Genomic DNA, 57061 nt, shown 5'->3' with positions numbered 1-57061 from the left:
TTGCGAACAACGAAAGCCAATCTCGTGAATACATTAAGAACGCTCTATTTCGCCATTGCCCATGATATCCCGCTTTACCGTTTTTCAAGTTCGATCGTCCCGCTCGCGACCCATCCCGATGTGCGCTGGGACTTTGTGACACCTTTTCAAAAGGAGTTTCTTGAAATTGGCGAGTTGGTGAAACGGCATGGGCTACGTGTGAGCTTTCACCCTAATCAATTTACCTTGTTTACTAGCCCAAAGCCTTCAATCACAGAAAATGCCGTGATCGATATGACGTACCATTATCAAATGCTTGAAGCGATGAAGCTCGAAAAGGAAGGCTATATGAACATTCATGTGGGCGGTGCGTACGGTGATAAAGAATCGGCGCTTCAACGTTTTGATGACAATATCCAAAAGCTTCCGGCGCATATCAAGGCGAGAATGACGCTTGAGAATGATGACAAAACGTATACGTCGTTAGAAACCCTTGGTGTATGTGAAAAGCACGGTATTCCATTTGTTTTTGATTACCATCATCACGTGGCCAATAAAGATGACGATGCCGCGCTTGAAGACATCCTGCCAAGAATGTTCGACACTTGGACGAGCACTGGCATTCCGCCTAAAATCCATTTATCCTCACCTAAATCAGAAAAAGCCATACGCAGTCATGCAGATGGTGTAGATATGTCCTTTGTCTTACCGCTTTTTCATGCATTAAAACCGTATGGGCGTGATGTAGATTTTATGATTGAGGCGAAGTTAAAGGATCAGGCACTGCTCCGACTTGTCGAAGAGCTGTCTGCGATAAGAGGCAACAAGCGAACAGGCGGAGGAACCATTGAGTGGAAATCATAGAGAAAGGTTTATCCCTATGCAAACAAGGGTAACAAAGCTATTGTGAGAAAGTTATTAACAGGAGGATATGAAGATGTCTCAAATCTATTCAATCCAAATCGCTGCGAAAGCATTGAATTTACATAAGCTTATTTCTCTTTATGAAAGATGCCACCAGGCTCAACATCGTCTATATGTGTATTCTAAAAAAACAATGTGCAACATCAAGAACATCGTAGAGCTTGAAACCTTCAGGCTCACTCATTTAGAGTCTGACTACTTAATTGTCGTAGAGGGGAAAAAAGCGCAAGATCTCTTGCAGCCATTTGAAAAAGAGCAGGTATCATAAAAAAGAGCAGCCCTCAGGCCGCTCTTTTGTTATATCCACTCTTTTGTCAACCAAACTTGTTTTGAAGCTGCATCCATTTTCACTTGTGCCCCGATTGGCATCGTAAGCATTGGGTGTGTATGGGCACAGTCAAAATCTGCGATGAGCGGTCTCTTTGTCTCTCCAAGCACCTCAAGTAAAATCTCGTAAGGTTCTTTTCCCGTTCCCTCATCATCAAACAGCTCATGTTTTCCCAAAAGAATACCTGATACCCGCTCAAACACTCCATTTACTTTCAATAAAGAGAAGTTTTTTTCTACAACCGAAGCGGTTTTCATGCAATCTTCAATGAGGAGAATGTCTCCCTTTTGGATGGCTGGCATGTACTCACTGCCCCATATGCCGTACATGGCATTCAGGTTTCCGCCAATCAACCTGCCTTCTGCCTGTCCCTCTATGACGCACAGCCAATCGTTCGGACGCTGCTTTTTATCACGCGTCTTTTCTTCCCAATTGATTCGTTCATCCGTCCAAAAAGGTGGTTTTTTGACCTGATAAGGAATGGTTTGAGGCTGCATCAGGATGTCTTCGAACGACTGATATGTATAAGCGACGAACGGTTCAAACTCTCCAAAAGATGGGACAAGCGCCGGTCCGTAGAATACAGGCAGTCCCGTTTTTTCGTAGGCTGCTAAAAGAATCGCTGTCGCATCTGAATAACCGATCATGATTTTCGGATGTTGATTCAGCAGCTCAAAATCAAGATAAGGCAGCAAACTATTTGAATTTGTCCCGCCAATCATTGACATAACGCACGCCAAGTCCTCTCTAGCCATTAGCTCATTCAGCTCATCGGCTCGTTCTTGAATTGTACCTGAACGGTAGTGATCCTCTTTCCCTGTTAATGATCCTAGTACCACAATGAATCCTTTTTGCTCAAGCCACTTCTTCGCCCGCTGATACCTAAGAGGCGAGGTCGCTGATGCAGGACTTGAAGGTGAAAAAATACCGATCTTATCTCCCTTTTGTAATCGCCGAAGCCCCTTCATTCCATCAGATCCTTCCTACACGAGTTTTTTCTATCCTAACAAAAAAAGCCCCTTATCAAAAGGGCTTTCAGATTTTTGACAAAGGGCTATAATGATCTTTATTTTAGTCCTTTATCTTTTTTCAGCGTGATAGAAAACCTTTGCAGTCTAGGAAGGACGAGCACTGGAGCGGAGCGAATTGAACATTCGTGAGCACCAGAGCGCAGGACTGACAACGAATGCGAGGGTTTGTCTACACGCTGAAAGCCCTTTATCAAAAGGGCTTTCTCTTTCTTCTTAATGACCAAACTGCGCTTCGTGCAGTCTGCTGTATACGCCGCCCATTTGGATTAAGTCTTGGTGGCGGCCTTGTTCTTGAATGCCTTCCTCTGTCACGACGATGATACGGTCGGCGTGTTTAATTGTCGCAAGGCGGTGGGCAATGACGAGCGTTGTCCGTCCGACAGCCAGTTCGCTCAGTGCATCCTGTATGGCTTTTTCTGTTTCTGTATCAAGTGCTGATGTGGCTTCATCTAGAATGAGAATGGACGGGTTTTTCAGGAACATCCGCGCAATCGACAGACGCTGCTTTTGACCGCCTGACAGTTTGACGCCGCGCTCACCTATCACGGTATTTAACCCTTCTGGGAAACGCTGAACGAGTTCCTCTAAATGCGCACTTCTTACAGCCTCCCAAATCTCTGCATCACTGGCTTCTAGGTTGCCGTACGCAATGTTTTCACGAATGGTGCCCGAGAATAAAAAGACATCCTGCTGCACAATACCGATCTGCTGCCTTAAAGAAGACAATGTCATCGACTTTGTGCTTACACCATCAATCGTGATGTCCCCTTCATCCACATCATAAAAACGAGGCAGCAGACTGCAAATGGTTGATTTCCCCGCTCCTGAAGGCCCGACAAACGCAACCGTTTCTCCTTGTTTGATCTTTAAATCGATATCCTTTAGCACATGGCTGTGCTCATCGTAGCCAAATGTCACGTTTCGATATTCAATTTCACCTTTCAGTCCGTATACATCACGTGCTCCCTCTGTATCCTTCACATCCGGCTCTGTTTCTAGCAAATCGACATAGCTTTTAAAGCCCGCAATGCCTTTCGGATACATTTCAATGACCGTGTTGATTTTATCAATCGGTCTAAATAAAACATTTGTGATCAGAACAAACGCGATAAAGCCACCTGCCGTTAATTGACCTTGCAGGACAAACCATGTACCTGCGAGAAGGACAAACAGTGTCACAAGACGTGTGAGAATGTAACTGATCGATCCATTGACCGACATAATTTTATAAGAAAGAAGCTTCGCCTTCCGAAACCGGTTGTTGTTTTCAGCAAAACGTTTTTTCTCGAAATGTTCATTGGCAAAGGCTTGAACAAGACGAATGCCGCCGATATTGTTTTCAACCCTTGCATGAAAGTCTCCAATGTCATTGTTCAGCTGTGTAATCGCATGCGTCATTTTCTTATTAAAATGAAGGGCAAGCCAGATGATGACAGGCATGATCAGGAAGGTTAAAATAGCCAGCTGCCAGTTAATCATCAGCATGACAGCAAAGGCACCAAGAATTGTCATAATGGCTATAAACAAATCTTCAGGACCGTGATGTGCCACTTCTCCAATGTACATGAGGTCGTTTGTCATCCGTGACATGAGCTTACCCGTTTTGTTGTTATCAAAGAATTTAAAGGATAGGCGCTGAAAGTGATCAAACAGCTTCTTCCTCATATCTGTTTCAATATTAATTCCAAGCATATGCCCCCAGTACGACACAATAAATTGCATAACCGAGCTGAGTGCATAAATGACAAACAGCGCAAGTGCGGTCCAGCCAATGACCGCCCAGTTCCCTGTTGGCAATAATGTATCAATGAAGTAGTTCACGATAAGCGGGAAACCCAGTTCCATCAATCCAACGGCGACAGCGCAAAAGAAATCTAAAAAGAACAGACCTCGATAGGGCCTGTAATAGGCGAAAAAGCGTTTTAGCATATGTAAAAGAACCTCATTTCCTCTATAATTGATAATCATTTTCAATTATAGAGGAATCCTCTTTAAAATACTAGATCAGGAAATGATTTCTTTGACTTGAAATCCTCATAACACGCCAGAAAACAACCGGGCAAATGATTCCTTCAATCGCTCTTTTAACCCTCTTTTATAAAAATGAACAGGTCCCATTTGCTCACATTCTTTCATATCTTCCTCATAGTGGTCCATCAGTTGCTCAATTGGCTTTTTCGCGGCTGTAAAGACATTGACCTCAAAATTGAGCTGAAAGCTTCTCATATCCACATTTGCGGTGCCGACAGAGGCAAGTTCTCCATCTGCGATCATCACTTTTTGATGCATGAAGCCCTTTTGATAGTGATACACCTTGATACCTTCTTTTAGAAGCTCAGAAAAATAGGATCGTGTGGCGTATTGTGTGAGAAAGCCGTCATTGATCTCCGGAACCATCACCCGGACATCCCCCCCTCTTGTAGCAGCAATTTTTAATGCTGTACGAAGGGATTCATTTGGGACAAAATAAGGTGTTGCAATCCAGACAAATTGTTTCGCATTTGAGATGAGTGCATCATATAAATCACTCATACTTTCTTTCATATCGGGTCCAGTCGGTACAACCTGAATGACATCCTCTCCCGTCACAGAGTGCGGCGTATGATACTTCGGATCATCAATTAATACTTCATCTGATACATACTCCCAGTCGAGCATAAAAACAGAGTGAAGGGTTTGAACAGCCTCACCCTTTAACATGGTATGCGTATCACGCCAAAAACCGATATTTTCATCACGTCCGACATATTCTTTTCCGACATTTAACCCACCGACAAACCCTGTCTTCCCATCAATTATCACGATTTTGCGGTGATTTCGGAAATTGAATTTTTGATTAAAAAAACCATATTTTAAAGGCAGAAAAGGAGCGACCTTTACTCCTTCCTGCTTCAAGCGTTTAATATCTTTTCGGGAGAAGCGAATGCTGCCAGCCGCATCATAGATGAAGCGAACCTCTACCCCTTCTTTCACTTTTTCTATCAGAATCTCCATCATCCGGTGCCCGAGGAAATCTGATTTGAACATGTAGTATTCTATATGGATGAACGATTTTGCCTTTTTTAATTCTTCAAAAATACGGGGAAAAGTCTCCTCCCCATTCTTTAAAATGTCCATATCACTATTTGTGTTCACATGCATGCCTGTTGCTTTTTCTGTGTAATGAAAAAAAGTTCGCTGATTTTCGGTTAGACGCGATTCATCCGGCTTGCTCTCAAGCTCAGATATTCTGCGTAACTTTTCACGGTTGTACATTCTCTTTGATTTGAATAAATGACCTTTCACATAGAGCTGTCCTGAGAACAAATAAAACATATAGCCAATGATCGGGAAAAAGATCAGCACATACATCCATAACAACGTGTGCTGTGATGTACGGTTTTCTAGCATGAGTGAGATGATACTAAATAAAATAATGGCGATATAAACTGCCGCGTACAGCTGAATGCTCCACGCTGGCACAGGCCACCAATATACCACATATGCCCCGAATATCATAAAATATAAAAATAAAAATTCCAGTCTCCTCTTTTTCACATTCTCCGCCCTCATTCGTTTCTGTCTTTTTCTCTTCCATACCCTTTGCACAGCTTGTATGAAACGCACGGCCTATGCCTTTCTCCTAGCTTTTACAGACTTGGACCATTTGATCCGATATAATGGAGAAATATGTGATGGAAAGGAAGATTTGTTTATGCATACACCCTCTCCTTTAAAAAAGGGCGATCATATTCGTGTCATTGCTCCAAGCCGAAGTGCCAGCATTTTATCAGAAGATGGAATCTCTCAATCAAAAAAACGTTTAGAGACCTTAGGTTTCACTGTCTCTTTTGGAAAACACGCGTTTGAATGTGATCTTCATTCCTCGTTATCCATTGAACACCGCTTGTCTGATCTGCATGAGGCGTTCACAGATGATGAAGTCGACGGTATTTTGACAGCCATCGGAGGCTTCAATTGCAATGAACTCTTGCCTTACATTGATTACGACTTGATTCGTCAGCATCCTAAAGTTCTTTGCGGCTACAGTGATATCACCGCACTCGCAAGCGCCATTACCGCCAAATGTGATATGGTCACATACTCTGGACCCCATTTCTCCAGCTTCCAAATGGAGCAGGGGCAAGAGGAGCAGACCGCTATGTTTCAAGCCTGCTTGATGAGCGGCGGTGAGCCATTTGATGTGATCCCTTCGACAAAATGGAGTGATGATGCATGGTATCTTGATCAAGCGAACAGGCAGTTTCATCCGACGAAATGGGGAATCTATCAGGAAGGAACAGCTGAAGGCACCTTGTTTGGCGGAAACCTTTGTACACTGAACTTACTGCAAGGGACATCGTTTATGCCTCAAATCAAGGATGCCATCTTATTTGTAGAGGATGATGAGTTGGTCTTCCCTGAAATGTTCGCCAGAGACCTCACCTCCCTCATGCAGCATGCAGAATCAATCAAAGGGTTGATCATCGGACGCTTCCAAAAGAAATCCGAGATGACAGAGGAACATTTGAGGTTCATTTTAGATAAACATCCAATGCTCAAACACATCCCAGTGATCTACGATGTCGATATCGGACATACGCAGCCGGTCTTCACCTTACCGATTGGCGGAGACGTGAAGCTAGCGTGTAAAGATGGAGCCGTGCAGCTGCGCATTCTATCATAAAACAGAGCCAAAAAAGCACCCAAATAAACGGTGCTTTTTTCTATGCCACGATCTTTTATAAAATTTTTTCAGAAAAAAGTGATCCAACCCTCCATCCCCTTCGTTAAGTAGATGTAAAAAGAAAAGAGAGGAGGGGGCAACATGTTCTCTGATGTACTTAGTCAATTATTCGATTCTATTTCTAACATTATTAATACGCTTGGGTAATGTTCAACACCTGCTGTCCTTAGAAGATAGCGGGTGTTTTCTTATAAAAAAGCCCCACTCCTATAGTAGAGCGGGGCTTTTTTGTATTACATCTTTTCCGGTGCAGATACGCCAATTAGTTTTAATGCATTAGCAAGCGTGATTTGTGTTGCTTTCATGAGTGAAAGACGTGCTGTTGTTTTTGTTTCGTTTTCTACATCAATAACCTTCTCGGCATTGTAGAAGCTGTGAAGGGCTGATGCAAGGTCATAAATATAGTTCGTCACGCGGTGCGGAATGCGCTTTTCAGCTGCTTCTGCTACAACTTCTGGGAAGCTGCCAATGATTTTGAGAAGATCGTATTCTTTTTCCGATTGAATGTGAGAGAAATCTGCTTTTTCAAGGCTCGGCTCGTAGCCTTTTTCTTCACCTTGACGCAGCATGCTGCAAATTCTCGCATGTGCATATTGTGCGTAGTACACAGGGTTTTCGTTAGACGTAGAGATGGCTAAGTCTAGGTCAAAGTCCATGTGTGTCGCCGCACTTCTCATCGCAAAGAAATAACGAGTGGCATCTAAGCCTACTTCTTCAATCAGGTCACGCATGGTGACAGCTTTTCCTGTACGCTTACTCATTTTCATCTTTTCACCGTTTTTGTAAAGGTGAACGAGCTGAATGATTTCTACTTCGAGCTTGCCAGCTGGATATCCAAGTGCTTGAATCGCCGCTTTCATTCGGGGGATATAGCCGTGATGGTCCGCTCCCCAAATGTTAATGAGCTGGTCAAAGCCTCTGTCTAGTTTGTCTTTATGGTATGCGATGTCTGGAAGCAGGTAAGTGAAGCTGCCGTCTTTTTTAATCAGCACACGGTCCTTGTCATCACCAAAATCAGTTGAACGCAGCCATGTTGCACCGTCTTCTTCAAAGACATAGCCTTTTTCACGAAGTGTTTCCAGCGCTGGTTCGATTTTTCCGTTTTCATATAAAGAGGTTTCTGAATACCATACATCAAATGGAACACGGAAATTCTCAAGGTCTACACGCAATTTCTCTAATTCGTATTTTAATCCGTATTCACGGAAGAACTTCATCCGCTCTTCTTCTGGCTCATGCACGAAACGGTCACCAAATTCATACGCAAGCTTTTGCCCGATGCCTTTGATGTCTTCTCCTCTGTAGCCGTCTTCAGGCATCTCTTTTTCAAGACCGAGTGCCTCAAAGTAACGTACTTCTACAGATAAAGCGAGATTATTGATTTGATTCCCTGCATCGTTGATATAGTATTCACGGCTCACATCGAACCCTGCTTTATCAAGGATGTTGCAAAGAGAATCACCTACAGCTGCTCCGCGGGCATGTCCAAGATGAAGGTCACCTGTTGGGTTGGCTGAAACGAATTCGACTTGCACCTTTTGGCCGCCGCCTGTATTTGTTTCGCCATATGCCTCTTTTGCTTCAAGGACAGCTGGGATGAGCTTTGTTAAATACTGATTGTTCATATAAAAGTTAATGAATCCTGGACCTGCGATATCCAGTTTTTCAATAGAAGCTTTCCCTTTATCAAACGCTTTGACAATGTCCTCTGCGATTTGGCGAGGTGCTTTTTTCGCAATGCGGGCAAGCTGCATCGCCATGTTGGTGGAGTAATCACCGTGAGTTTTGTCTTTCGGCACTTCTAAAAGGACATCTGGTACCTGGCTTTCATCAGCAAGTCCTGCTTTGACGACTGCCGCAATGATTTCTTCTTTTAACGCATCTTTGACCTGTTCTGCGATATTCATGAACGTAAATCCTCCTTATACGAAATCGATAATGTATGTAAATGCTTTTGGTCTTCCCCTGTCAGCATATCGTACGTAATGTGCAGCAGTCCCTTGTCCACATCTAGATCAATGCCATGTGTGTGTACATCAAGCTGTAGTGTACCGAAGGGCATCGTGTAATGTGTGACGGTCGTTTCTCCGATGAGAAAGCGCTGCTTCATTTGAATGGCACCTGATCTCATGACAAAAATTTCTTTTTCACTCATTTTCACAACGGTTTTTACTTGACCCATTTCATGTTCTTCATGGTAAGTGAGATACGTTTTGTCATCCTTCTCTTGATACGTTCCAGTCGTGCGGAATTCGATCGTTTCAGCCGGCTCCGTCTCTGGTTTCATCACTGACTTGACATGAATTGAAATTTGGTTTTGTGTCATTTTGCACTTCCTTTGCTAAGACCCGTTTAACTAAAATAGTATACCATATTCATGATCGCCTATCATACCATCATTTCTCTTCTTCACGGCGATTAAACTTCGTTTTTGATCTTCCGCCATCCCTTTAGAAAAAAAGAAACAGGACACTCACTAATACCACCAATCCAGCCTTTACGCCCAAGTCTTTTCTGTTGATTAAATAAAAAAGAGCTTGTACGCCTGAACTTGCCAAAAATACCTGAAAAAAATCAAATGGCACGATTTGCGTCTGCTTACATACCACCTGCATGAATAACGCAATGGCCGTCAGATAGAAAAAGCCTCGATCCTGAAACAGCCCCATCATCTCTTCCTTTGCTTCCTTTTTCGAAGCAAAAACGGGCGGCTCAGCTTTGAGCTCTCGTTTCAGCGTGAGAATGCCTGCCGCTAACACACATAAAGCGAGAAGCACCATCAATATAGAAGAAAACATGAACTGCCTCCTTTTCCATGTAAAAAAAGAGCTTGTCCACATGAGATGACAAGCTCCTCTATCAAGGTGTTATTTCACAAATCCAAGCAGCATTTCGCGTAAAAGCTTGCTCGCTGTATTCGCTGTTTGGTCAGAATGATCATATACAGGTGCTACCTCAACAAGGTCTGCACCGACTACTTGGACATCAGAACCTGCAATCGCATGAATAGATGCAAGCAGCTCTTTTGATGTAATACCGCCAGCATCCACCGTGCCTGTACCAGGTGCATGAGCCGGGTCTAATACATCAATGTCGATCGTCACATAAACTGGACGCCCCTTCAGCTTTGGCAATACTTGCTTCAATGGCTCCAGCACTTCAAATTTAGAAATGTGCATGCCCGCTTCTTTTGCCCATTCAAATTCTTCCTTCATCCCAGAACGAATCCCGAAAGAGAACACATTCTCAGGTCCAATAAGTCCTGCTACTTTACGAATCGGTGTTGAATGAGACAGAGGCTCACCCTCATATTCCTCACGAAGATCCGTATGTGCGTCCATATGAATAATCGCCAAATCAGGGTATTTCTTATGCATCGCACGGAAAACCGGCCAAGACACAAGATGCTCACCGCCCATTCCTAATGGAAACTTCCCTTTTTCTAAAATGCTGTCGACATACTCTTCAATTAAGTCTAAGCTTTTCTGTGCATTTCCAAAAGGAAGCGGAATGTCACCGGCATCAAAGAATGGTACCTCGTGCAGTTCACGATCTAAATAAGGGCTGTATTCCTCTAATCCAATCGAAACTTCACGAATACGGTTTGGGCCAAAACGTGAGCCCGGTCTATAACTGACGGTCCAATCCATCGGCATACCGTATAAAATGACTTTTGCATCTTCCCATGTCGGATGACTTCCAATAAACACTTTTCCTGAATAAGCCTCGTCGAATCTCAAACAAGATTCCTCCTTTTACGCTTCAAAAAATGCGCAAACTGTCATTTGCGCATTTCCACTTCGCTTGATTTATTTGATTAAGTCACTCACAAATTTCGGCAGAACGAATGCCGCTTTGTGCAATTCTTTTGTGTAATATTTAGTCTCAATATCAAAGAAACGGCTGTCTTCTACAGCAAGTGGATCATATTTTTTTGAACCGATGGTAAATGTCCAAAGACCACTTGGATACGTTGGAATATTCGCTGTGTAAAGCTTCGTGATTGGGAAAATTTCTTTCACATCACGCTGTACATTTGTAATCAGCTCAGGTGTGAACCAAGGGTTGTCCGTTTGTGCCACGAAAATACCGTCTTCTTTAAGTGCTTTTGAGATTCCTGCGTAAAATCCTTTAGAGAACAGATTCACAGCTGGACCAACTGGTTCAGTTGAGTCCACCATGATGACATCATATTCGTTGTCAGCTTCGGCAATGTGCATAAAGCCGTCTCCGACTTTGACATCCACACGAGGATCGTCTAGTTTTCCAGCAATAGAAGGAAGGAATTTCTTCGAGTATTCGATGACTTTTCCATCAATATCAACAAGTGTCGCTTTCTTCACACTTGGGTGTTTGAGGATTTCACGAATGACACCGCCGTCTCCTCCGCCTACGACAAGAACATTTTCCGGGTTTGGATGAGTGAAAAGAGGAACATGTGCCACCATTTCGTGGTATACAAACTCATCTTTCTCAGATGTCATCACCATACCGTCTAAAAACAGCATATTGCCAAACTCTTCTGTTTCCACCATTTCTAAATGCTGAAAATCTGTTTGTTCTGTGTGAAGGGTTTTGTTCACCTTCAATGTAATACCAAAATTCTTCGTTTGCTTCTCTGTATACCAAAGTTCGCTCATTGTCCATCTTCCTCTCATCCAATAATAAACAAACATCTATTGTTAGCGCCTTTATCGGCTATGACTATATCGATTGTCCAAGAAAAAAGTATAGTGGATTCATATCAAATTGTAAAGAACCGCATGAGTTCTCTTCAATTTTAATGCACGCTCTTGCAATCATTTGTTTAAAACGGTTTTCTTTGTTCCATACTGATAAAAAACCGTCAAAATGGGGGCTTTGCATGGACACAATCATGAGTAATAAAAAAATCCGCATGACCGTGAAAACGATTCGAGCCTGTTTTTTTATCGGCTTGCTCGCTTTTCTATTTGCAGGCACTGTCTTTTTGACGATTCTTTTACTTGCCAAATGGCAAGGTGCCCCTTCCGTTCAAGTTCCCCAATCCACGACCATTTATGCAGCCGATGGTTCAAAGCTTGGAGAATCCAACTTTGGAGAAAAGAGATATTGGGTGCCATTAAAGGACATGTCCCCTCATATCAGGCAGGCAGCTGTAGCTGTAGAGGATAAAACCTTTTATGAGCATCATGGTTTTGATGTGAAACGGATGGCGGGTGCTGCAGTGGCTGATATTCGTGCCATGGCTAAGGTACAAGGAGCCAGCACGATCACCCAGCAATATGCACGAAACCTGTATTTAGATCATGATAAAACGTGGAAGCGGAAGTGGAATGAAGCCTTTTACACGATCCGCTTAGAGCAAAACTATACAAAAGATGAGATTTTAGAAGGATACTTGAACACCATTTATTATGGTCACGGAGCGTATGGCGTGGAAGCGGCGTCCCGTCTGTATTTCGGGAAAAAAGCGAAGAATTTGACCCTCGCCGAATCTGCCTTACTTGCCGGTATCCCAAAGGGCCCTTCTCTCTATTCGCCTTATGTGAATGAAGAGAAAGCCGGTGCAAGAAAGAATATGATTCTGAGGCAAATGCAAGATGACGGCATGATTACGAAAAAGGCAGCCGCTGAAGCTTCGAAAGAAAAACTGTCCTATCGCCCTTTGCAGCAGAAGCAGCTGCAAGCAAAGCAAGCCCCGTATTTTTATGATGATGTGATTCGTGAGTTGAAACAAAGCTTGGGGTTAACTGAGGAACAGATTGAAACCTATGGACTTCATATCCAAACGACTTTAAATCCAGAGTTACAGAAAATCGCAGAGAAGACGTTAAAAAACACGATGTATTCGAAATCAGACATCCAAATCGGCTTTACCGCTATCCATCCCCAAACAGGTCATGTACTCGCCCTCATCGGGGGAAGAGATTATGAGAAAAGTCCATTCAATCGGGTGACACAAGCGAAAAGACAGCCCGGTTCAACAATGAAACCTCTCCTCTATTACATTGCCTTGCAGAATGGGTTTACACCAGCAACCGTCATGCGCAGTGAAGAAACGGTTTTTGAGCTCGATGATCAAGGAAGCGGTGCTGCTTATTCACCAAGCAATTATCATGGCTATTACGCCAATGACGGCATTACCATGCTTCAAGCCTTGGCGCTGTCTGATAATATTTATGCCGTGAAAACCCATCTATTTTTAGGAATGGAGCAGCTTGTACGTGCTGGCAAAACATTTGGAATCAACGAAAAACTAGATCAAGTGCCATCACTTGCCCTTGGCACGTCCCCTGTCAAACCAATTGAAATGACCAATGCTTACGCCATGCTGGTCAACGGCGGAAAACGTGTCAAACCAACCTTTATTACGAAAGTAACGGACGCAAAAGGCAACGTGCTTTATGAAGAAAAACAAAAACGAGAGCAAGTCCTAGATGAAAAAGCAGCATTTATTACCACCGATATGATGTCAGGAATGTTCAATGATCAGTTAAACGGCTATACGAGTGTCACTGGCCGCACCATTATGAAGGATCTAACGCGAACATACGGAGGAAAATCGGGAACGACAGGAGCCGACAGCTGGATGATCGGCTTCTCTCCCCAGCTCGTCGCGGGTGTGTGGACGGGCTATGATAAAGGGCGCACCATTGACTCGGTCGAAGAAACAGCCTATGCAAAAAAGATATGGGCATCCTTTATGGAATCAGCCCTCTCGAAGCAGCCAGCCTCCTCCTTCATGCCGCCAGACGGTGTAAAAGGTGTGTATATCAATCCAAAAACCGGCGATCTCGCAGGCCCAGGATGTGAATCAAAGGTATTCACCTATTTTATAGAAGGAACGGAGCCGACAGGTGTCTGCTACGGTGCTGAGGACAAAGCCTCTGAACAAGATCCGGTTCAAGATCAAAAACCAAAGAAATGGTGGGAAAAGTGGCTGAAACGTTAAAAAAGGACATGAAAAACCCCGAGATCTGCATCTCGGGATTCTCCATGTCCTAGCTTTAACACCAGTTTACTCAAAAAACAGCTGGAATTGGTAGCGATCCGCCATTCTTCACAAAAATTTCACAATTATTCAGAGACAGACAATCCTTCTTTTAATTCATCTGTGGATGCTTCCCATAGTGCTTTATTATGACTCTTCAAGAAATCAGCCAGCACCTTTTTCGATACGTCATCCATATGACTGACGACGATTTTTCGCTTCATCGATTTATCCATTAAATTCACATGCTCTGGAAGCGACTTATACCCGCGGCGGATTGAACGGTCGACGGTCATTTCACAAGCCGTCACACCCGCATAATAAGGGCCATCTTCTCTGCGGTCAATGGTCACCCATACGAGCCAATACGGCTTTCCGTTCGGCACCTCTTCTTTGCTTTTCAAGAATTTAATTCCTTTTTCCACGGCACTTCTTGCATGCATCGCACCAATATCAATGACAGCTTCCTTTTCCTCTACGTCAATGATCACTGGCGAAATGTTATCAAGGCTGAGCGCACCCGCTCCAAAGCCCCCGTGTCCGTCGGTTGCATCTGTTTTTTTAATGATGTTAAAACCAATTGGTTTCTTTTTTTTACCTTCCATTCATTAGACCTCCTAAAGCAGCGGTTTCAAAATAAGATTAAACCAGTATATGATTTGATCCCGCATTCCGATCAATGGACCAAAAACAAACTGTCCTAGCGGCGTAATCACGAATATGAGAAAAATAATGATCCCATATTGTTCGAATTGCGTCATTTTCGCCCGGATACGGGGACTGACGACGTCCTCAATAATACGATACCCATCCAGCGGCGGAAGTGGCAATAGGTTAAATAGGAACAAAATGACATTCAAGTTAATAAAGATTAAGAAAAAATTATCGACGCCCGGCTCAAAGCGCATGAGCGACTCCCCGCCAAATTTCTGAAGAAGCACGTACACGAAAAAGCCTAGAAACGCCAACACCAAGTTACTTAATGGGCCAGCAATCGAGACGCAGATTCCTGCTAAGCGCGGTTTTTTAAAATGGTATCGATTCACCGGCACAGGTTTCGCCCAGCCAAACCCAGCGACAAAGATTAAAATCGTCCCGAATATATCGAGATGCTTCAGTGGATTTAGCGTGAGTCTCCCTTGGTTCTTAGCTGTCGGGTCTCCGAAACGATACGCAACATATGCATGCGCCAGCTCGTGCATCGTAAATGCAACAACAAGCGTAATAGCGACATATGGAATAAGTTCTAATGGATACACAAGAAATTGGTCCAAAGGCATGAATCCCTCTTTCTTTCTATACAATGATTTACTCCATTCAGTATACTATAAGAAGTCCCTTAAACTAAAGGGAAGCGTAGCACGAAAAGGAAAAAGGAGGTTTTCGCATTGCCGATTGTCACCGTTCAAATGCTAGAAGGAAGAACAGACGAGCAGAAAAGAGCTCTTGTGGAGAAAGTCACTGATGCTGTTGTTGAAACAACAGGCGCAGGTGCAGAAAAAGTCTCTGTCATTATTGAAGAAATGAAAAAAGAACACTATGCCGTAGCAGGAAAACGCATCAGCGACCTGTAAGCATAAAAAAGGACAAGCACATAGGTGTTTGTCCTTTTGTCTCTTATTTTATCTGTACCACGCTTTGTTACGGTTCACTTGATTTTTATGAGCCGCATCAAAGAAATCGACTGTGTAGGAATAATCATAGTTCATTAAGCAGACAATGCCGCTGCCTTGAGGGTCATGCGGTAAGCCAAAGTTATGACCGTATTCATGCGTAGCCGCTTTTGCGGTGTTCGCTGTTCCTTGATCAAGGTTAACGGCGAATGCACTTCCGCTCGGTGCACTATTGTATACATAAGCGATTCCGCCCGCATCAAAGTTTGGATTTGCTGTAAATCCAGTGACAAAATCGTATCCTCTGCCATCAAAGCTGCGCGAAAGGTTAGATAAAATTTGCTCTGCATTTGATCCTGAAGACGTCCAAGATCCTACGGCTTGTACGACAAAGTCCACATCATGATCACGGTTAAAGGTCACGTCCGCTTGCTCAATGATGCTGACAATCCGCGTCTGCCAGTCACTATATTTCGCACGATACTGCGCATCTGCTACAGCATAGACCGTTACTTTCTGACTGCCTGTACTTGCCTTTGTTGAAATAGAATCTCCTGTATTCGCCTTAAAGGTTCTAGAGCCTACCTGCTTACCAGACTCATCTAATACCTTTGTTTTCACATCTCGTTCAATTGGAGGTGCTTTCGTCAAATCTTTAAAATCGTTTGCCTTTGGCAACCCCTCACTAATATGTGTTTCGAACGGCGCATGACCATGATCATGCCCATGACCAGCACTCGCGACTGGTGCTGAAGCTGAACTTACTCCCGGTAACAAACTACCTACCAATAAAAATGACAAAAAGACTGAACGCTTTTTCATTCCTATCCCTCCTTTGATTTTCACAAGGTTATATATTCACTGAAAATTCACCATTTTCCTTCTATTCAGTCAAAAACAGGGAATTGGATACACAGAAAAAAAGTCGAAATACGTCATATTCACTAATTTTTCGGATATTTCAGCACACATTTCATCGGAAAATAGCGCTTTTGGTCTGGGTCTTACAAAACAAAAAAAGCCCTAAATGCTGGGCTTTTGCGAAACTAGTTCAATTCCTTCAATTGTTCAATATAAGCAAGAGCATCCTCAAATTCTTCGTCCGTATAGCGCTGCTTGCTTTTAATAGTGAAGACCTTTTCCTTTACCTCATCTTCTGGCAGGTCATCAAAGTATAAAATTGTGGAGACGAGCTCTAGGAAACGAGACGACTGCTCGTTCATCTGCTGCGTCAGTACTTTGAGGTCAGGCATGTCCACTTCACACTGATCGAGAAACTCTTTCCCATTGTCCGTCAGCGAATAGCGATATTGATAGTATCCGCCCTTTTTTTCCTTCATTTCGTCCAAGAATCCAAGGTTGCACAGCTCTTCAATTCTGAGTGTCAACTCCTCTGAATAGGGGCCATAAAAATGAAAATCGTATTTCTCATAAAAAGGCAAATCTAGCTTTTTTGCTATGTAAATCATCTTTTGCAGCTTCTTCCGTCCAACGATTTCCCCTGATTCAGAGAATACCTTCATCAACTTTGCATGCTCTTTCAACAAATTCCCGACATCTCCTTTTTCAGTACTTCCTTATCCCAATCCAAGCAGCTTCATGATCGCCTTCTTTTCTTCAGCTTTTTCCGACATATCTACAATTAAGTCCATCGGGAAATAAAGTTTATGATCGGTTCTTCGTTTACCGGAAATGGCGTCAACAATATCTGACTGTCTCGACAGCTCTTTAATATGACCACTTTGCGTCAAAAGGTGGATCGGCAGTCTCTCTTCTTCCTCCCCTGGTCTGTAGAAGTCGTAGGGCAAGTCAGAGGAAGAGTCGACGACTAAATAATAGTCAGGATCAATGCCTGCCTCCTTGAACAAGGCGGTCAGCTTGAAATATTTAGTCATTTCTTCATTCGGATTAAACTCTGTATATTGGAACAATCGGCGGTTCATAAAACGGCGGCACAAATCAGCCAGCACGTGATCTTCTTCGTCTTCCCACGCCTGAAAATAAAATAAGACAATGGATTCATCCAGCTTAATATAGTCCTCTGTGGTGACATTCCCCTCAAAGATCGAATAAAAATGAACAGGGGCATGTGTGAAAATATAGCCCGTTTCATGCAGCTCTTTTGCACGATGGAGAATTTTCGTTAAAATGACTTCCGCACTGCGTGTCACTGGGTGGAAATAAACTTGCCAGTACATTTGATAGCGGCTCATAATATAATCCTCGACCGCATGCATCCCGCTCTGCTTCATCACAATCTGATCTTCTCTCGGACGCATCACGCGCAAAATACGTTCCATATCAAAATGGCCGTAGCTGACGCCTGTATAGTAGGCATCACGCTGCAAATAGTCCATACGGTCGGCATCAATTTGACTTGAGATCAAACTGACCACCTGCTTGTTTTGATACGTTTTGGCAATCACTTCTGCCACATGCTTCGGGAAATCATCACTAACCCGGCGAAGCACTTCATTGACTTCGGTTTGCCCTAAAATAATATCTCTTGTAAACGATTCATGGTCTAAGTGGAAGACCTTTTCAAAGGAATGAGAAAATGGACCATGTCCGAGGTCATGAAGCAAGGCTGCACTCAGTACCAGCTCGCGTTCTCCCTCATCCCATTCCGGCCGACCTTTGAATACATCATCCACAATCCGTCTCACAATCTCGTATACACCGAGTGAATGATTGAAACGGCTGTGTTCTGCACCATGAAACGTCAAGTAAGTGGTTCCTAGCTGTTTAATTCGTCGCAGGCGCTGAAATTCTCTTGTTCCTATTAAATCCCATATTAATGCGTCCCGTACGTGAACATAACGGTGCACAGGATCTTTAAATACCTTTTCCTCAGATAATTTCCCTTTTGGATACGCCATCGTTTCGTCCCTCTTTTTTTAAGACGTGTTTCTATTATATCGGGTAACTTTCCCCGAAAACATCCTTGAATTTGCTGGTGAATGTGTTCTCAAAGATTGCACGGACGTAAAAAGCCCGACCTGACAGGGACGGACCTCTTTTTAGGTCGACTGAACACATTCAGTGACATTTATTTGACTTTTTTTTGAACCTTTTCGAGTAACTCATCTTCTGTTGGTGCGGATAATGGGCGATTGTTTACAAACGCAAAAGCCTTTTTTCGTCCTGGACCACAATAGGATTGACAGCCAATCTCAATTTTTGCATCAGGGTCAACCGATTTGAGTCGAGGCAGCAACGTCTTTAGGTTCGTCGCATCACAATCGTCACATACGCGAAACTCATTAGCCATGGTCTTACGCTTCCTTTCAATGATGAACTTCATTCTATATGAAACAGTTGGACAACCAAGAGTCATAATATACCACCCAACATTGTACATCGAAGCGGCTGGACTTGCAAGACGCATTGTAACCGCCGATACGCGCTTACATAAAAGCTAGTATTTTCCACTATCCTTTTAGCAAACTTGTATAAACTTTCTTGAACTTGGCTAATCTAATACCATCAAATCATATGGGGGTTTAAACATGTCAAAACAAAGACAAGATGCTTGGTCAGAGGAAGATGATCTCCTTTTGGCAGAAACCGTCTTACGTCACGTCAGAGAAGGCAGCACACAGCTGAATGCGTTTGAAGAAGTAGGAGACAAGCTGAACCGTACCTCAGCGGCATGCGGTTTTAGATGGAATGCTGTTGTGAGGCATCAATATGAAAAAGCGTTAGCCCTTGCCAAAAAGCAGCGAAAACAACGGATGCGCGCACTCGGCAATGGCCAGCCTGCAAAGAAACGATTACTCTATCAGCCGCAAGTAGAAGAAACGGTCACGCAAGAGGAATTCTCACAGGAGCTGGAACCAGCGCAGGAAGAAACGTTTGCACCAGCATCTGAAACAGCCGAGCAGCTCCAGTTTGTGGATCAAAGCTACAATGAAGAGTTAGCTAGTTTATCACATTTATTGTCACAGGCTTCTCATGTCGTAGAGAAAAAGCCAGAAGCCAACCCTTTTAGGCAGCAACAGGATTTAACCATCGAAGATGTCATTGATTTCTTGCGCCGCTATGAAGGCGATGGACAGCAATCATCTGCCTTACGCATGGAAAACAGCCGGTTAAAACGAGAAAATAACGAACTTTCACATAAAGTCACGCAGCTAGAAGCGGAAGTAAAAAAGCTTGAAAAGGATCAGCTCACCATTCAAGAAGATTATGAAACACTTGTCAAAATCATGAACCGTGCAAGAAAACTAGTTTTGTTTGAAGAGGACGACACTGCCGCTCCAACCTTTAAAATGGACCGGAACGGCAACCTCGAAAAAATGGCAGAATAACAAAAAGTGCTCCCCATCTACGGGAAGCACTTTTTTAAATGCCCAAAAATAGCATCACACTAAAAAGGACATTAATCAAAAAGACGAACATAAAAATATACCTGACTTGTCTCACCTGAAAATCACCAAATATAAAAAGATAAAGACCTGCGATGCCAAGTGTCAGTACAGGCTGAAGAAACGGCACCAAAAGCGAAATGCCGTAGCCGGCTCCCATGATGACAGGAAGCCATAGTAAATAGAGGTAACCGCCGTTTTTGGATTTCACCAGAACCCTTCCTTTCTTTTTACGAAAACACCTTTTCATTCCGCTCAATCATCCGCGTCATGTTTTTCTCAAATTCCAGTTGTTCTTCTGCGTTCAGTCCTGACGCTGTCAGCTGATCACTGAGCTTTTGAAGCTCTTCTAGTAAAAGACGCATAAGAAGCGCGCAATCAATTGGTTCTCCAGTTAATTCTGATAAAGACGCCATCGTATCTGGCTGTATATCAGGAAATACGGCCTTCACTTCTTCTCGTTTGTCTTTTAAGGCGGCGTCATAAAAACAGCGGATCAAGTCGGCACGTTCCCGCCCGCTTCCATCTGCACACAAATAAATTTGCACAGCGACTCCACCGCGTAATCTACGCTGAGAAATGCCTGCAAATTTCTTTCCATTGATGCTTAGATCGTAGCTGCCCGGACAATAAGAGCCGACAATCTCATAAGCTTCAATGTCCACCTCATACTTAGACAGCATCCGGCGGACCAATTCCACCATCGCATCATACCCGCGGTCAATATCAATGCCCTTCTTTTGTTCTGCAAAGATTAATGACACATTCAAGACACCTTCATCCAGCACCACAGCAAGGCCGCCTGAATTGCGTACAATGACGCGATAGCCCTCTTCCTCAAGCAGTTTCACGCCATCTTGCAGAAATGGAAGTCTTGTATCCTGAATCCCAAGCACAATCGTATTGTGATGTACCCAAGAACGCGCTGTCGCTGGTGAGAGACCCTTCCCAACCGACGCACAAAGCGTATCATCCATCGCAAAGGATTGCTTCGGGTCCACATAAAGACCGAGGCTCGATTGATCTATGATTCGCCATTTCGGCTGTGTCAGTAACTCAATAGGTTCATTTTTCATGTCCTGCATATCCTCTCGTTCATAAACTGTGTTTATTATAACATGGGATGAATGGAGGGAGAATGAGAGAGATATCATCAAAATAGCTCCATGACATTTGGCGTCACAGAGCGTTTCAGTTGGATGATTTGGTTTTACTTTTCAGTGATTCATGCATTCAAGCAGTGTGATCATTCAATGATACATCCCTCACTCACCCATTTCAGCAAGTTTCCAGTCATCAACTCAGCATGCTGAGGGTCCATTACACCAGCATCAACAATCCATACCTTTTTCTTCTTCAACCAGCCGCATGAGAAGTACTTGTCCGCCGCCATCGTCGCCAATCGCCACATAGCCGCTTGCATATTGCTGGACTTCCCACGTTGCATTGCGTTCCGTAATGTCTACAGTGCCGTATAGTAGGACATCGCCGCCAACGGAACATCCATTTGTCTGTTTCAGCAAGTTCTTATAAGCATCGGGCAGCACCATGTTTAGTTGGGATTCTGCCTCTTTGATGTGTTTGTCACTTGCTGGTTCGTTCATGTGCAGATGTGGGATTTGAGGTAAATTGATCATGTTGAAGAGCCTCCTCTATTTTAAGCTGCTGATTTTTCCATCACCCTTTTATACAAACGAAGGAGCATTTTTAAAAGAAAATAGAAAATGACCACATCAAGTATAAAACCCAACCATAGAAATTCAAAAGTATGATGTCCGTGCAGGACTAGCCAATCAATAGGGAAACCTCGATAATCAGCATCTGAGAAACAAACTCCTCTCATCAAAGCTGTTCCCATAACAATAAGAATACTGATACTTAATAACCAATTGGATGTTTTTATTTTTTCTAGTCTGTACACCCTTTCTATACAAAATTTGTAGATTATATCCTACCAATTAGTTAGTTTTTGTTCTTAAAAATTCTATGCTAATTCTATCAACTTTTATTTCAACAGTTTTATTCATTAATTCAGGGAAATCGATGAAATACTCATCTTCGTCAGTAAAAATTAAACCCGCATCAATTTTATCCTCTTTTAGCAAACCTCTTAAATAATATTCATATCCCGAATCAATACGTTCAATCTCTTTCTTCTCTATCGGAATTTCATGAATAGTAAGCTCGTCTAATATAGTAAATCCTATTGAAACTGGATAACTTTTTCCTACTTCAATTTCATACGGACAAACATCAGCAAATCCTGTAAATTCTATTCCATTAATCTCAATTGTTGTTTCCTCCTCAATCTGAGGATCGAGTCTTTTAACAAAACAGTCGTATACCATAATAGCCCTCACTCTCTACTCTGATGGATTGATGACTGGAATATTTTCACCATTTATTGTCTTCCATATCTTTTTTCCACTTTGGGTATGGTAAGTCGTAATTTCATTTTTATGATTTGTACCTACAAATTCAAACTTAGCCTTACCACTTTTATTATTACCCATAAATTTGACATACCCTGTCCTTATTTCACCTTTATATTGATACTTAACTTTGATGCCACTATTAATGACCACTTTTGCACCTTCAAGGTACTCGTTAGCATTTCTATATAGTCCTGAGAACTCTTTTCCATGTTTATCAAAATGCCCTTCTAATTTAGCACGATCCGCAAAAGCTGAAGGCAGCTTTTTTATATCCTTAGCCGTCTTTTCAACCCTCTTCACCGCATTCTTCCCTTGATCTATCTTAAAAACATATTTCCCAACCTTCACTATTTTCGTGATTGGGATAATAGAAGCTGCGGACAGAGCTTGGTCTGTGCTGCTGATGTTTTGGCTGGTTTCGGGGTCTTTGCCGGTGAAGGCTCGATAACCGTCGTAGATTCCGCTGTATTCTAGGATGATGTTTTCGGTGGTTGAGACGACTTCACCGTCTAATATGCGTTTGGCGTTTCCGCAGCTGCGGATTTGATTTTTTCTGTATCAGTTCCTTCAAAATATCCAATCACTTTATCGATTTGTATTGTGCCATCATAAAACTAACTTAGATAGAAAAAAGATGAGCGACATCTCTGTAAACTCACCTTTTCTATCACTTATTCTCATTTATTTTGAAAAGAATCTGGTCTGTCCAACTCATATTAGAGGTTTATTTAACGATACATTCAGGTGAAAATTTCACAAAAACAGAGTTTGAACCATCATCCATCATTCTTTTCAATTCCTTACCTAATGAATAATTAGAATTTGGTTCTGTTTGCAATATACAAACAATATTTCCACCCTCCCCTTGAGTTAGGCAGGTTAATTGTAAATATTCATTGTTATCATAAATAAAAGAAACGATGTAATCATAGAAATTATCTTCTATGTTGTCCTTATTTATTTCCTCCTTAAAAACTCTGATTATAGTTCCAGCCCAAATTCGAGTATCGTCTTCAATTTCACGAACAGATATCCAATCATTCCCAATCATTTCTATTACATCCTCTCTACTTAATTTTTAAATTATGACCACCAGATGCATCAGCAGGTTTAGTTTGTTTGAAATCAAAATCAACTTCTCCTTGATGCTTCCCCTTGTTATTTGTTTTTTCAAAACGACCATGCTGCGTATCTACTGAATATAAATCTCCAGTTTTAGGGTCTTTATATACATCCCTACTATTAATCTTACTTAATTTTGAATCTTTTATTAAGCCATTACTTTTAGCAACTTCTTGTACTTTTATTTTTACAGCTGCAACGCGCTCTGCTGGAGGCAATTTCACTAACGACTTTTCAAAATCTTTAGCCCCATTCCTCGCACTTCCAGCACTCTTCTCAACCCTCTTAGCTACCTTCTCCCCTTTAATAATTTTAAAAACATATTTCCCCACTTTAACAATGTTGGCACTTGGAACCATGTACACCCCGGATACTAAACGATCCATATCAGCGACTTTATCACCTGTTACAGGATCTCTTCCTGTAATCGCTCGAATGGCGTCGTTTATTCCTGTAAATTCAACCGCTGTATTTAAGATGTTTTGGGGTTGATCGCCTGTTTTTACATCTGACATCGGTTTAACGCTCTCAATTGTTACTTTGTTCTTTTCAGATATTCGTAACCGATACAGCATTCCGTCTCGCATGACCTCAACCGTTTTGGCATTTTCGAAGTTGATCTTTTTGTACTCATTTATATGATATACTTTTCCATTTAAGGTCACGGTCGTTTGATTGATTTTACTAGACGGCTTTTCGTGGACAACCGTCTCCACATTCGCCCGTTCTTTCTCACTCAGTTTCTTCAGCATGATCATCATCGGATTGTCTTTCGGGTTATCTATTTTGTCATTCAATCCACTGATGGTGCTGCTCACTTTTTCTTCTTTTCCATCTTTGAAAATAGACCCCTTTTGATAGGTGGTGATATCGATTTTTGGGCCGGTGAACATGGTGCTCAAGGTGTTTATGTATTGTTTTATTGTTTGAAGGGAGCTTTTTGTTTCTTGTAAAGCGCTTGTCTGCTCTCTGTCAAATGCATGAAGCAGGCCAATGGTTCTTGAGGTCTCGAGCCATGCTTTTTGATAGTTTTGCTGAAAAGCTGATTCTTCTACATTTGGCAAATGAACAATATGACCAATTCTGCCGATGGCATGGTTTACATCCGTTACAATCTCAGATATCGTGCGCTCCGCTTTTTTTAGTCCTTGATCTAGTTCGTGTTCAATAAATGATTGTGAGATCAAGCCGTGCTGATTTGATTCAAGCGCATGAAGCGCCTGTTTTGTGCTTTTCAGCGCAGTGCTGTATTCCTCAATGACGACCTGAAAAAATTGCAGGAAGGGAATATGACATTCTGTATAAAAGGTGCGGATGGCTTGTCCCGCCTCTCCCTTTAGTGCACCATCGAGTGAAATGATATGATGAATTTGTTTTTCTAAAGAGCTGATTTGTTGTGACTGCTGCTTTAATATATTCAGCGTTTGGTCAATTCCGTTTATTAGCGCAAAGACGTCAAGGGTTTTCATTGCGTTCTCCTTTATTTTCTTTTACTGCTGGAGGCAAGCGCCTTGTCCGTTTCAATCATGGTGTTCACCGCTTGTTCTGTTTGTACAAGCTGTTTCTGAAGAATGCCTATGTAGGATGTACTTAATTCGTTCAACTGTTGGTTGATTTTTTCTAATGTGTCTGCTGCCAGGAGCTGGTTTCTCCCTTTGATGGTTGTTGGAAGTTTTGCATTCATTTGAGCGCCTGATTGTTTGGCCTGTTGTAAAACTCGATTGATTTCACTGGCATCTATTTTGATTTCTCTACTCATGTGACTTCCCTCTTTTTTCTTCCAATTGTTTCTGCTTTTCTTTCTCTATTTTTCTTTCAACAGAATGAATCTCATGTTCTAACGAATGGATCTCCGATTTTAGGTCACTGATTTTCTCATCAATTCGATTCACTAAATTGGTCAGCTGTACACTTTTTATCTCTTGACTGGCGGATGCCATCTCGTCTCGAATGTCATCAAACGTATCTGCAAGACGGCCAAACCATGTATGTGATGTCAGATCAGGATGAGTGATTTTCTTGTTAGCATCTGCCAGAACCGATTTTGCTTCTTTTATTTCTTTTCGACACATGTTGAGTTCGATGATTTGTTCTTTTTTTATGGATATGTCTGCCTTTAACGAATACAAGGCTGTTGTATAACCGATGACAGCTCCAGACATCGTCAAACACCTCTATTCCTCAAATAGTCCTCCGTTATGTTACCATTTCCTAGCACAAGAGGCATATGATTGAAAACGAATTCAACGAAAAATGAATCGTAGGTATTGGGTTTTTATACCTATTTCACACGCGCAAAAAAAGCTAGCTTCGTGTGAAAACGAAACTAGCTTTTTTGATCGTTACTATTATCGTGCTTGAGCTGCTGTGATAAGCGCAAGGTTGTAAACGTCTTCGGCATTACAGCCTCTTGAAAGATCGTTTACTGGCTGGTTTAAGCCTTGTAAGATTGGACCTACAGCTTCAAAGTTACCTAAGCGCTGTGCAATTTTGTAGCCGATGTTTCCAGCTTCTAGGCTAGGGAAAACAAATACGCTCGCATCACCTTTGATGACGGAATCTGGCGCTTTTTTCGCTGCTACTGAAGGAACGAAAGCTGCATCGAATTGAAATTCTCCATCAAGTACAAGCTCAGGTGCCTTTTCTTTTGCAATGCGAACTGCTTCAGATACTTTTTCTGTTTCGTCTGATTTTGCTGAGCCTTTTGTAGAGAAGCTAAGCATTGCCACACGTGGTTCGATGTCAAACATTTTGGCTGTGTTTGCACTTTCGATCGCAATTTCAGCTAGATCTTGGCTGTCTGGTGCAATGTTGATCGCACAATCAGCAAACACATATTGCTCTTCGCCGCGAGCCATGATGAAGACGCCAGATGTTTTCTTTACGCCTTCTTTTGTTTTAATGATTTGAAGTGCTGGGCGCACTGTGTCAGCAGTTGAGTGTGCTGCACCGCTCACAAGTCCGTCTGCAAGACCTTTGTACACAAGCATTGTACCGAAGTAGTTTTCATCTAGTAATGCTTTTCTTGCCTGCTCTTCTGTTGCTTTGCCTTTACGTCTTTCTACGAAAGCTTGTACAAGCTCTTCAAAACCTTCATATGTATGAGGATCATACACGTCAACACCATCAAGTGTAAGACCTAATTCTTTTGCTTTTGCTTCAACTTCTTGTTTTTTACCTACAACAATTGGCTGCAATACTTTGCCATCTGCTAGTTTTTGAACGGCTGTTAGAATGCGTTCGTCCATTCCCTCAGGAAAAACGATCTTTACTCCTTTACCTGCAACCTTTTCCTGAACTGTTGAAAAAATATCTGCCACTTATATACCCTCCTTGATTTTACAAAAAAAGCGTTCTCTTTTAAGCATACTCTTCTTCTACATAAATTCAAACTACCAACTTACATTATAGCGCTTACAAATTAAATTCTTATTTTTCAAACTAATTTAATCAATTTCCATAATAGCTGTTTTCGTCGTTCAAGTTTTGATCACATCTTCATTTGGACAAACTATGTTATAGTTGGAACAGATGGAAAACTGTAAATAGGAGTGAAATAAATGAGCGAACAACATACAACCAATGAAGCAGCTCAAACACTAGACGGCTGGTATGCACTGCATGATTTTAGAACCTTTGACTGGACAGCTTGGAAGCTGCTGACAAGTGATGAGCGCCAAGCGATTCTTCATGAGTTCACAGGTCTATTAGAAAAATGGAAAACAGCTGAGCACGATAAGGCGGGAAGCCAAACAATCTATAGTATTGTCGGCCAAAAAGCAGATATTATGCTCATGATTTTGCGTCCAACCATGGAAGAACTGGGTGAAATTGAACTTGAATTCAATAAAACACGACTAGCAGAGTTTACAATCCCAGCTTATTCGTACGTTTCAGTTGTGGAACTCAGCAACTACTTAGCTGGAGGCGGAGATGGCGGAGATCCTTACGAGAACCCGCATGTACGTGCGCGTCTATACCCAGAGCTCCCTTCTTCTCAATACGTGTGCTTCTATCCAATGGATAAAAGACGTTCTGGCAATGACAACTGGTACATGCTCTCCATGGATGAGCGTAAATCACTCATGAGAAGCCACGGCTTAATTGGCCGCAGCTATGCTGGGAAAGTAAAGCAGATCATTACAGGCTCCGTCGGTTTTGATGATTATGAGTGGGGCGTCACTCTTTTCGCTGACGATGTGCTTCAATTTAAAAAATTGGTTTATGAAATGCGCTTTGATGAAGTCAGTGCACGCTACGGCGAATTTGGTTCCTTCTTTGTCGGAAACCGATTAGCAAACGAGCAGCTGGCGTCTTATTTTCATGTATGATAAACTCTTAAGGCTTCGGATCTTTCCGAAGCCTTTTTATGTATTTTTTTTAGAAAGGTGATCACATCATGAAAAACTTCCCCATCGCTATTTTCGCTTTAACGCTCGGTGCGTTTTCGATTGGCATGACTGAATTTGTCATTATGGGACTTTTGCCAAACGTCGCAAATGATCTCCATGTATCTATTTCTGCTTCAGGGCAGCTGATTACTGGATATGCACTTGGTGTCGCAGTTGGCGGACCTATTATAACATTATCAACTGGGAAAATGTCGAGGAAACGTCTTCTCATTCTATTAATGATCCTGTTCGTGGCGGGAAATGCTGTTGCCGCTGTATCGACCACTTACGGTCTATTAATGGCCTCACGTATTTTGACGTCATTTGCTCATGGAACCTTCTTTGGCGTCGGAGCCATAATGGCTGCGCGGCTTGTGCCTAAGGAGAAAAGTGCAAGTGCGATCAGCTTCATGTTTACAGGACTGACGGTCGCCAATGTACTGGGTGTGCCGTTTGGTACCTTCATCGGAAATCAATTTGGCTGGCGTATGTCGTTTCTTGTCATTGCCGTCATTGGTCTCATTTCCTTAATCGGTATCATCAGCTTAGTACCCAATCAATCGAAGGAAGACGTACTGGATATTCGAAATGAAGTGTCTGTTTTGAAAAAGCCACAGGTACTCGTTTCTTTTGCAATGACGATCTTTGGTTTTGCAGGTGTGTTTACCGCCTTTACGTATATCAGCCCGATCCTGCTGCAAGTGACTGGTTTTCAGGAAAATGGGGTGACGCTCATCCTTGTTCTCTTCGGGCTTGGGGTCACTATTGGAAATTTAGTTGGCGGAAAGCTTGCCGATTGGAAGCTGATGCCGAGTATTATGGTGACACTGATCCTGCTGATGGCTGTCCTGTTATTGTTTACAATCACTTCCGAATTCAAAGTACCTGCTGTGCTGACCATTTTTGTTTGGGGAATCATTTCATTTATTCTTGTTCCTACCTTGCAATACCGCACGATGAACATGGCACATGAAGCACCGACACTCGCATCGACGCTTAGTCATTCTGCCTTTAATATTGGGAATGCTGGCGGTGCAGCGCTTGGCGGTCTCGCCATCGAACTTACACATTTACAGCTTGTTCCGTTATTTGCTGCAGCTGTAACCTTCATTGGGCTCATCATCACGATCATGAGCTATCAGTCAGATAGACGAACAAAAAGGACCTGAGTTAGGTCCTTTTAGCGTGCAGACAAATCCTCGCATTCGTTGTCAGGTCCTTTTTTATTTCATCACGGTCATTTCTGGCTCTTCTATTTGTTTCACACGTTCCTGAACTGGATGGGAAAAGGAGTGCTCGGATAAGACGATATGAGATACGGTTTTTGTAAACCCAGACACTGCCTGAATAAAGGCTTCAATTTCTTCAAGAGAAGCGACTGACAGCTTAATGAAAAAGCATGACTGTCCTGCCACTCGATAAGCAAAAAAAGCGCGTGGGTGCTGATTCATAAAAGCCACAAAACGTTGATACTCCCCGTTTAGCACTGTGACTTCCAGCAGGCAGTCAATCATAAGCCCTAATTTTTTATAATTGATCTGAACCGAATACCCTTCGATAATCCCTGCATCCTCTAATTTACGCACTCTTTCTGCTACCGCAGGTGCGGATAAATTGACTCGTTTGGACAATTCCCTCATAGACAAGCGGGCATCTTCTTTCAATTCATTTAAAATATGCACATCAACATCGGTGATTTTCATTCGTACCTCTCCTATCCGAAAGTCGTTCCATTTGAAAAGTATTTTATGATAATACTTATGATTCGAAATGTAAAATAAAACTAAATAATGGTAGAATTTATTTTAACGGAATTGAATGAAAAAGCAAGTATGGAGGGATCACCTGATGAAAGAATCTTTAGACAGCAAGGCTTCTAAAACGTTTCCCATCACACTTGCCATCGCGCTCACACTTGGCGTCTTTGCGGCGGGATCGGAAGAACTGGTGATTTCACCACTGCTGCCTGATTTATCAAACTCCTTTCAGCACTCTCTTGATATTCTCGCCCTTTCCATCAGCATTTATGGGTTAGCTGTGCTGGTTGGAGCCCCGCTGCTCGTTCCTTTAGGGGACCGGTATTCAAGGGAACTGTGTTTGATCATCGGGCTTTCTTTCTTTTTGATTGGAACCGTGATGTGTGCGGCTGCCCCGAATTTGGCAGTGTTTTTTGCTGGCCGTGCCATTTCTGGGCTGGCGACCGGTGTATTTGTGCCAACAGCCTATGCTCTTGTAGGCGACCGGGTTCCTTACGAATATCGAGGCAAGGTGATGGGACTCATTGTGTCGAGCTGGTCTCTTTCTCTTGTCCTTGGTGTACCAATTGGCGCCTTTATCGGTCAGAGTTTGAACTGGCGCTGGACATTTTGGATCTTCGCCATCATGAGTCTCGTTGTCCTGCTGCTCGTCATCCTTGAATCACGCAAACAAACCGCCACAGCGAATACAGGAACACCTCAAGCTAGGGAGAAAACTGCCTCTTTATGGGGAGCTTTGAAAATTGATCGTGTCCCCGCCTATTTGACCGTGACATTTTGTAATATGCTGGGATTTTATGGCATGTACTCGTTCTTAGGAGCTTATCTGCAAAGTCTGTTTTCTGGAGGGCAATCGACCGCGGGACTTCTGATCATGGCTTACGGCGTCGGCTTTTCCATGAGTGTATTTACAGGGAAATTAGCAGACTGGTTTGGCAAAACACGTACTCTTTTCTTTGTGCTGGGCGGCATTACGCTCGTTCTCGCCTTACTTCCTTATGCACCTTTCTCATGGACATTGCTGATTTTTGCCCTATTTATTTGGGGTGCCATGCAAAGTTTATCTGTCACGCTTTTGAGCACTGTCCTAAGCGACTGCTCCCAAACCCACCGAGGCAAAGTGATGGCTTTTTACAGCCTTGCGTCCAATCTTGCCGTTATGCTTGGTTCCGCTCTTATGGGACCTGTCTATGTCCATTTCGGCTATCATACGGTAGGGCTTGTATGTGCACTCATTACGCTTGTTGGTTTTCTCATTAGCTTCGCCAGCTATAAACGTGAACGAACCTTACAGCAGAAACATAAAAACACATTTGAAACGTAAGCTCATTTCACTGCACATCTCGGTATGTGCAGTTTTTTAGATCAATTTTTAATATCATCATAAAATACATTTTTTATAAATTTTGTTGACAATTGCCAATTTTATTTTTTATAATCTAGTAAAAATTTGAAAAAGATTGGATGGTAAACATGATCTTAAAGAATGATGTTTTTCATTTCAAAGAAGAGCCCATCGTTTCACCTAAGATGTTTACAGTCAATACACTAGGCCCTGAGGGGACAAGCAGTGAATATGCAGCAAAACATTTCATCTCTCATTCCACCACTACACTCGGCACTCATACGAAACTATCCCTTTACGACACGTTCGAAACTTGCATTGAACATACTCTCTCTAACGCACTCCAATACACTCTCGTTCCACACGCATACGAAGGAATCAAACACTTCTACATGAGACCTGACCTGCAGCTTTTACAAATTTTCAGATGTGACACACCCATGTATGGTTTGGCTGTCAGACCAGATTTCCCATTTCAAGAACAAATGCTCCACCATTTAAAAATTGTCTCTCACCCTGCACCTGTCAATTTGATTCAATATTTCATTCACCAAAATGCTGAATTTGAGCTAGTCAATTCGACAAGTACTGCCGCAAAAAAAGTAAGAGACGGCGAATTTGATTTCGCTTTAACTAATGAGGTAGCCAGAGCCACATACGGCCTCACCTTCATTCGAACGTTTAAAAGCATCCCAATGAGCTGGTCCATATTCGGAAAAGGAGAGATATAATATGCAAACTGAACAAAAGACGCAAGAACGATATTTTCCTCAAGCCAAAAAAGTAGAATGGGAGAATGGTGTCACACAATATTCCACGGTCAGAGGTGATACGGAAGTGTTAATTTCATACGTCCCTCCTCACACGATCATAGAACCTCACGAGCATCCCGAAGCACAAATCGGCATCGTATTAAAAGGCGAGCTTCAAATGACGGTCGGCCCATCGACCCAATTGCTCACCCCTTTAGAATCAGCCTATATCGCACCACCTTTTGTCCCTCACGGCGCATCTAACCTGACAGATGAGGAAGCGATCGCCATTGATATTAAGAGATTAAAAGATGGCGAGGAATATACGGCTCCTCCTACTTATTTCTTAGATATTTTCAAAACACGGGATTTACTCCCTGGCATGGAAGTCACCTTTTTTGTTGAGGATTGGATGGAGCTCATGATTGCCAACATTCCTGGAAATGGCGGTGAAATGCCTTTTCATAAACACCGCAATGAACAAATCGGCATTTGCATCAGCGGAGGTTATGATATGACCATTGAAGGCTTTACAGAGAAAATGGCATTTGGCACCACTTATTTCTGTGATCCAAAGGAAGATCATGGTGCGATAAATCCAAAGCCGGAAGCATCAAAGTCTATTAATCTCTTCTTCCCTCCCCGCTATAATCGGTTGAAGCCAAAAGCGTCTAAGGTGAAGAAATGAACCTCGACGGAAAAGTCGTCCTGATTACAGGAGGTGCATCAGGGATTGGGCTTGCCGCAGTCAAGCTTTTCCTTAAGCATGGAGCAAAAGTAGCAGTGGCTGACATCAATGAACAGAGCGGCAAACAACTCGTCGAATCATTGCCGCACGAGCATCTTGCGTTTTTCAAAACAGATATTACGAATGAGTCTGACTGTCAAAAAACCGTTCAGTTCGTGCTGAACCGTTTTGGAACAATTGATGTTTTGATTAACAATGCAGGCATCGAAATTGTCTCCCCCGTTCACGAGATGACGCTGGAGGATTGGAACCACATTGTACAGGTCAACCTGACGGGTGTATTTCTTATGAGTAAGCATGCATTGCCGCATATGCTTGAAAAGAAAAGCGGAAGTATTATCAATACAGGATCTGTCGGGGGTCTTGTCGGCTGGCCTGACATCCCTGCATATAACGCAACAAAGGGCGGTGTCATCCAGCTAACCAAATCCATGGCGGTCGACTATGCCGCCCATCAAATCAGGGTGAACTGTATCGCCCCGGGCATTATTGATACGCCATTAAATGAAAAATCCTTTTTAGACAATCATTCAGAAAGTCTTGAGGTTGTCAAAAAAGAAAAAGCAAAGGTGAACCCATTACTTCGTCTCGGAAAACCCGAAGAAATTGCGGGCGTCATGCTGTTTCTCGCCTCTGATCTATCCAGTTATATGACTGGAAGTGTTGTCACAGCAGATGGCGGTTACACCGCTAGATAAAAAGGAGTGCTTTCATTGAGTAAAAAAACCGTACTTGTCATTGCTGATCTGGGAGGATGCCCGCCCCATATGTTTTACGAAAGCGTGGCTGCATCGTATCATATCGTTTCTTATATCCCGAGACCCTTTGCTATTACAAAGGGACACGCTGAGCTAATCGAAAAATACTCCATTGCCGTCATCAAAGATCGAGATTATTTTGACACAAACCCTTCTTTTGAACACCCAAATTCTATTTACTGGGCACATGACGATTATCTGAAATCCGAGGAAGAGGTGGTGGACGACCTAGTTCGTGTGGCTTCCTTTTTCAAAGCGGATGCGATCACCACCAATAATGAATTATTCATTGCACCAATGGCAAAAGCAGCTGAGCGTCTTGGACTGCGCGGCGCTGGGGTAAAGGCAGCTGAATTAGCGCGTGATAAAAGTCAAATGAGGGCTGCATTCAACGCGGCTGGGGTCAAAGCAGTAAAAACTCAGCCTGTCACTACTTTAGCTGATTTCCAGCAAGCCATTGAACATATCGGGACACCGCTTATTTTAAAGCCTACATATTTAGCAAGCTCCATTGGCGTGACCCTTTTTCATGACCGAGCTGGCAGTGATGATCTCTTTTTAAACGTACAATCCTATTTGCAAACCATTCCCGTTCCAAACGCTGTGACGTATGAAGCTCCGTTTGTCGCTGAAACATACTTAGAGGGTGCTTACGAGGATTGGTATCAAGAGGACGGCTACGCTGATTATGTCAGTGTTGAAGGGTTAGTCGTTGAGGGTGAATATATCCCTTTTGTCATTCATGATAAGACCCCTCAAATCGGTTTTACAGAAACGGCTCATATTACTCCGTCGATCCTAGACAATGAAGCCCAGCAACTCATCATTGAGGCAGCAAAGAAGGCAAATGAAGGGCTGGGTCTTGAAAACTGTGCCACTCATACAGAAATCAAGCTCATGAAAAATCGAGAAACCGGATTAATCGAATCAGCAGCTAGATTTGCTGGCTGGAATATGATTCCGAATATCAAAAAGGTCTTTGGGGTAGATATGGCCAAGCTGTTGATTGATGTATTAGTCGATGGAAAAAAGGCTGATTTGCCAAAAGAACTGCTTTCTGGACATACGCATTATTTAGCAGACTGTCATTTATACCCTCAGCACTTCAAAGAGAGCGGACACATTCCGCCTGAGGTCACACATATCACCATTGATCATGTTCATATTCCGCAGGACACTTTAGTTGGAGATACTGTCATCATCAGTGAATCCGTCCCACCTAAAGGAACCTTTGTGGATCTATCTTTATTCGAAGCATTTAATGGCATCGTGTCTCTTGAATTAAAAGGGTCGTCTTCTCAGGATGTTGCCGCATCCATCCGTAACATTCAGAAGCAGGCAACCATTCAGTTAATGGATGAACTAGTGAAGGGATAGAAAGAGAGGGTAACGTGGTGAAGATCTTACCATCTAACATGATTGAACGGCTGCCAGAACAAAAATTTGGAACCGTATTTGAGAAAATTGCACATAAAACACAAAACGGAGCGAACATTGTGAACCTTGGTCAGGGAAATCCCGATCTTCCTACTCCTGCCCATATTGTGAGTGCCCTTCAAGAGGCAGCAGGCACTTTGCAATTTCAGCAATATGCTCCTTTTAGAGGCTTTGACTTTTTCAAGCAAGCCATTGCAGATTTCTACAGAAAGGAATTCGGCATTGAGGTTGACCCGCAGAAGGAGATTGCCCTTTTCAATGGAGGGAAAACAGGCCTTTATGTGATGAGTCAGTGCCTGCTTGATCCAGGGGACATTGCCCTCGTCCCCGATCCTGGATACCCAGAATATCATTCAGGCATCTTGATGGCGGACGCAAAGCCATACTGCATCCGACTGGAAGAGGAAAATGGCTATTTGCCGAATTTCCCGTCAATTGATCCAGACGTGTTAAAAAAGGCAAAGGTTCTTTTCTTAAATTATCCGAATAACCCTACAGGTGCTGTGGCAAGTGAAGCATTTTTTGAAGAGGCTGCGGAATTTGCCTCAGCTCACGGTCTGCATGTGATTCATGATTTTGCCTATGGTTCATTTCATTATGAGCAAAAACCAGTAAGCTTTCTAAAGGCACCTCTTGGAAAAAAAGTAGGCGTGGAATTATATTCTTTATCCAAAACATTCAATATGGCAGGATGGAGAGTCGCTTTTGCTGTAGGGAATGAAGACATCATTCATGCCATAAACGCCTTCCAAGATCATGTGTTTGTCAGTATGTATGGCGGATTTCAACAAGCCGCCACCATTGCCTTACAAAGTGATGACTGTCATATTCAATCCTTGAAAGAAGTCTACCTTGAACGAATGAATTTCTTCATCCGTCAAGCGGAGAAGCAGCTTGGCTGGACCATTGAACGTCCAGCCGGCGCCTTTTATTTATGGGCTTCGATCCCTGATGATTTCGAGGATTCTCATGCTTTTGCCGACTATTTACTCGAGCATGCAGATGTCGTCGTGACGCCTGGGGGTGTATTTGGAGCACATGGAAGACGTCATGTCCGCATCTCAATGGTGGCGCCAATTGAACAGCTTGCCCTTTTTATCGATCGGCTCCATATACTGCCGATTCGCTTTCATCAAAAAACCCGCATATAGCGGGTTTTTCATGTTATATACTTTTCATTGAACCACCATCGACGGATATTTGCTGTCCTGTGACATAGGAGGCTTCCTCTGATGCGATAAAAGCGGCTAATGAAGCCATTTCACTCGCTGAACCTACTCTTTGCATCGGGATTTCTGACGCAACAGCCTGTACAGCTTCTTCCCGTGATAATCCCTGTTGACGCATCATGTTTCCGATAAATTGTTCATACCGATCTGTAGCAATAAATCCTGGGTTTAAACAATTTACTGTGATTCCTGAGGGCGCAAGCTGTGTGGCTGCATTTTTACTAGCATTGATAATCGCTGCATTCATCATACTGTTCGTAAACATTTGGTCACCAGGTTCCTTCCAGAGGTTCCCGACAATTTGAATGATCCGGCCGTATTCATGTCTTTTCATCATCGCTGCCGCACGTTTCATCGTATCAATGTACGCAATGGCTTTCTGAGAAAATGCTGCGAGCATCTGCTCACTTTCACATGAATCAAAAGTATCTGGCTTCCCTCCTGGAATGTTATTAATCAACACATCCAGTCTGCCAAACTCTTTTTCTATTGCCGCAAAGGCCTCAGCTCGCACTCCTTCATGCGACATATCGCCACAGAAAAGAGACACCGGCTCTTTTGTTTCTGCCACACGCCCAATGTGCTGCTGCGCATCTTCTAGTGAGGATTGATTTCTAGAATTGATGATGACTTTTACATGGTCTTGGGCGGCAAGCTTTATAGCAATTGCCTTTCCAATCCCGGTACTTGCCCCTGTGACAAATGCAATTCTTTTAGACAAACTCATCCACATCCCTTTTCTACTCAACTTAGTAAACATACATAAAATGACACATATAGAATGTATTTCAACAAAAAAAGACCTTTCTCCTGCGAAAGGCCTCTGTTCTTTATTTAAATGTCGTTTCCCAATCAAATCCGATCGTCTCGTCATTCCAAGCGATTCTCTTTTCATCTGGGTTTTTCGGGTCATAAGATTCTGTCGTGAAATAGACAATTTGCAGCGGCGTCTCGCCTAGTACTCGGTATCCATGTGCGACACCCTTTGGGATGAGGAGCAGCATTGGATTGTCTTCCCCCATATAATACACGTCGGTTTGACCCTTTGTAGGAGAATCCTCACGCAAATCGTATAAAACGACCTGGGCATGACCTGCTGGGAAAAACCAAACATCGTCTTGCTTTTCATGATAATGAAAGGCTTTGATCACTCCTGGAAAGCTTTTCGACCACGATGCCTGCCCAAAGCGTTTCAGCATCGGCTCATCATCTCGAATGAGCTCTGAAAAAAAGCCGCGATCATCACAATGTTTCATGAGTCTTTTCGTTTGTACACCATCAATCATGCTGATGCCATCTCCCTTCTTTCTGCAAATATTCGTGAAGTGCATCCTTCCAATGTCTTGGTTGCCAGCCTGTGGCTTCAATCGCTTGAAGGTCTAACACAGAATAGGCTGGACGAGGCGTTTGGAAGCCGTACTCTTCCGTGGAAATTGGCTCAATGGTCGTAGACAGGCCGCTTTTTGCGACAATTTCTGACGCAAAGTCAAACCAGGAACAGCTGTCTCGGTTACTGACATGGTAAATCCCTGCCTTCTGATCAAACAAATGAATGATTGCCTCTGCGACATCCTTTGTATAAGTAGGTGATCCTACTTGATCGTTCACGATGCGCAAATGATCCTTTGTTTCTGCGAGCCTAAGAATGGTATTCACAAAGTTATGTCCCTCATGTCCGTATAGCCACGATGTACGGATGATTTTCACTTCGTCTGACACGAGATGAATCAATTCCTCACCAAGCTTTTTACTTTTTCCATAAATGGTTTGAGGATCTGCTTGTGCATCGACTTGGTAAGGGCTGTCTGCTTGCCCGTCAAATACATAATCTGTACTGACATGTAACACATCAGCCCCCACGTTCTTTGCCTCCAGCGCTGTATAATAGGCGCCAATGCCATTGACAAGATACGCCTTTTCCGTTTCTGTTTCACATTGATCAACAGATGTATATGCTGCTGCACTGACAACAATATCAGGCTGAAAGTGTCTCATTGCGTGTCTGACTGCTTGCTGGTCTGCGATATTGAGCATACTCCTCGTTAAGGCAATGACGGTGATATCTTTTTCCTTGAGCTGTCTGCTCAATTCTTTCCCTAGTTGCCCGCCTGCACCGGTGATTAAAACTTTCATCCGTCACCCTTCTTCGCCCTGATCAAATTTGGCACAATACCAATTGATCGTTTTTTCAATACCTGCTTCAAATGACGTCTCCTGCGTCCAGCCGAGCTCCCGTTTTAGCTTACTGGCATCAATGGCATACCGTCTGTCATGCCCTTTTCGATCTTGAACAAACGCAATACGGTCATGACTGATCCCGAGCTGCGTCAGAATGGTCTTGGTCAAATCGAGATTCGTTTTCTCGTTGCCGCCGCCAATATTGTACACCTGCCCAGCTGTTCCGCTTTCAAGGACCTGCTTTACAGCTCTCGCATGATCCTCTACATACAGCCAATCGCGAATCTGCTGGCCGTCTCCATAAATCGGGATGTTTTCACCATTGATCGCTTTTCTAATAATAGTCGGTATTAATTTTTCTTCATGCTGATACGGTCCGTAGTTGTTGCTGCATCGTGTGATCATCGCGGGTAATTGGTGAGTGTGGATATAAGATTTCACAAGCAGATCTGAACTCGCCTTGCTTGCTGAATAAGGATTATTCGGTGAAAGTGGTGTTAGTTCTGTGAAAGCAGGATCATCCAGCTCCAAATCTCCATATACTTCGTCTGTTGAAATATGAATGAGTTTTTTCGCCTTTCCTTTTAAGACTGCCTCCAGCATACGATAGGTGCCGAGCACATTGGTTTGAATAAAGGGCTCAGCCGATTCAATACTGCGATCAACATGGGATTCCGCTGCAAAATGAATGATGGCATCATAGACTTCATCAAATGCTTGATCCAACTCATGCTGAAGGGTGATATCCCCTTGAATAAAACGAAAATGAGACAGCTTTAATAATTCATCCATCTCCTCTGGATGACTGGCATATGTTAACTTGTCAAAAACAGTGAGCCGGACATCGGTTTCCTGAAGCAGCAGCTTCACAAAATTTAGTCCAATAAATCCCGCTCCGCCTGTAATTAAATAAGACTTCGTCATTCGTATCCCTCTTTTTTCTTCATCGTTTCAAACATTTTCGTAGATGCTTGGTGGAGAGATTCATGTGTTCCTGCATCAATCCACCACCCTTTTAACATATCATAGGTCAGCTGGCTATTTGAGATATAGAGATTGTTTACATCTGTAATCTCTAATTCGCCTCGATCTGACGGCGAGATTTTCTCTATATATTGAAAGACTTCTTGATCATAAAAATAGATGCCTGTGACGCAGTAAGATGAACGCGGATGCTCCGGTTTTTCCTCAATTGATAATATCCGGTGGTGAGCGGCATCAATTTCTGCAATGCCAAACCGCTTTGGATCTGCCACTTCTTTCAACAGAACCTTCGCTCCACTTTCTTGCTGCTGAAAGGCTTCAACAAAAGGGCTTAGCGAATCCTCAAATACATTATCACCTAGCATCAGCACAAATTTCTCCTCTTCTACAAAGGGCTTTGCATAGGATAAACCGTCCGAAATTCCAGAAGCTTCCGGCTGTACCTGATAGACAATGTTCATCCCGAGTTCCTGATCGCCTTCAAGTAGCTTTTGAAACAGCGGGATTTGTTCTTCTTGTGATATGATCATCACATCTAAAATCCCTGCTTCTTTCAGTTTGAACAAAGACCAATAAATCATTGGATATGGACCAACCGGCAATAAATGTTTATTGAAAATCTTCGTTAAAGGTGCCAGTCGTGATCCCTTTCCTCCTGCTAAAATAACTCCCTTCACATCTACACATCCTTATGTTCTTTTTGGTGATGATTCATGAGGTGTATAAGAATGTTTTTCACTCGTTCGGTTCCTTTTCCATCAATGAGTGACCGTCCATTGAGATGAATGCTCCTGCGGAGAAAGTAACTGGCGGATAGTCTTCGAGCAGCACGCCATATATCCTTTTCATCCACAAGGTCACCTAATCCAAGATGGTGGCAGGCTCCCTTTTGCGCAAAACGAGTGGCTGTCACTGCTTGGTGGTCTACTTGCGAAAGGACAATGCTGGGCACCCCGATACAAACTGCCTCATATAACGTCATCCCGCCAGCAACAATCGCCAGATCGGCTTCTGCAAGACGGGCAGGTAATTGATCCGTATGGCGAATGAATTGAATATGCGCAGCCTCGATTTGTTCTTCGATGCGAGAGGCTTTTCCTGTAACCGCTAGAATGTGTAAATGGCCAGCTTCGAAGAGTGCTGATACAGCCTTTGATAACAATCCGCCTGGATCACTGCCTCCAAGGCTGATAACCACCTTTTTGCATTCTTTTCGAACCTCATATGTGTCTTTTAATCTGCTGATCTCGTGATCTAACAATAAATAAGGTGTTCCATAAAAATAGTCCGTTCCATTTACTTGCAGACGCTTTTCGTCCAGACCACCATAAATGCCGTTCACGACAGCATCAGCAAGCTGGCAGGCTTCTGCTCTTTCTTCTTCAAATAAGACCAGCCTTGCAGAGGCGGAGGACGCTTTGATCGATCGAAGAAACTGGAGGTCACAATCAAGCACATCAATCAGCAGAAGATCAGGATTCAGCTCTTTTATGTCCTGCTCCATTTGAAGGAATACGTTTGGTTCCTGCACTAAATGAACGTGCCAAGCTGGATGCGAGAGCATTTCTACACAAATCTGTTCATTTGTATAGAAATATAAGTCGTTTCCTTCTTGAAACAATTCTTTTGCCAGCCGTCTCATTCTGGCGACATGCCCCATCCCTCTTAAAAAACCACCGTACACAACAATCATGATTTTTTTATTCATTCAGCATCCTTCTGTCTCACAAATTGATTCAACCGAACAATATCAGGATCTTGTTCACAAATGGAGATAAGCTCAGCCGTAGGCACAGCAATAGATCCACCAGCTTTCTCAAGTAAACGGGTGGCAAATACATAATCTTCTTCTGTATCAATCGTGAATCGATAAGCAGGATATGCGAGTTCTTTGGGCGGTGTGAATAATTGCAGTTGAAATCGCTCAGGATGCTTTCGGATATACAGCGTGACATGCTCACGCTCCGGCTGCGTAAGGGGAAAATTGTCGATTTCACGTAAAATTGATGCGTCGATCATTTCCCCGGAAATACCGAGTGGCGTTCCAGTCGTATACGTGTAATCAGCCTTCTTCTGTCTATGTTCTTCAACCATTTTCGACAAAAGCCTTGAATCTATAAATGGATTATCTCCCGTTAAACGGACAATGGTTTGCGGTTCAAAATGACGGACAATCTGCGCAAATCGCTGCAGTACATCTATCTCACTACCGCGAAATACCTTATAGCCCTTTGATAAACAATATTGAGCCAACAGATCATCCTCTGCCTCGACTGTTGTGGCAATCATGAGGTTCTGGGTTTTGTGATTGTAATGATCTGATTGCTTTACCCGTTCAACAATGAAATCGATCAGTGCCATACCGCCGATCGGTTTCATCACCTTTTTTGGCAGTCTTGTTGAGCCCATTCTAGCTTGTATGACAAAGAGCACATCATTGATCATGCTCGGACTCCTGCATGAGCACATCTTTCCACGAAACGCCTGTATGGGCTGGGATGTCTCTCACAGCCTTGGCGCCAAGTAAAATCTCCATGTACCGCGGATGCAGACCTTGGCTTTTTTGTCCTGGACGTAATACGGCTAGGTTTTGTGCTGTCAAAGTCTCGCCCTTTGCAATACCTTTTGTTGTAAAAATCCCTCGATACGCAAATTTACGAATCTGCCCTTCAATGGCTGTTGTCGTTTTATAAGAACTGCCAAGAATCTCCTCTGACAGAGGATGAGCGTCTTCTTCTGATTGATTTCGGTCCTTTTCCGCCGCTCGAATATGCTGAACCATTTCCTTTAATTCCTCTGGATCAAGTGCAAAGGAATGATCGGCCCCAGGCAGCGTCTTATCTACCGTGAAATGCTTTTCAATCATGGCTGCCCCAAGCTTCACAGCGGCAACAGGGGCTTCAGTTGGATGCTCACTATGATCAGAAAAGCCAATGACTGCCTCAGGAAAAGCCGAGGCTAAAGTTTGAAGCACACGAAGATTCGTGTAAGCTCTAGGTGCTGGATACTTTGCTACGCAATGCATAATGGCGACTTGATGGTTTTGCTCGCTTGTAATTGCCTCATATGCTTCATGAACATCTGCAATAGTGGCTCCGGCTGTTGAAAAAATGATGGGCTTTTGAAAAGAAGCCGTGTGACGCAAAAGAGGCAAATGATTGATTTCATAGGATGCCAGTTTGAAAGCCGGAGGATCGGTTTGATTCAATAGATCCGCAGATTCTTCGTCACACACTGTGCTTAAAAACATCAGCCCTTTTTCCTCACAGCGCGTCAATAAAGCTGGCAGCCATTCTGGCGGCAGCTCCATTTGTTCGACTAAAGAAAAAATGGATACCTCTTCTCCCTTGGCTGTTTCGTATAAACCCGGTTCCTTTTGATACATCCGATCAGCTTGAAACATTTGAAACTTCACTGCATCGGCACCTGCTTCTTTTGCCACATCAATTAAAGCAAGCGCCTGATCCAGCTTTCCATCATGGTTAATGCCTGCCTCTGCAATGATAAAAACAGGCGCACCATCCCCCACTTTGCGATCTCCAATATAGAAATGCGCCATCTTATCTCTCTCCTTTTTTCGGCCATACATGGTAATACAAGAAGGCATTTGTTGTTCTAAAGCCCGTCTTTTCGTACAGCTGAATGGCGGTTGTGTTATGCAGCTGTGTTCCGGCAGAAATAAAACGATGCCCTCTCTCATAAGAGACCTTCATCATCTCGATAAACAGTTTTTTCCCGATCCCTTTTCCTTGTACATCCGGTCTAATCGCAAACAGCTCAAGCGCCATCTCATCGCCCTTGGTCATCCCTTGTATCAAGCCCACGACTTCATCGTTCACCTTTGCCACGAGATTGATATCTGCACGTCCGAGCAAATTGTTTCTCATCCATTCTTGATAGAAATGCTGGACGACATTCTGGTCTAAAAATGGATCGAGTGCATACCGGCTTTTCACAAAAGCCTGATGACCAAGTGAAACCGCCTCATCGTATTCCTTTTCATCCGGCAGACTTATCACCACATCTTCACCTGTTGATGGCATCTCCATGTGAACAGGCGGCGCCTCAAGCCGAGTGAGACCGCCCACATAGTACACATGTGACAGCCTTTGGACGATCCGGTTTTTTTCAAGATCAGCCGCTTCAAGACGTAAAAAGAAAAAATCGCATTTTTCTGTTCTCATCCAATTGATGAAGCGCTCCATCAATTCTTGAAAAGCAGATGATGACTCAGCTTCCGCAAACTTCACATGAAAAATATGCTGATCAAATATGCAGCTTTCCCATTTTGACCAGTCGAATAACAGCACCGCTTTGAGCTGGGCGCCACTGACAAGACCAAACTGCTTGAAGCCTTTCATTTGTTCAGCTTGTTGGCCGTATTTCTCCAGCCAAGCGGACAGCACCTGATCGTCTATTGCATGAACGGTCTTCATGAAGATGCCTTCTGTTCTTTTAAAATAGACAGCACCGCGGTGATGACATCCTGCACATCTTCATCTGTCATACTTGGATAAAGAGGCAGTGAGAGAGTCCGCTTGTAGTAAGCGAGTGACTTAGGGAAATCCTCAGGTGAATAGTGGTAGGTTTGTTGATAGTATGGATGCAAATGAACAGGGATAAAGTGAACACTCGTGCCGATTTTATAGTCCTTTTGCAGCTGATCAATCAGCTCATCGCGTGTGATGAATGCTTCTTTTGGATCCACTTGCAGTACATACAAATGCCATGCATGTCTTCCCTCATGATGGACAGGCGGCAGAATCAGCCCTGCTTCTTTTTGAAAAGCCTGATTGTATGTTTTCGCAATTTGTTCTCTCCGCGCCTGCATATCATCCAGACGGCTTAGCTGGACAAGCCCTAACGATGCCTGCACATCAAACATGTTCATTTTATAGCCAGGTTCCTCGACCTCGTAGTACCATGTTCCTTTTTCTCCATAACGATTCCATGCTCCCTTGCTCATCCCATGGAGTGCTAGTCTTCTGATCCGAGCGGCAAGCGCATCATCGTTTGTCGTCAGCATGCCGCCTTCTCCAGTCGCTATGTTTTTCGTCGCATAAAAACTAAAGGCAGTCGCATCACCAATCGCTCCAATGGGCTGGCCATGGTACGTTGTATACAGAGCATGAGCGGCATCCTCGAGCACAAATAGATCGTACTTTTTGGCAATGGCTAAAATCCGGTCCATATCGCACGATTGACCAGCAAAATGAACAGGGACAATCGCTTTTGTATGTGGTGTAATCGCCGCTTCTAGTTTCTCTGCATCGAGATTGAGAGTCGCTGGGTCAATATCGACAAATACAGGTGCTGCCCCTGTGTGAATGATCGTATTGGCTGTTGCGCAGAATGTCAGAGGCGTTGTAATCACCTCATCCCCATTCCCAATCCCTCTAGCCTTTAAGGCTAAAAATAAAGCAGCCGTACATGAATTGACAGCGATCGCATGTTTTGCACCGGTCAGCTGCCGAAACTCTTCTTCAAACTGTCTTACTTTTGGTCCGGTTGACAGCCAGCCGGATTTTAATGTTCCAATGACTTCGTCAATTTCTTCCTGCTCAATCAACGGCAGGGCATAAGGAAGAAATTGCGCTCTCTTTTTTTCCATATCGCTTGCACACCCCTATCTTCATCTCTGAAAATCCACACCTGTTTTTGTTTTAAGCAGAGAAAGCAGAACATCGGTCGATCGCGCATGCGGATAATGTTGTTTAATGAATTGAGCTCCTTGCTGCTTTGCCAGCTTCATCTCTTGATCATCCGACAAAATACGAATGGCTTTCTCAGCCAGTTCAACAGGGTTTTCCATATGATAGCTGCCAAGCGACTCGTAATAAGGGTATCTTCTGCCTTCTGTCATTTTCCCGATCAGCACACTCTTTTCAAAGAGCATTGCTTCAAGACCGACGGTTGATGTGAGCGTAATGACCATATCCATATATGGCAGCAGGTCATATAAGTCGATATCTTTTTTAATCAATCTCACATGATTTCCAGCTCGTTCAATGGACACATACTCATTTAATCGGTTTCGGGCAATTTCCCACGGATGCGGCTTCATGATCAACTGAATGTCTTTCCGTTTTGCAATCGTTTTAAGAACATCACCATAGAAGGCTTCTGAGAACGGCTGCGTTGCCACAAGCACGGTTTTTTTGGCAGGATTGAAGTTCAATTTACGAAAGATGAGTTCCTGTTGAAGCGGCGTTCGATCCTTCACCAAATCAAACCTCGGATGACCTGTGATCTCCACCTGTTCCGGCTGACAGCCTTTGTCTACATACCAGTCCTTTTCATACTTTCCAAACACCCCATGGCACGTCGTGAAAATCGGCAAAAAGGCTTCGTCTCCCATAAGTGCGCCGTGCTGAAGACAGATACTCGTGAGCTGGCGTTTCACTGTTTGCAGTGCCAGTACGCGGCTGTAAGCATCCTCCGTCGTCCCCACAATGACGGCTGCAATTGGCTCCATCTGAAATAGAACTTCTGTCTGGTCAATCACATCAATAAATTGCACAATGTCCTTCCGAAGCTTTTCTCTAAAAAAGACATTGCCAAAGACGGGGTGCTTTGCGTAAGGTTTAAGGAGAGCATTTGCTTTTTCAATATATTCAGCATGGGCTTCTTTATTAACCTCTCCGGCTAATTCCGGCTTGCTGATGACGGGTAAACCGAAATAATCTGCCTTCTTCCAGCGAGCGAGCACCACCGTTTGACTCGTATGGAACCGCGTGTAATTTTGTTCAGTAAAACGCAGATGTTCAAAGTGAAGCAATACCTTTCCATTCGCCGGACGATAAGCAATTCGCTTGATCTGCTGCTTATGTTGATCAAAAAATGGCTGAATCTCTTCCGGCAATGGACAATCGGTTGTCAATTCTTGACCGAATGCTTCCTCCTCCATGCGTTCCCTCACTTCAGGACTGATATATTGATAGAAATTGCTGATCAACCCAAGAGGAATTTGTTTATAGGACAAATCCTTCATGAGATTCACATACTCAAAGTACACCTGCCAATAATGATGAATATAGTGCGACACTTCAGGTCACCTCCCATGTCTTTGTTTTAATATGTGGCGGAGCTCCCAGCAGGTAGACTGCTCAGGAAGTGCTTGAATAAAGGCACTTTTCTCTTCTTCTGCCAGCTGATAGTGAATCGACTGTTCTGTGATGTAATTTGTATCTAAAACTTCATCAAAGGGATAGAACGGATAAAAATGATTTAATCGAAAAAAGAACCGGGCATCTCCTATTCGATAAAAATGCGGACTCTCGTCCCAGTAAGACCCAAATTCAGCTTGAATCTTTGATAAAATAGATGCACGATGAACGACCGAGCAATGATCTATGGCACAGGGTGCATTCCATTGCACCGTTTGCGCAGGTCGAATCGTTTCCTTTACTGGCTCTTTTTTGCTATTTAAATAGATTACTTTCGATGCAGAATAGACAATATCCTCACCTGGTCGTGCATCTAGATAATGAGTGAGCTTCTCTAAACGGTCCGGGGCATAGACATTGTCATCTGTGGCATAGGAAATATACTCGCCCTTTGCCAGTTCTAATGCTTGATTAATCAGGACGGCGTATCGGGTTTTCACTGTTCTCTCCTCCAGCGATTTGACACCGCTTTGGATAAAATGAACACGGGGATCTTTGCGAAAGGGCTCAATCGCAGCAAGGGTTTTTTCGTTTGAACCATCATCCATGATAAATAGTTCAAAGTCTGAAAGCGTCTGCTGCAAGACCGCTTCAATCGATCTGCCGACGTAAGCCGCCTTGTTGTAGCTCGTCATAATGACAGTTACTTTTGTCAAAGTTTTCACCTCGGTCTCTTTCAAACTATGTTTATCATATGTGTCTCCTCTTAAAGAGACTGTAGAGTGACCTAATTTTTATAAAATTGTATTTTTTTATTGATCTATCTTTGAAAAACGCGAACTTTTTGGTAATATAAGTAATCATTTATGTGTATTAAAGGAGTAAAGAACATTGGAAGCTATGAAGAATGATCACTCCCAAGAAGAGGAAGCAAAAGGTTTTTTTCGATTTTTTAAAATTTTCGTCGCAACAAAAACGATTATTCGCTCATATCAACATTCCTCTATTCCAATTTGGCTGATGATGCTCCTTGCAAGTATCGCTGGTACAGGCTGGGTCTACGAAGGTTATTTTAGCGAGTATATGGGCAATCATATTCCGTTCCCTTTTATTCTGTTACAAGGAGCGGGATATGGTATTCTTGCAGGCAATCTGGTTCTATTTTTCGGTGTACTCATCCTAAAGTGGTTAGGGCATCTTTTTTTTGGCAGTCAAACAGCATATCGAGATGTGCTCAAAGCCTGCACGCTGACGATCTTTTTCCCTTCCGCTTTATTTTCACTCAGTTGGATTTTCACTATTGGAATGCTTGGTCCGTATACGTTTGTCAAAATCTCACCTTATTTAGATCAGCATTATGAAGTTTGGTATTATCTCGATCTTTTGACACTGATTGATGCTTATGCAAAGACGTGGATATTTGGAATGACTGTTTTAGGCATTGCCGCTGTGATGAAGCTCAGATTATGGCAAGCCTTTCTCATTGTGATCACACCGCTTGCGGCATGTTTTCTTATCATTACACTTTTATTTGGTGTCCAGCGCGCTGTAAATTGGATGATGTAAGGAAGGTTGAGCATCAGATAGAATTTGATATTCGTGAGCAACGAAGCGCAGATCTGGCAAAGAATGCGAGGGTTTGCCCACGCCTAAGGAACTGCACCGCAGTTCCTTTTTTTCGTTCAATGTACATATTCCATCCTCCTGTCTCATAGTGTGAAAGAGAGAAAGAATGCTATGGAAACAACAGGTGCTTAAGCGCCTTCTGTTTAGAACACCATGAGGAAAGAGGAGGAACGTTATGAAATTGAAAAATCAATTTGGGCAAGGTTCGGGTTTCGAAGGTCAAGATTTTCGCCAGCAACAATATGGAGCAAATCCGTATCCTGCGCAGCAGATGGGTTATTCAGTCCCTCCCCAAATGCAGGGTCAAATGCAAGGACAAATGCAGCAGGGATTTTCACCACTGCCGTCTACTGGTTCTTCACAAGGGGGGCAGGGCACGCAGAGCGGCGGGCAGCCGTATCAAATTCCTTCTGGACCGATTTATCAGCAGAATGTCACTGGTCAGCTGCCAATCGAGCAGTCCTATATTGAAAATATTTTACGATTGAACCGTGGCAAGGTAGCCACGATTTACATGACGTTTGAGGCAAGTAAGGAATGGAACTCGAAGATTTTCAGAGGCGTCATTGAAGCTGCAGGACGTGACCACATTATCATTAGTGATAATAAGACGGGAACACGATACTTACTATTAACGATCTATCTTGATTACATTACGTTTGATGGGGAAATTCAATACGACTATCCATACTCTATGTCCACGTATTCTCCGAGATAGATAACGCCACATATAGCAAAAGCAAGGAGCTGGCGCCCTTGCTTTTTTCTTTTGACTAGGTTTTTGTCACACCTCTAAGGCGCTGGTCATAAGATGCCTAGTAGTTTTTATCAAACGCCTAGAGGTGACATCAATGACTGTTGAGCTGGATTATACATCACCGAATGTTAAATATTCATACGATCTGAGTCAAAGCCCCCTTGTGAAGTACGATCAGCATAATCTGATTAATGTTTTAGGAAAAAAACAATTAAACTCGTTGGATCAAGTATCCCTGCTGGATATATATTTGAGTAAAAGCAAAGTCGTAGAGCCTCATTATCATCAAAATGCCGCAGAGCTTGTTTATTGTATAGCCGGTTCTGCTGCTGTCTCGATGCTGAATCCATTCACAAAAAAACTGCACACCTATACCATCACCCCTGGACAGGTGGCAAACGTACCTCAAGGCTGGTGGCACTATGAAGTTGCCCTCCAAGACAGAACTCATTTGTTAGCCGTTTTTAACGCATCTACGCCAGAAGTGATCCTAGGCTCAGACCTTCTCACCCTCACCCCTGCTCACATCATGGCACATACGTATTGCATGAACGAAACACAGTGGAAGCAGGCGACACAGCCTGTGAAGCCAAGTGTGTTTATCGGACCATTTTGCCACAGAGAAGAGGAGGCACAAACGCATCCTGTCCCTCCGTCTCACTACATCCCTTATTATCAAGCACCGCCAAATTATGCCCCTTACTGGAATTAAGAAAAAAACCGATGCCCCTCTCAGAGCATCGGTTTTTTGACTTATAAATTTTTTGCTGCTGCAATGACAAGCATGATCCAAGAAGCGATAAACGCCACTCCGCCAATTGGGGTAATGGCACCTAGAATCTTCACCTGTGTCAATGCCAGCACGTAAAGGCTTCCTGAGAAGAAAAGGATGCCTGCAAGCATCACCCAGCCAGCGGTGGGAACTAGAGAAACACCTGACAGCTTATCTGCAAGAAAGGCGACAATAAATAATCCAATCGCATGGAACATCTGATATTGAACCCCTTTGTTCCATATGTCTATATACTTTTCAGGGATTTTCCCTTCCAGACCGTGCGCACCGAAGGCTCCGAGTCCAACAGCTAGCATGGCATTAATCGCACCTAAAATGAAAAATAGTTTCATTCGTCATTCTCCTTATCTCGTCAATTATGTTTATCATAGCGCGGGTGACAGACGACATTCAACTTTCCTTTTACGTTGACACGAGATTGTCGGATTTCTTTTTCTTTCGTAACAGGACTTGATCGACCGCAATCGCAATGAGTGTACCTAGAACAAGACCATTGCTTAATAATGAAATGAGCACAGGATGCATGCCTTTCAAGGCTCCCTGCGGTACAAACATCGCCCCTACACCTGCTAAAACGGCAATCCCTAGGACAAAGCGAATCCGCGGAATTTCTTCTTTCTCATACTGATCAAACTCTGACATCGCAATCCCAATCATCGAGGAGAACACCACAAAGTTTACAGCAAGCCCCACAGGTGATGGCAATGCGGAGAAAAAGCTCATGAGCAGCGGGAACAAACTAATGAGTACAATGAGCAGACTTCCTATGAAAAATGGCTTTCTCGATGGAATTTTCGTTGTCTGTATAAATCCTGCTGCTCCGGAAATAGGTACAGGCGCAATGGCACCGATCAATCCGCTCAGTAAGTGACCAAATGCTGCGACAAAACCAGCCGGCCGAGCTCTCTTCCGCTCACGCAGTTCACCAAATGCCTTCACTGAACTTTCCACAATTCGAATACTTGCCAGCATGTTCACAATGAGTAAGATCGTAATAAAAAAGGACGTGACAAGTAGTCCACTGTCAAAGACCGGCATGCCGAATGGGAACAGCTTCGGAAACTCGATGATTTTTTCTGGAATTCGAACCGGCTTTGCCAACCCGAGTAGAGCGAATAACAACCAGCCTCCTGCAAGGGCAAATAACACAGAAAACTGCCTTAAGTAATGCCATTTTGAGCGGCTGATCATGAAGGTAAGGATAATAATCAAGATCGATAAGCAAAAGACAAGCCCGTCCACCTGATTTCCTCGATAGCCGATGCCCATCAGCCCTTGCATGATCGGCTGACTTAACTGCACAACTAGCAGCAGCAAGTAAATGCCTGTGACGACTGGCGTAAATAAAGAAGCGAGCCAATTAATGATTTTAAATAAACTAAAAATAAAAAAGAATGCGGCACTAAAAATTAAAGCTCCTTGTAAGGCTTGCAGGGTTTCAGGATACGTCGCAAAAATTGTTCCTGTCATGCCTGCATAAAGGGTATACACACCCCACCAAAGCCCTGCTGGACTTTCATTGATCGGCAGCATATGGCCGCATAAACACTGCACCATCGCCACAAGACCAAGTGAAAAGAATGTACTTTGAATCAGCTCCGCTGACTGCACTTGGTTCAATTCAAACGCTTGTGCAATCGCAATTGGTACGGCAATAGAAGCTGCGATAAAAAATGCCATCCACTGAATGGCGCCCAAAAATAGTTTCAAACCGATCACCTTCCCTTTGTCGTGACAAGACCATTAAAAATCAAAAATAGAGTCGCCGTTCCCATCCTTCTCTTTTTGCCTCTCTTCTTGATGCTGAAATTTCTTCGCCCCACTCGCACCCATCAGTTTCTCAAGCATGGCTTGATCTGAGGATACGGGCGGCGCAGACGGTGTCTGTATCGAAGAAGGTGGCGAGATAACCGGCGACTGCGGCATTTGCACCTGTGATGGTGCATCGAGAATGACATCACACAGTGAAGAAATCGCCGCCACTTGACGTTTCACCTCTTCATCATTTCCACTTTGTTTCGCCTTTTGAACCGCTTCCTCCATTTTTTGAAGCAGACTTGATATATGAATATTCAAGGGCATACCCTCCAATCTAAAAAATTCGTTTTCCAACATTATTTTACCAAATGAACAAACGAAATGGGTTCATTTTTTCAAAGCAGTGCGCTCATGTTGCTCTTATTTGACCCGTCAAAGCCCTTCACACATAATAAAAGGAACAAAATCGTCTATGAAAGGATTGAATAATGGACAAACTCACTGCTCTTTTTCAGAAACAAAAAGTCTTTCAAAAGCCGCCGGTTCAAGAACGCATCCGTCTCCTTAAAGACTTAAAAGCAGAAATCAAACAGCATGAAAAGGATATTTTACAAGCCTTAGCCCATGATTTACATAAATCCGAACAAGAAGCCTATACAACAGAGATTGGGATGGTATATGAAGAAATCAATCATACCATCAAGCATCTTCACAAATGGGCAAAGCCAACACACGCGCGAACACCTCTGACTCATATCGGATCGAAAAGTATGATCATCAAAGAACCTTACGGCAGTGTGCTCATCATTGCCCCTTGGAACTATCCTTTCCAATTGGCTCTTTCTCCATTAGTCGGAGCTATTGCTGCGGGTAATGCCGTCATCTTAAAACCGTCTGAGCTGACGCCGCAAGTCTCACAAATAATCAGCGCAATGGTGGAACGTGTATTTCAAGAAGACCATGCAGCTGTCGTAGAAGGCGGTGTAGATGTCAGTACAGAGCTGCTGAAACTGCCCTTTGATTATATCTTCTTTACAGGAAGTGTGGCAGTAGGCAAAATCGTCATGGAAGCCGCCGCAAAGCATTTGACCCCTGTCACACTTGAGCTTGGCGGAAAAAGCCCTTGCATCGTCATGCCTGATGCAGACATCAAACTAGCGGCGAAGCGAATCACTTTCGGCAAATTCACCAATGCAGGGCAAACATGCATTGCGCCAGACTATTTGCTCGTTCATGAGTCCATTAAAGAGGACCTTTTGCGGGAAATGACAGCTTGTATCCGGGACTTTTATGGTGAACACCCTGAAACACATCCGCACTTTGGGAAAAATGTCAGCCAGCGTCATTTTGACAGACTCTCACAATTCCTCTCAAATGGAACGATTGTCACGGGTGGACAGCGCAATGAACACGAGCTCAAAATCGCTCCGACCATTTTAGACCACATCACATGGGAAGATCCCGTCATGCAGGAGGAAATTTTCGGACCGATTCTGCCTGTCATGACCTTTGATTCTCTGCATGAGGCAGCGCATATGATCAAAACAAGGCCGAAGCCGCTTGCTCTTTACTTATTTACAACAAGTAAAGAAACAGAATTCTATATCCTAGACCATCTCTCATTTGGCGGAGGATGTATCAATGACACGCTCATGCATGTCGCTACTCCTTACCTGCCATTCGGAGGCGTGGGCGAAAGCGGCATGGGACGATATCACGGGAAAGAAAGCTTCTTTACTTTTACACATGAAAAAAGCGTCCTGCGCCAAACCAATCGCTTCGATTTTTCCTTCCGTTATCCAAATGCGAAAAACGGACTAGACTTGGTTCGTAAATTTTTAAAATAAACAGGACGAAGGGGCTCTCCCCTCGTCCTCTTTTCACTCAATACCTTGGATACACCAGTTGATTTCTTCGATCCCCATTTGTTTTAAATACGCGTTTACCTTTGAAAACGGACGACTGCCAAAAAAGCCGTTTCTTGCAGAAAAAGGACTTGGATGAGGTGACTCAATGATGTAATGCTTGTTTTGATCAATGCGTTCTTTCTTATTTTGAGCATGTCTTCCCCATAACACAAAAACGACGGGCTGATCACGTTCATTCAGCACATCAATGACACGGTCTGTCACACGTTCCCAGCCCTTGCCTTTATGCGAGTTCGCCTCGCCCTTTCTCACGGTCAGCACAGTGTTTAAGAGCAGCACACCCTGCTCTGCCCAGCTCACAAGTGAGCCATGATTTGGAACAGGACAGCCAAGATCATCCTTTAGCTCCTGAAAAATATTTCTCAATGAGGGCGGATGCTTCACGCCAGGCTGAACAGAAAAGCTTAATCCATGTGCCTGACCTGGGCCATGATAAGGGTCTTGTCCCAAAATCACCACTTTGACCTCTTCATAAGACGTCAAATGAAGCGCACGATAAACGTCATCCGGTTTCGGAAAAACGGTCTGCGTGCGATATTCTTCCTTCATCCATTCACGTAATTCCTGATAATACGGCTGTTCAAATTCACTTTTCATCACAGCCCACCAGCTATCATTTAAAAATGGCTTCATTGGGGTTCTCCTCCTTCTATTTGCTGCGTTAGTCTGGAGATCATCGGTTTTCCGTCCCACACAATATCACTCTCTGATTCTCGTTTTTTCATCGCTGGTTCTTCTAATAAGACAGCAAAGTTAGCTGTCGGCAGGTCACCCAGCCCATGCTTTTCACTTAGATCATCTAAGTAGTTCTTCCTTGTTTCACCAAGATCACTAGACTGATTCCCACCGCCGTCAAAAAACGCATAGATCACGCTGGCAGCTGGCACTCGTTTGACACGGGCATGCTGTGATACACGCAAAAAGAAGTCCCAGTCCCAATAATGATGCATCGCTGGATCAAAGTAGCCAATCTCATCGTGTATACAGCGTTTGTACATACTGCCGGAAGGAACATAGGTAGAAAAAACACGCATATCCTCAATAGCTGCTGTATAAGCAAATAAACGTCTCGACACCGGGAAACGGGTCGCGCCTTTTTCTTCAAATGACACAATTTCTGCATCAGAAAAGACAAAATCGGCGTCCTCCAGCGCCTTACTCATACGTTCAATATGACAAGGTGTAAAGTAATCATCGTCGTCACTCAGCATGATGACATCGCCTGTCAGCTCCCGCACCCCCACGTTTCTAGCATTCACATGCTGGACATTCTCATATAAATGGATCAAGCGGATCGGAAGTTCAGAGTAGAGTTCCTGGATGATGTCGACTCGCTCTCCTGCATCATTCACGACCACAATTTCAAAAGGCTGTACAGTTTGTCTCGTAATGGATTCAAGCAGCTCACACAGTGCGCTGAGCCGGTTATGTGTCACAATTAATAAGGAAATCTTCATATTCAGCTTACTCCTTTAATAGATTCGTCTTTTTCCATTAAAACATAAAATGACGTTCTTCTCATGATATAAAAGGCGGTTTGATGTGACGGGAAAATGGGAATTTTTGATGAAAAGGAGTGATCACGATGGAATACTTCACAGTAGAAAATAGCAAAGAAGCCAAACAGACCATTGAACAAATACATTCAGCAAAGGATGATATTTTCGTTTTTGCGTACGATCCAGAACGCTCTGATACCGTCACAGAGCATACAAATGCCAAAAGCATGACAGCGGTCGATCAAGGGATTTTAGATCAAATCGCCAATGTCATCCGCACCCGGGATGACGAGCTCATGGCCAAAATGATGTCGGTTGGCGCGGATCAGGAATTAACCTTAACACTTTTAGACGAACTGAAAAAAGGAAAATTGGTGATTTGTAAAAGGTAAGGAGAAAGGCGTTCCTCCTAGGGTGGAACGCTTTTTTATGTCGTTTCATTGTGATAAACGGAAAAGCTGATTATAATAAGGGATAGAACAGTAACTGTTACACATCACATTGGAGGTTCAGCAACTATGTCTATGAATAAAGCACTCACCATCGCAGGGTCGGATTCAAGCGGCGGTGCAGGTATCCAAGCAGATTTAAAAACGTTTCAAGAAAAAAACGTCTACGGGATGACAGCTTTAACCGTTGTCGTTGCAATGGACCCTCATAACCATTGGGATCATCAGGTGTTTCCAATTGATACGGCGACGATTCGTGCGCAGCTCTCTACCATTGTAGAAGGCATTGGGGTAGATGCACTGAAAACGGGTATGCTCCCAACGGTCGACGTGATCGAACTTGCAGCTGACACTATCAAAACATACGACCTAAAAAATGTCGTCATTGATCCTGTTATGGTTTGTAAGGGTGCGAACGAAGTGCTATATCCGGAGCACGCTGAAGCACTACGCGAAAAGCTTACGCCACTGGCAACCGTCATCACGCCTAACCTTTTCGAAGCAGGTCAATTAAGCGGAATCGGTGAGATCAAAACGATCGAACAAATGGAAGAAGCAGCAAAACGCATTCACGAACTTGGTGCCAAGTATGTGGTCATCACGGGAGGCGGTAAGCTAAGCCAAGATAAAGCGATCGATTTGCTTTATGATGGACAAACCTTCGAACGCCTTGAAACAGATAAGATCGACACAGAATACACACACGGCGCAGGCTGCACATTCTCAGCAGCAGTCACAGCTGAACTAGCAAACGGCTCAGACGTGAAAGAAGCCATTTATGCAGCAAAAGAATTCATCACAGCTGCCATCAAAGGCTCTTTCCAGCTAAATGAATACATCGGACCAACGAAGCATTCTGCTCATCGTTTTGATAAGTAGAATAGAAAAACCCGATTCGCCTTGTTAATGGGCGAATCGGGTTTTGTTTGTACTTACAAGCTCTTGTATACCTTCTCTATTCTCTCAAATTCATCACGTAAATCACTATCATCAGGTCTTCCCGTAATCACTTTTAAAAACTCGATAAATTGACGACCTGATTCAATGAGTTGATATACAAACTCTTTAAAGTCGGCCACCAATATCTGATTTTCAAGTGATAACATAATTTCTCGATCGGATTTTCTCTCCAACTGTATTTCTAGGGGTAAACTTGGATAATAAATCTTTCCGTACCCTTCTTCCATGTAATCTACTAATACATTTTTATAATAATGCCACAACTCTTCAATAGAATCTGGATTTTCGAAATCCTCTATTTTCCCCTTTTTCCCATGATCGAACGTAATTGTTCCTTCAAGGTTTGTAAACCCTTGTTCCATAAAATCTTCTTTTGTAGCAACGAAGGTTTTGATCTTTTCAATATCATCAATGGTTACAAACTTCTTCTTGTCCTCCAAATAAATATACGTTTCTATCTTCAATTGACGTCACCCTTTCATTTCATGAAAAAAAGCATACCCGCGTCTGGGTACACTCTTTTATCCATACAGGAATACCTACTTTTGCTGATCAGATTCTTTCGCCATTTTTCGAATAAAGGCTTCAATGGATTCAACAAATAAGGCATATTCTTTCATTTGTTTATACGTATCTGACAGCTTCTCTTTTAATTCTTCCTGCTCTAGAGAAGGTTCACCGAGAATAGATTGGACTTGAATGAGCAATTCTTTATATTCTTCACGTTTATCTTCAACATGATCTGCCATTGTCTCCAAGCGTTTTCTAGTCGTCGGCTGCTGTTTTGAATTCAAGTAAACAACCCCTTTTTGTCCTACCGCATTTGGATAAACGTCAGCCTCAGCTGTATATATTTTAAAATGATACCACAATTCCACTTGTTATCATATATGTAAAACGTCATCAAACCGCTTCAGACCACCCTTGTATATACATGCTATAGGTTCTAAGATGCAGGCGGATTTCACTAGAAAAAGCAGATCATTGATCTGCTCAGATTGTAGAGAAACTCATGTTTTTCTACAATCTTTTTTATTTTCATCGTAATTATGATGGATGGGATTTAATGAAAAAGGCCTCCCACACACCTAGCCTAGCTTCGCTAGGT

General features: G+C 43.2%; 64 protein-coding genes and 1 pseudogene (1 of these 65 cut by a window edge). 20 read left to right on the top strand and 45 right to left on the bottom strand.

Annotated elements, in window-relative coordinates; translation table 11 throughout:
* Positions 1 to 843: the 3' portion of a UV DNA damage repair endonuclease UvsE gene (uvsE, locus tag ACP7A0_RS16800; RefSeq protein ID WP_375566498.1), read on the top strand. 120 nt of this gene lie to the left of the window's left edge; only the last 843 of its 963 coding nucleotides appear in the window; its start codon lies off the left edge, out of view; its stop codon occupies positions 841 to 843.
* Between the two features lie 73 nt (positions 844 to 916).
* On the top strand, positions 917 to 1171 hold the full coding sequence (locus tag ACP7A0_RS16795; RefSeq protein ID WP_060597502.1) for a hypothetical protein: 255 nt from the start codon (positions 917 to 919) through the stop codon (positions 1169 to 1171).
* A gap of 29 nt (positions 1172 to 1200) precedes the next feature.
* Here the strand turns inward: ACP7A0_RS16795 and ACP7A0_RS16790 are convergent, their stop codons facing one another.
* The 3 genes from ACP7A0_RS16790 to cls all read right to left on the bottom strand — a co-directional run bounded on the left by ACP7A0_RS16790 (position 1201) and on the right by cls (position 5799).
* Positions 1201 to 2199, bottom strand: coding sequence for a S66 family peptidase (locus ACP7A0_RS16790; RefSeq protein ID WP_375566500.1), 999 nt, complete (start codon positions 2197 to 2199; stop codon positions 1201 to 1203).
* A 276-nt stretch (positions 2200 to 2475) separates the two neighbouring features.
* Positions 2476 to 4191: an ABC transporter ATP-binding protein gene (locus ACP7A0_RS16785; RefSeq protein WP_060597738.1), complete on the bottom strand. Its 1716-nt coding sequence runs from the start codon at positions 4189 to 4191 to the stop codon at positions 2476 to 2478.
* Positions 4192 to 4296: 105 nt separating this feature from the next.
* A complete protein-coding gene (cls, locus tag ACP7A0_RS16780; RefSeq protein ID WP_426005813.1) occupies positions 4297 to 5799 on the bottom strand; it encodes a cardiolipin synthase in 1503 nt (500 codons plus the stop codon).
* Positions 5800 to 5956: 157 nt separating this feature from the next.
* Here cls and ACP7A0_RS16775 point away from each other — a divergent pair, with 157 nt between their 5' ends.
* On the top strand, positions 5957 to 6928 hold the full coding sequence (locus ACP7A0_RS16775) for a S66 family peptidase (protein WP_106030618.1): 972 nt from the start codon (positions 5957 to 5959) through the stop codon (positions 6926 to 6928).
* Between the two features lie 293 nt (positions 6929 to 7221).
* Here the strand turns inward: ACP7A0_RS16775 and argS are convergent, their stop codons facing one another.
* The 5 genes from argS to speE form a co-directional block, all read right to left on the bottom strand.
* A complete protein-coding gene (argS, locus tag ACP7A0_RS16770; protein ID WP_095285670.1) occupies positions 7222 to 8895 on the bottom strand; it encodes an arginine--tRNA ligase in 1674 nt (557 codons plus the stop codon).
* Positions 8892 to 9314 (bottom strand): DUF1934 domain-containing protein, encoded by a 423-nt coding sequence (locus tag ACP7A0_RS16765; protein WP_034660326.1) that lies wholly within the window; start codon positions 9312 to 9314, stop codon positions 8892 to 8894. Before ACP7A0_RS16765 ends, argS begins: the two co-directional genes overlap by 4 nt.
* Positions 9315 to 9438: 124 nt before the next feature.
* Positions 9439 to 9786: a hypothetical protein gene (locus ACP7A0_RS16760; RefSeq protein WP_034660328.1), complete on the bottom strand. Its 348-nt coding sequence runs from the start codon at positions 9784 to 9786 to the stop codon at positions 9439 to 9441.
* A 69-nt stretch (positions 9787 to 9855) separates the two neighbouring features.
* On the bottom strand, positions 9856 to 10728 hold the full coding sequence (gene speB / locus ACP7A0_RS16755; RefSeq protein ID WP_088003052.1) for an agmatinase: 873 nt from the start codon (positions 10726 to 10728) through the stop codon (positions 9856 to 9858).
* 69 nt (positions 10729 to 10797) lie between these two features.
* Complete coding sequence (speE, locus tag ACP7A0_RS16750) at positions 10798 to 11628, bottom strand: spermidine synthase (RefSeq protein ID WP_012011597.1); 831 nt, start codon at positions 11626 to 11628, stop codon at positions 10798 to 10800.
* 224 nt (positions 11629 to 11852) lie between these two features.
* On the opposite strand from speE, the gene ACP7A0_RS16745 reads away from it, so the two are divergent.
* The gene (locus tag ACP7A0_RS16745) at positions 11853 to 13922 is read left to right on the top strand and encodes a transglycosylase domain-containing protein (protein WP_034660331.1); all 2070 of its coding nucleotides are present in this window, start codon (positions 11853 to 11855) and stop codon (positions 13920 to 13922) included.
* Between the two features lie 125 nt (positions 13923 to 14047).
* On the opposite strand, the gene ACP7A0_RS16740 is transcribed toward ACP7A0_RS16745, so the two are convergent.
* A complete protein-coding gene (locus ACP7A0_RS16740; protein WP_034660332.1) occupies positions 14048 to 14566 on the bottom strand; it encodes a YwhD family protein in 519 nt (172 codons plus the stop codon).
* A gap of 12 nt (positions 14567 to 14578) precedes the next feature.
* A complete protein-coding gene (locus ACP7A0_RS16735; protein ID WP_252067798.1) occupies positions 14579 to 15235 on the bottom strand; it encodes a site-2 protease family protein in 657 nt (218 codons plus the stop codon).
* A gap of 114 nt (positions 15236 to 15349) precedes the next feature.
* On the opposite strand from ACP7A0_RS16735, the gene ACP7A0_RS16730 reads away from it, so the two are divergent.
* Positions 15350 to 15535, top strand: coding sequence for a 2-hydroxymuconate tautomerase (locus ACP7A0_RS16730; protein WP_012011601.1), 186 nt, complete (start codon positions 15350 to 15352; stop codon positions 15533 to 15535).
* 48 nt (positions 15536 to 15583) lie between these two features.
* Here ACP7A0_RS16730 and ACP7A0_RS16725 read toward each other — a convergent pair whose 3' ends face one another.
* The 4 genes from ACP7A0_RS16725 to ACP7A0_RS16710 all read right to left on the bottom strand — a co-directional run bounded on the left by ACP7A0_RS16725 (position 15584) and on the right by ACP7A0_RS16710 (position 18845).
* Positions 15584 to 16396, bottom strand: a complete 813-nt coding sequence (locus ACP7A0_RS16725) for a zinc-dependent metalloprotease (RefSeq protein ID WP_034660335.1) — start codon at positions 16394 to 16396, stop codon at positions 15584 to 15586.
* A gap of 224 nt (positions 16397 to 16620) precedes the next feature.
* The gene (locus tag ACP7A0_RS16720) at positions 16621 to 17121 is read right to left on the bottom strand and encodes a YwgA family protein (protein ID WP_034660337.1); all 501 of its coding nucleotides are present in this window, start codon (positions 17119 to 17121) and stop codon (positions 16621 to 16623) included.
* 30 nt (positions 17122 to 17151) lie between these two features.
* Positions 17152 to 18453 (bottom strand): HD domain-containing protein, encoded by a 1302-nt coding sequence (locus ACP7A0_RS16715; RefSeq protein ID WP_007497716.1) that lies wholly within the window; start codon positions 18451 to 18453, stop codon positions 17152 to 17154.
* Between the two features lie 170 nt (positions 18454 to 18623).
* Complete coding sequence (locus ACP7A0_RS16710; protein WP_003215259.1) at positions 18624 to 18845, bottom strand: DUF1450 domain-containing protein; 222 nt, start codon at positions 18843 to 18845, stop codon at positions 18624 to 18626.
* Between the two features lie 238 nt (positions 18846 to 19083).
* Here ACP7A0_RS16710 and ACP7A0_RS16705 point away from each other — a divergent pair, with 238 nt between their 5' ends.
* Positions 19084 to 19884, top strand: coding sequence for an RsfA family transcriptional regulator (locus ACP7A0_RS16705; RefSeq protein WP_034660339.1), 801 nt, complete (start codon positions 19084 to 19086; stop codon positions 19882 to 19884).
* Positions 19885 to 19918: 34 nt separating this feature from the next.
* On the opposite strand, the gene ACP7A0_RS16700 is transcribed toward ACP7A0_RS16705, so the two are convergent.
* The 11 genes and pseudogenes from ACP7A0_RS16700 to pta all read right to left on the bottom strand — a co-directional run bounded on the left by ACP7A0_RS16700 (position 19919) and on the right by pta (position 26818).
* On the bottom strand, positions 19919 to 20152 hold the full coding sequence (locus ACP7A0_RS16700; protein ID WP_034660341.1) for a DUF5970 family protein: 234 nt from the start codon (positions 20150 to 20152) through the stop codon (positions 19919 to 19921).
* Positions 20153 to 20171: 19 nt separating this feature from the next.
* A complete protein-coding gene (locus ACP7A0_RS16695) occupies positions 20172 to 21017 on the bottom strand; it encodes a lipoate--protein ligase family protein (protein WP_375566507.1) in 846 nt (281 codons plus the stop codon).
* 255 nt (positions 21018 to 21272) lie between these two features.
* Positions 21273 to 21578 (bottom strand): SMI1/KNR4 family protein, encoded by a 306-nt coding sequence (locus ACP7A0_RS16690; RefSeq protein WP_375566509.1) that lies wholly within the window; start codon positions 21576 to 21578, stop codon positions 21273 to 21275.
* A gap of 321 nt (positions 21579 to 21899) precedes the next feature.
* The gene (locus tag ACP7A0_RS16685; RefSeq protein ID WP_342689280.1) at positions 21900 to 22289 is read right to left on the bottom strand and encodes a hypothetical protein; all 390 of its coding nucleotides are present in this window, start codon (positions 22287 to 22289) and stop codon (positions 21900 to 21902) included.
* A gap of 15 nt (positions 22290 to 22304) precedes the next feature.
* Positions 22305 to 22676: a hypothetical protein gene (locus ACP7A0_RS16680; protein WP_375566511.1), complete on the bottom strand. Its 372-nt coding sequence runs from the start codon at positions 22674 to 22676 to the stop codon at positions 22305 to 22307.
* A gap of 39 nt (positions 22677 to 22715) precedes the next feature.
* Positions 22716 to 22892, bottom strand: a pseudogene (locus ACP7A0_RS16675) (pre-toxin TG domain-containing protein); the annotation flags it as partial.
* Between the two features lie 208 nt (positions 22893 to 23100).
* Positions 23101 to 23427, bottom strand: a complete 327-nt coding sequence (locus tag ACP7A0_RS16670) for a hypothetical protein (protein ID WP_034660349.1) — start codon at positions 23425 to 23427, stop codon at positions 23101 to 23103.
* Between the two features lie 16 nt (positions 23428 to 23443).
* Positions 23444 to 24967, bottom strand: coding sequence for a T7SS effector LXG polymorphic toxin (locus tag ACP7A0_RS16665; protein WP_342689282.1), 1524 nt, complete (start codon positions 24965 to 24967; stop codon positions 23444 to 23446).
* Positions 24968 to 24978: 11 nt separating this feature from the next.
* Positions 24979 to 25257 (bottom strand): YwqI/YxiC family protein, encoded by a 279-nt coding sequence (locus ACP7A0_RS16660; RefSeq protein ID WP_106030627.1) that lies wholly within the window; start codon positions 25255 to 25257, stop codon positions 24979 to 24981.
* On the bottom strand, positions 25250 to 25660 hold the full coding sequence (locus tag ACP7A0_RS16655) for a YwqH-like family protein (RefSeq protein ID WP_187704219.1): 411 nt from the start codon (positions 25658 to 25660) through the stop codon (positions 25250 to 25252). The genes ACP7A0_RS16660 and ACP7A0_RS16655 overlap by 8 nt, the downstream gene beginning before the upstream one ends.
* Before the next feature lie 186 nt (positions 25661 to 25846).
* The gene (pta, locus tag ACP7A0_RS16650; protein ID WP_034660357.1) at positions 25847 to 26818 is read right to left on the bottom strand and encodes a phosphate acetyltransferase; all 972 of its coding nucleotides are present in this window, start codon (positions 26816 to 26818) and stop codon (positions 25847 to 25849) included.
* Between the two features lie 240 nt (positions 26819 to 27058).
* Here pta and hemQ point away from each other — a divergent pair, with 240 nt between their 5' ends.
* Together hemQ and ACP7A0_RS16640 are read left to right on the top strand one after the other, a co-directional pair.
* Complete coding sequence (gene hemQ, locus ACP7A0_RS16645; RefSeq protein WP_034660358.1) at positions 27059 to 27829, top strand: hydrogen peroxide-dependent heme synthase; 771 nt, start codon at positions 27059 to 27061, stop codon at positions 27827 to 27829.
* 68 nt (positions 27830 to 27897) lie between these two features.
* Positions 27898 to 29058, top strand: coding sequence for an MFS transporter (locus tag ACP7A0_RS16640; RefSeq protein WP_375566514.1), 1161 nt, complete (start codon positions 27898 to 27900; stop codon positions 29056 to 29058).
* A gap of 54 nt (positions 29059 to 29112) precedes the next feature.
* Here ACP7A0_RS16640 and ACP7A0_RS16635 read toward each other — a convergent pair whose 3' ends face one another.
* Complete coding sequence (locus ACP7A0_RS16635) at positions 29113 to 29592, bottom strand: Lrp/AsnC family transcriptional regulator (RefSeq protein WP_375566515.1); 480 nt, start codon at positions 29590 to 29592, stop codon at positions 29113 to 29115.
* A 145-nt stretch (positions 29593 to 29737) separates the two neighbouring features.
* Between ACP7A0_RS16635 and ACP7A0_RS16630 the strand changes: the two genes are divergently transcribed.
* The 6 genes from ACP7A0_RS16630 (at position 29738) to ACP7A0_RS16605 (ending at position 35837) form a co-directional block, all read left to right on the top strand.
* Positions 29738 to 30970 (top strand): MFS transporter, encoded by a 1233-nt coding sequence (locus tag ACP7A0_RS16630; RefSeq protein ID WP_106038959.1) that lies wholly within the window; start codon positions 29738 to 29740, stop codon positions 30968 to 30970.
* A 149-nt stretch (positions 30971 to 31119) separates the two neighbouring features.
* Entirely contained in the window at positions 31120 to 31722 is a 603-nt protein-coding gene (locus tag ACP7A0_RS16625) for a bacilysin biosynthesis protein BacA (protein ID WP_060597521.1), read from the top strand.
* 1 nt (position 31723) lies between these two features.
* Complete coding sequence (locus tag ACP7A0_RS16620) at positions 31724 to 32431, top strand: cupin domain-containing protein (RefSeq protein ID WP_106038958.1); 708 nt, start codon at positions 31724 to 31726, stop codon at positions 32429 to 32431.
* Complete coding sequence (locus tag ACP7A0_RS16615; RefSeq protein WP_426005802.1) at positions 32428 to 33189, top strand: SDR family NAD(P)-dependent oxidoreductase; 762 nt, start codon at positions 32428 to 32430, stop codon at positions 33187 to 33189. The genes ACP7A0_RS16620 and ACP7A0_RS16615 overlap by 4 nt, the downstream gene beginning before the upstream one ends.
* A gap of 15 nt (positions 33190 to 33204) precedes the next feature.
* The gene (locus ACP7A0_RS16610; protein WP_106072984.1) at positions 33205 to 34626 is read left to right on the top strand and encodes an ATP-grasp domain-containing protein; all 1422 of its coding nucleotides are present in this window, start codon (positions 33205 to 33207) and stop codon (positions 34624 to 34626) included.
* A 17-nt stretch (positions 34627 to 34643) separates the two neighbouring features.
* Complete coding sequence (locus tag ACP7A0_RS16605) at positions 34644 to 35837, top strand: aminotransferase class I/II-fold pyridoxal phosphate-dependent enzyme (protein WP_189288288.1); 1194 nt, start codon at positions 34644 to 34646, stop codon at positions 35835 to 35837.
* A 13-nt stretch (positions 35838 to 35850) separates the two neighbouring features.
* On the opposite strand, the gene ACP7A0_RS16600 is transcribed toward ACP7A0_RS16605, so the two are convergent.
* The 12 genes from ACP7A0_RS16600 to ACP7A0_RS16545 form a co-directional block, all read right to left on the bottom strand.
* The gene (locus tag ACP7A0_RS16600) at positions 35851 to 36642 is read right to left on the bottom strand and encodes an SDR family oxidoreductase (protein WP_338712223.1); all 792 of its coding nucleotides are present in this window, start codon (positions 36640 to 36642) and stop codon (positions 35851 to 35853) included.
* Positions 36643 to 36745: 103 nt separating this feature from the next.
* Complete coding sequence (locus tag ACP7A0_RS16595) at positions 36746 to 37201, bottom strand: dTDP-4-dehydrorhamnose 3,5-epimerase family protein (protein WP_106038954.1); 456 nt, start codon at positions 37199 to 37201, stop codon at positions 36746 to 36748.
* Positions 37194 to 38048, bottom strand: a complete 855-nt coding sequence (gene rfbD / locus ACP7A0_RS16590; RefSeq protein WP_060597528.1) for a dTDP-4-dehydrorhamnose reductase — start codon at positions 38046 to 38048, stop codon at positions 37194 to 37196. The genes ACP7A0_RS16595 and rfbD overlap by 8 nt, the downstream gene beginning before the upstream one ends.
* 3 nt (positions 38049 to 38051) lie before the next feature.
* Positions 38052 to 39017 carry a dTDP-glucose 4,6-dehydratase gene (gene rfbB, locus ACP7A0_RS16585; RefSeq protein WP_060597529.1) on the bottom strand — a complete coding sequence of 322 codons (966 nt, stop codon included), beginning with the start codon at positions 39015 to 39017 and terminating at the stop codon, positions 38052 to 38054.
* The gene (locus ACP7A0_RS16580) at positions 39014 to 39754 is read right to left on the bottom strand and encodes a sugar phosphate nucleotidyltransferase (RefSeq protein ID WP_106038953.1); all 741 of its coding nucleotides are present in this window, start codon (positions 39752 to 39754) and stop codon (positions 39014 to 39016) included. The genes rfbB and ACP7A0_RS16580 overlap by 4 nt, the downstream gene beginning before the upstream one ends.
* Positions 39755 to 39756: 2 nt before the next feature.
* Positions 39757 to 40785: a PseG/SpsG family protein gene (locus ACP7A0_RS16575; RefSeq protein WP_216454597.1), complete on the bottom strand. Its 1029-nt coding sequence runs from the start codon at positions 40783 to 40785 to the stop codon at positions 39757 to 39759.
* Complete coding sequence (locus ACP7A0_RS16570) at positions 40782 to 41522, bottom strand: cytidylyltransferase domain-containing protein (RefSeq protein WP_106038951.1); 741 nt, start codon at positions 41520 to 41522, stop codon at positions 40782 to 40784. The genes ACP7A0_RS16575 and ACP7A0_RS16570 overlap by 4 nt, the downstream gene beginning before the upstream one ends.
* Positions 41512 to 42636 carry an N-acetylneuraminate synthase family protein gene (locus ACP7A0_RS16565; protein WP_060597531.1) on the bottom strand — a complete coding sequence of 375 codons (1125 nt, stop codon included), beginning with the start codon at positions 42634 to 42636 and terminating at the stop codon, positions 41512 to 41514. Before ACP7A0_RS16565 ends, ACP7A0_RS16570 begins: the two co-directional genes overlap by 11 nt.
* Position 42637: 1 nt before the next feature.
* The gene (locus tag ACP7A0_RS16560) at positions 42638 to 43513 is read right to left on the bottom strand and encodes a GNAT family N-acetyltransferase (RefSeq protein WP_426005796.1); all 876 of its coding nucleotides are present in this window, start codon (positions 43511 to 43513) and stop codon (positions 42638 to 42640) included.
* Complete coding sequence (locus ACP7A0_RS16555) at positions 43510 to 44688, bottom strand: DegT/DnrJ/EryC1/StrS family aminotransferase (protein WP_106048068.1); 1179 nt, start codon at positions 44686 to 44688, stop codon at positions 43510 to 43512. Before ACP7A0_RS16555 ends, ACP7A0_RS16560 begins: the two co-directional genes overlap by 4 nt.
* Positions 44689 to 44709: 21 nt before the next feature.
* Positions 44710 to 46122 carry a spore coat protein gene (locus ACP7A0_RS16550; RefSeq protein ID WP_034660386.1) on the bottom strand — a complete coding sequence of 471 codons (1413 nt, stop codon included), beginning with the start codon at positions 46120 to 46122 and terminating at the stop codon, positions 44710 to 44712.
* Positions 46123 to 46128: 6 nt separating this feature from the next.
* Positions 46129 to 46899, bottom strand: a complete 771-nt coding sequence (locus tag ACP7A0_RS16545; protein ID WP_066031799.1) for a glycosyltransferase family 2 protein — start codon at positions 46897 to 46899, stop codon at positions 46129 to 46131.
* A gap of 175 nt (positions 46900 to 47074) precedes the next feature.
* Between ACP7A0_RS16545 and ACP7A0_RS16540 the strand changes: the two genes are divergently transcribed.
* From ACP7A0_RS16540 to ACP7A0_RS16530, 3 genes are all read left to right on the top strand, one after another.
* Positions 47075 to 47749, top strand: a complete 675-nt coding sequence (locus ACP7A0_RS16540; protein WP_106048064.1) for a YIP1 family protein — start codon at positions 47075 to 47077, stop codon at positions 47747 to 47749.
* Positions 47750 to 47984: 235 nt separating this feature from the next.
* Entirely contained in the window at positions 47985 to 48527 is a 543-nt protein-coding gene (gerQ, locus tag ACP7A0_RS16535; RefSeq protein WP_060597535.1) for a spore coat protein GerQ, read from the top strand.
* Positions 48528 to 48660: 133 nt separating this feature from the next.
* On the top strand, positions 48661 to 49278 hold the full coding sequence (locus ACP7A0_RS16530; protein ID WP_060597536.1) for a cupin domain-containing protein: 618 nt from the start codon (positions 48661 to 48663) through the stop codon (positions 49276 to 49278).
* A 41-nt stretch (positions 49279 to 49319) separates the two neighbouring features.
* Here ACP7A0_RS16530 and ACP7A0_RS16525 read toward each other — a convergent pair whose 3' ends face one another.
* From ACP7A0_RS16525 to ACP7A0_RS16515, 3 genes are all read right to left on the bottom strand, one after another.
* Positions 49320 to 49691 carry a DUF423 domain-containing protein gene (locus ACP7A0_RS16525; RefSeq protein WP_060597537.1) on the bottom strand — a complete coding sequence of 124 codons (372 nt, stop codon included), beginning with the start codon at positions 49689 to 49691 and terminating at the stop codon, positions 49320 to 49322.
* Between the two features lie 70 nt (positions 49692 to 49761).
* Entirely contained in the window at positions 49762 to 51069 is a 1308-nt protein-coding gene (locus ACP7A0_RS16520; RefSeq protein ID WP_106036416.1) for a purine/pyrimidine permease, read from the bottom strand.
* A 33-nt stretch (positions 51070 to 51102) separates the two neighbouring features.
* On the bottom strand, positions 51103 to 51435 hold the full coding sequence (locus ACP7A0_RS16515) for a YwdI family protein (protein ID WP_060597538.1): 333 nt from the start codon (positions 51433 to 51435) through the stop codon (positions 51103 to 51105).
* A 170-nt stretch (positions 51436 to 51605) separates the two neighbouring features.
* Between ACP7A0_RS16515 and ACP7A0_RS16510 the strand changes: the two genes are divergently transcribed.
* Positions 51606 to 52964, top strand: coding sequence for an aldehyde dehydrogenase (locus ACP7A0_RS16510; RefSeq protein ID WP_106038944.1), 1359 nt, complete (start codon positions 51606 to 51608; stop codon positions 52962 to 52964).
* 33 nt (positions 52965 to 52997) lie between these two features.
* On the opposite strand, the gene ACP7A0_RS16505 is transcribed toward ACP7A0_RS16510, so the two are convergent.
* Positions 52998 to 53678 (bottom strand): uracil-DNA glycosylase, encoded by a 681-nt coding sequence (locus ACP7A0_RS16505; RefSeq protein ID WP_034660393.1) that lies wholly within the window; start codon positions 53676 to 53678, stop codon positions 52998 to 53000.
* Entirely contained in the window at positions 53675 to 54502 is an 828-nt protein-coding gene (locus ACP7A0_RS16500) for a glycosyltransferase family 2 protein (protein WP_426005790.1), read from the bottom strand. Before ACP7A0_RS16500 ends, ACP7A0_RS16505 begins: the two co-directional genes overlap by 4 nt.
* Positions 54503 to 54630: 128 nt before the next feature.
* Here ACP7A0_RS16500 and ACP7A0_RS16495 point away from each other — a divergent pair, with 128 nt between their 5' ends.
* Both ACP7A0_RS16495 and ACP7A0_RS16490 read left to right on the top strand, forming a co-directional pair.
* Positions 54631 to 54936 carry a general stress protein gene (locus tag ACP7A0_RS16495; RefSeq protein ID WP_106036414.1) on the top strand — a complete coding sequence of 102 codons (306 nt, stop codon included), beginning with the start codon at positions 54631 to 54633 and terminating at the stop codon, positions 54934 to 54936.
* A gap of 126 nt (positions 54937 to 55062) precedes the next feature.
* The gene (locus tag ACP7A0_RS16490) at positions 55063 to 55872 is read left to right on the top strand and encodes a bifunctional hydroxymethylpyrimidine kinase/phosphomethylpyrimidine kinase (RefSeq protein ID WP_106038943.1); all 810 of its coding nucleotides are present in this window, start codon (positions 55063 to 55065) and stop codon (positions 55870 to 55872) included.
* 53 nt (positions 55873 to 55925) lie between these two features.
* Here ACP7A0_RS16490 and ACP7A0_RS16485 read toward each other — a convergent pair whose 3' ends face one another.
* Both ACP7A0_RS16485 and ACP7A0_RS16480 read right to left on the bottom strand, forming a co-directional pair.
* Positions 55926 to 56417 carry a hypothetical protein gene (locus ACP7A0_RS16485; RefSeq protein WP_106036413.1) on the bottom strand — a complete coding sequence of 164 codons (492 nt, stop codon included), beginning with the start codon at positions 56415 to 56417 and terminating at the stop codon, positions 55926 to 55928.
* A 75-nt stretch (positions 56418 to 56492) separates the two neighbouring features.
* On the bottom strand, positions 56493 to 56747 hold the full coding sequence (locus tag ACP7A0_RS16480; RefSeq protein ID WP_008359596.1) for a hypothetical protein: 255 nt from the start codon (positions 56745 to 56747) through the stop codon (positions 56493 to 56495).
* Positions 56748 to 57061 lie beyond the last annotated feature (314 nt).

Source organism: Bacillus sp. DWP3-1, assembly GCF_049896565.1.
Taxonomy (GTDB): Bacteria; Bacillota; Bacilli; order Bacillales; family Bacillaceae; genus Bacillus.
Note: the sequence above shows the minus strand (reverse complement) of the source record. Positions and strands in the feature narration are given on the sequence as shown.

Coding starts and splice junctions, on each gene's coding strand:
- ACP7A0_RS16795 (WP_060597502.1), top strand. CDS start 917: ATGTCTCAAATCTATTCAATCCAAATCGCTGCGAAAGCATTGAATTTA.
- ACP7A0_RS16790 (WP_375566500.1), bottom strand. CDS start 2,199: ATGAAGGGGCTTCGGCGATTACAAAAGGGAGATAAGATCGGTATTTTT.
- ACP7A0_RS16785 (WP_060597738.1), bottom strand. CDS start 4,191: ATGCTAAAACGCTTTTTCGCCTATTACAGGCCCTATCGAGGTCTGTTC.
- ACP7A0_RS16775 (WP_106030618.1), top strand. CDS start 5,957: ATGCATACACCCTCTCCTTTAAAAAAGGGCGATCATATTCGTGTCATT.
- argS (WP_095285670.1), bottom strand. CDS start 8,895: ATGAATATCGCAGAACAGGTCAAAGATGCGTTAAAAGAAGAAATCATT.
- ACP7A0_RS16765 (WP_034660326.1), bottom strand. CDS start 9,314: ATGACACAAAACCAAATTTCAATTCATGTCAAGTCAGTGATGAAACCA.
- ACP7A0_RS16760 (WP_034660328.1), bottom strand. CDS start 9,786: ATGTTTTCTTCTATATTGATGGTGCTTCTCGCTTTATGTGTGTTAGCG.
- speE (WP_012011597.1), bottom strand. CDS start 11,628: ATGAGCGAACTTTGGTATACAGAGAAGCAAACGAAGAATTTTGGTATT.
- ACP7A0_RS16745 (WP_034660331.1), top strand. CDS start 11,853: ATGGACACAATCATGAGTAATAAAAAAATCCGCATGACCGTGAAAACG.
- ACP7A0_RS16740 (WP_034660332.1), bottom strand. CDS start 14,566: ATGGAAGGTAAAAAAAAGAAACCAATTGGTTTTAACATCATTAAAAAA.
- ACP7A0_RS16725 (WP_034660335.1), bottom strand. CDS start 16,396: ATGAAAAAGCGTTCAGTCTTTTTGTCATTTTTATTGGTAGGTAGTTTG.
- ACP7A0_RS16715 (WP_007497716.1), bottom strand. CDS start 18,453: ATGGCGTATCCAAAAGGGAAATTATCTGAGGAAAAGGTATTTAAAGAT.
- ACP7A0_RS16710 (WP_003215259.1), bottom strand. CDS start 18,845: ATGGCTAATGAGTTTCGCGTATGTGACGATTGTGATGCGACGAACCTA.
- ACP7A0_RS16705 (WP_034660339.1), top strand. CDS start 19,084: ATGTCAAAACAAAGACAAGATGCTTGGTCAGAGGAAGATGATCTCCTT.
- ACP7A0_RS16695 (WP_375566507.1), bottom strand. CDS start 21,017: ATGAAAAATGAACCTATTGAGTTACTGACACAGCCGAAATGGCGAATC.
- ACP7A0_RS16690 (WP_375566509.1), bottom strand. CDS start 21,578: ATGATCAATTTACCTCAAATCCCACATCTGCACATGAACGAACCAGCA.
- ACP7A0_RS16685 (WP_342689280.1), bottom strand. CDS start 22,289: ATGGTATACGACTGTTTTGTTAAAAGACTCGATCCTCAGATTGAGGAG.
- ACP7A0_RS16670 (WP_034660349.1), bottom strand. CDS start 23,427: ATGATTGGGAATGATTGGATATCTGTTCGTGAAATTGAAGACGATACT.
- ACP7A0_RS16665 (WP_342689282.1), bottom strand. CDS start 24,967: ATGAAAACCCTTGACGTCTTTGCGCTAATAAACGGAATTGACCAAACG.
- ACP7A0_RS16660 (WP_106030627.1), bottom strand. CDS start 25,257: ATGAGTAGAGAAATCAAAATAGATGCCAGTGAAATCAATCGAGTTTTA.
- ACP7A0_RS16655 (WP_187704219.1), bottom strand. CDS start 25,660: ATGTCTGGAGCTGTCATCGGTTATACAACAGCCTTGTATTCGTTAAAG.
- hemQ (WP_034660358.1), top strand. CDS start 27,059: ATGAGCGAACAACATACAACCAATGAAGCAGCTCAAACACTAGACGGC.
- ACP7A0_RS16640 (WP_375566514.1), top strand. CDS start 27,898: ATGAAAAACTTCCCCATCGCTATTTTCGCTTTAACGCTCGGTGCGTTT.
- ACP7A0_RS16635 (WP_375566515.1), bottom strand. CDS start 29,592: ATGAAAATCACCGATGTTGATGTGCATATTTTAAATGAATTGAAAGAA.
- ACP7A0_RS16630 (WP_106038959.1), top strand. CDS start 29,738: ATGAAAGAATCTTTAGACAGCAAGGCTTCTAAAACGTTTCCCATCACA.
- ACP7A0_RS16625 (WP_060597521.1), top strand. CDS start 31,120: ATGATCTTAAAGAATGATGTTTTTCATTTCAAAGAAGAGCCCATCGTT.
- ACP7A0_RS16620 (WP_106038958.1), top strand. CDS start 31,724: ATGCAAACTGAACAAAAGACGCAAGAACGATATTTTCCTCAAGCCAAA.
- ACP7A0_RS16615 (WP_426005802.1), top strand. CDS start 32,428: ATGAACCTCGACGGAAAAGTCGTCCTGATTACAGGAGGTGCATCAGGG.
- ACP7A0_RS16600 (WP_338712223.1), bottom strand. CDS start 36,642: ATGAGTTTGTCTAAAAGAATTGCATTTGTCACAGGGGCAAGTACCGGG.
- ACP7A0_RS16595 (WP_106038954.1), bottom strand. CDS start 37,201: ATGATTGATGGTGTACAAACGAAAAGACTCATGAAACATTGTGATGAT.
- rfbD (WP_060597528.1), bottom strand. CDS start 38,048: ATGAAAGTTTTAATCACCGGTGCAGGCGGGCAACTAGGGAAAGAATTG.
- rfbB (WP_060597529.1), bottom strand. CDS start 39,017: ATGACGAAGTCTTATTTAATTACAGGCGGAGCGGGATTTATTGGACTA.
- ACP7A0_RS16575 (WP_216454597.1), bottom strand. CDS start 40,785: ATGAATAAAAAAATCATGATTGTTGTGTACGGTGGTTTTTTAAGAGGG.
- ACP7A0_RS16570 (WP_106038951.1), bottom strand. CDS start 41,522: ATGATCAATGATGTGCTCTTTGTCATACAAGCTAGAATGGGCTCAACA.
- ACP7A0_RS16565 (WP_060597531.1), bottom strand. CDS start 42,636: ATGGCGCATTTCTATATTGGAGATCGCAAAGTGGGGGATGGTGCGCCT.
- ACP7A0_RS16560 (WP_426005796.1), bottom strand. CDS start 43,513: ATGAAGACCGTTCATGCAATAGACGATCAGGTGCTGTCCGCTTGGCTG.
- ACP7A0_RS16555 (WP_106048068.1), bottom strand. CDS start 44,688: ATGGAAAAAAAGAGAGCGCAATTTCTTCCTTATGCCCTGCCGTTGATT.
- gerQ (WP_060597535.1), top strand. CDS start 47,985: ATGAAATTGAAAAATCAATTTGGGCAAGGTTCGGGTTTCGAAGGTCAA.
- ACP7A0_RS16530 (WP_060597536.1), top strand. CDS start 48,661: ATGACTGTTGAGCTGGATTATACATCACCGAATGTTAAATATTCATAC.
- ACP7A0_RS16525 (WP_060597537.1), bottom strand. CDS start 49,691: ATGAAACTATTTTTCATTTTAGGTGCGATTAATGCCATGCTAGCTGTT.
- ACP7A0_RS16510 (WP_106038944.1), top strand. CDS start 51,606: ATGGACAAACTCACTGCTCTTTTTCAGAAACAAAAAGTCTTTCAAAAG.
- ACP7A0_RS16505 (WP_034660393.1), bottom strand. CDS start 53,678: ATGAAGCCATTTTTAAATGATAGCTGGTGGGCTGTGATGAAAAGTGAA.
- ACP7A0_RS16500 (WP_426005790.1), bottom strand. CDS start 54,502: ATGAAGATTTCCTTATTAATTGTGACACATAACCGGCTCAGCGCACTG.
- ACP7A0_RS16495 (WP_106036414.1), top strand. CDS start 54,631: ATGGAATACTTCACAGTAGAAAATAGCAAAGAAGCCAAACAGACCATT.
- ACP7A0_RS16490 (WP_106038943.1), top strand. CDS start 55,063: ATGTCTATGAATAAAGCACTCACCATCGCAGGGTCGGATTCAAGCGGC.